50 protein-coding genes and 5 pseudogenes (1 of these 55 only partly in view) are annotated in these 56,958 nt (G+C 68.1%); 25 read left to right on the top strand and 30 right to left on the bottom strand.

Features of this window, described 5'->3' with window-relative positions; genetic code table 11:
* Window positions 1-142, top strand: partial view of a hypothetical protein gene (locus AB0M76_RS37080; RefSeq protein WP_365957145.1) — the 3' portion only. The gene continues 29 nt to the left of window position 1, outside the view; 142 of the gene's 171 nt are visible here — the last part of the coding sequence; its start codon lies off the left edge, out of view; its stop codon occupies window positions 140-142.
* 652 nt (window positions 143-794) lie between these two features.
* On the top strand, window positions 795-1,577 hold the full coding sequence (locus tag AB0M76_RS37075) for a hypothetical protein (RefSeq protein ID WP_365957144.1): 783 nt from the start codon (window positions 795-797) through the stop codon (window positions 1,575-1,577).
* A 334-nt stretch (window positions 1,578-1,911) separates the two neighbouring features.
* On the opposite strand, the gene AB0M76_RS37070 is transcribed toward AB0M76_RS37075, so the two are convergent.
* From AB0M76_RS37070 to AB0M76_RS37055, 4 genes are all read right to left on the bottom strand, one after another.
* On the bottom strand, window positions 1,912-2,040 hold the full coding sequence (locus tag AB0M76_RS37070) for a hypothetical protein (RefSeq protein WP_365957143.1): 129 nt from the start codon (window positions 2,038-2,040) through the stop codon (window positions 1,912-1,914).
* A 70-nt stretch (window positions 2,041-2,110) separates the two neighbouring features.
* Window positions 2,111-3,022 (bottom strand): MerR family transcriptional regulator, encoded by a 912-nt coding sequence (locus AB0M76_RS37065; protein WP_365957142.1) that lies wholly within the window; start codon window positions 3,020-3,022, stop codon window positions 2,111-2,113.
* A gap of 362 nt (window positions 3,023-3,384) precedes the next feature.
* Window positions 3,385-3,693 (bottom strand): integration host factor, actinobacterial type, encoded by a 309-nt coding sequence (mihF, locus tag AB0M76_RS37060; protein WP_365957141.1) that lies wholly within the window; start codon window positions 3,691-3,693, stop codon window positions 3,385-3,387.
* Window positions 3,694-4,273: 580 nt separating this feature from the next.
* Entirely contained in the window at window positions 4,274-4,660 is a 387-nt protein-coding gene (locus AB0M76_RS37055; RefSeq protein ID WP_365957140.1) for an SH3 domain-containing protein, read from the bottom strand.
* Window positions 4,661-4,917: 257 nt separating this feature from the next.
* On the opposite strand from AB0M76_RS37055, the gene AB0M76_RS37050 reads away from it, so the two are divergent.
* The 4 genes and pseudogenes from AB0M76_RS37050 to AB0M76_RS37035 all read left to right on the top strand — a co-directional run bounded on the left by AB0M76_RS37050 (window position 4,918) and on the right by AB0M76_RS37035 (window position 9,815).
* Entirely contained in the window at window positions 4,918-6,009 is a 1,092-nt protein-coding gene (locus tag AB0M76_RS37050; protein WP_365957139.1) for an FG-GAP-like repeat-containing protein, read from the top strand.
* 152 nt (window positions 6,010-6,161) lie between these two features.
* Window positions 6,162-6,644, top strand: a pseudogene (locus AB0M76_RS37045) (transposase); the annotation flags it as partial.
* 340 nt (window positions 6,645-6,984) lie between these two features.
* Window positions 6,985-8,463, top strand: coding sequence for a tetratricopeptide repeat protein (locus tag AB0M76_RS37040; protein WP_365957138.1), 1,479 nt, complete (start codon window positions 6,985-6,987; stop codon window positions 8,461-8,463).
* An 80-nt stretch (window positions 8,464-8,543) separates the two neighbouring features.
* Window positions 8,544-9,815 carry an IS256 family transposase gene (locus tag AB0M76_RS37035; protein WP_365957137.1) on the top strand — a complete coding sequence of 424 codons (1,272 nt, stop codon included), beginning with the start codon at window positions 8,544-8,546 and terminating at the stop codon, window positions 9,813-9,815.
* Between the two features lie 150 nt (window positions 9,816-9,965).
* Here AB0M76_RS37035 and AB0M76_RS37030 read toward each other — a convergent pair whose 3' ends face one another.
* The 4 genes from AB0M76_RS37030 to AB0M76_RS37015 all read right to left on the bottom strand — a co-directional run bounded on the left by AB0M76_RS37030 (window position 9,966) and on the right by AB0M76_RS37015 (window position 18,116).
* Entirely contained in the window at window positions 9,966-10,736 is a 771-nt protein-coding gene (locus tag AB0M76_RS37030; RefSeq protein WP_365957136.1) for a transposase, read from the bottom strand.
* A 7-nt stretch (window positions 10,737-10,743) separates the two neighbouring features.
* On the bottom strand, window positions 10,744-11,088 hold the full coding sequence (locus AB0M76_RS37025; protein WP_365957135.1) for a hypothetical protein: 345 nt from the start codon (window positions 11,086-11,088) through the stop codon (window positions 10,744-10,746).
* Between the two features lie 124 nt (window positions 11,089-11,212).
* Window positions 11,213-11,734: a hypothetical protein gene (locus AB0M76_RS37020; RefSeq protein WP_365957134.1), complete on the bottom strand. Its 522-nt coding sequence runs from the start codon at window positions 11,732-11,734 to the stop codon at window positions 11,213-11,215.
* A gap of 172 nt (window positions 11,735-11,906) precedes the next feature.
* Window positions 11,907-18,116, bottom strand: coding sequence for a DNRLRE domain-containing protein (locus tag AB0M76_RS37015; RefSeq protein WP_365957160.1), 6,210 nt, complete (start codon window positions 18,114-18,116; stop codon window positions 11,907-11,909).
* Window positions 18,117-18,751: 635 nt separating this feature from the next.
* On the opposite strand from AB0M76_RS37015, the gene AB0M76_RS37010 reads away from it, so the two are divergent.
* The gene (locus tag AB0M76_RS37010; RefSeq protein WP_365957133.1) at window positions 18,752-19,600 is read left to right on the top strand and encodes a glycoside hydrolase domain-containing protein; all 849 of its coding nucleotides are present in this window, start codon (window positions 18,752-18,754) and stop codon (window positions 19,598-19,600) included.
* Window positions 19,601-19,761: 161 nt separating this feature from the next.
* Here the strand turns inward: AB0M76_RS37010 and AB0M76_RS37005 are convergent.
* The 3 genes and pseudogenes from AB0M76_RS37005 to AB0M76_RS36995 all read right to left on the bottom strand — a co-directional run bounded on the left by AB0M76_RS37005 (window position 19,762) and on the right by AB0M76_RS36995 (window position 22,569).
* A pseudogene (locus AB0M76_RS37005) lies at window positions 19,762-20,631 on the bottom strand (IS5 family transposase).
* A 222-nt stretch (window positions 20,632-20,853) separates the two neighbouring features.
* Window positions 20,854-21,270 (bottom strand): nuclear transport factor 2 family protein, encoded by a 417-nt coding sequence (locus AB0M76_RS37000; RefSeq protein WP_365957132.1) that lies wholly within the window; start codon window positions 21,268-21,270, stop codon window positions 20,854-20,856.
* Window positions 21,271-22,302: 1,032 nt separating this feature from the next.
* Window positions 22,303-22,569, bottom strand: a complete 267-nt coding sequence (locus tag AB0M76_RS36995; protein WP_365957131.1) for a hypothetical protein — start codon at window positions 22,567-22,569, stop codon at window positions 22,303-22,305.
* A gap of 388 nt (window positions 22,570-22,957) precedes the next feature.
* Between AB0M76_RS36995 and AB0M76_RS36990 the strand changes: the two genes are divergently transcribed.
* Together AB0M76_RS36990 and AB0M76_RS36985 are read left to right on the top strand one after the other, a co-directional pair.
* Window positions 22,958-24,112 (top strand): oxygenase MpaB family protein, encoded by a 1,155-nt coding sequence (locus tag AB0M76_RS36990; RefSeq protein ID WP_365957130.1) that lies wholly within the window; start codon window positions 22,958-22,960, stop codon window positions 24,110-24,112.
* A 170-nt stretch (window positions 24,113-24,282) separates the two neighbouring features.
* Window positions 24,283-24,690 (top strand): STAS domain-containing protein, encoded by a 408-nt coding sequence (locus AB0M76_RS36985; protein WP_365957129.1) that lies wholly within the window; start codon window positions 24,283-24,285, stop codon window positions 24,688-24,690.
* 63 nt (window positions 24,691-24,753) lie between these two features.
* Here the strand turns inward: AB0M76_RS36985 and AB0M76_RS36980 are convergent, their stop codons facing one another.
* Window positions 24,754-24,969: a hypothetical protein gene (locus tag AB0M76_RS36980; RefSeq protein ID WP_365957128.1), complete on the bottom strand. Its 216-nt coding sequence runs from the start codon at window positions 24,967-24,969 to the stop codon at window positions 24,754-24,756.
* Window positions 24,970-25,212: 243 nt separating this feature from the next.
* Here AB0M76_RS36980 and AB0M76_RS36975 point away from each other — a divergent pair, with 243 nt between their 5' ends.
* The gene (locus tag AB0M76_RS36975) at window positions 25,213-25,629 is read left to right on the top strand and encodes a DUF6207 family protein (RefSeq protein WP_365957127.1); all 417 of its coding nucleotides are present in this window, start codon (window positions 25,213-25,215) and stop codon (window positions 25,627-25,629) included.
* A gap of 68 nt (window positions 25,630-25,697) precedes the next feature.
* A complete protein-coding gene (locus AB0M76_RS36970) occupies window positions 25,698-26,282 on the top strand; it encodes an RICIN domain-containing protein (RefSeq protein ID WP_365957126.1) in 585 nt (194 codons plus the stop codon).
* 1,058 nt (window positions 26,283-27,340) lie between these two features.
* Here AB0M76_RS36970 and AB0M76_RS36965 read toward each other — a convergent pair.
* The 5 genes and pseudogenes from AB0M76_RS36965 to AB0M76_RS36945 all read right to left on the bottom strand — a co-directional run bounded on the left by AB0M76_RS36965 (window position 27,341) and on the right by AB0M76_RS36945 (window position 30,435).
* On the bottom strand, window positions 27,341-27,682 hold the full coding sequence (locus AB0M76_RS36965; protein WP_365957125.1) for an STAS domain-containing protein: 342 nt from the start codon (window positions 27,680-27,682) through the stop codon (window positions 27,341-27,343).
* Between the two features lie 218 nt (window positions 27,683-27,900).
* Window positions 27,901-28,449, bottom strand: a pseudogene (locus AB0M76_RS36960) (IS3 family transposase); the annotation flags it as partial.
* 301 nt (window positions 28,450-28,750) lie between these two features.
* Window positions 28,751-29,044 carry a hypothetical protein gene (locus tag AB0M76_RS36955; RefSeq protein ID WP_365957124.1) on the bottom strand — a complete coding sequence of 98 codons (294 nt, stop codon included), beginning with the start codon at window positions 29,042-29,044 and terminating at the stop codon, window positions 28,751-28,753.
* Window positions 29,045-29,563: 519 nt separating this feature from the next.
* Entirely contained in the window at window positions 29,564-29,806 is a 243-nt protein-coding gene (locus AB0M76_RS36950) for a hypothetical protein (protein ID WP_365957123.1), read from the bottom strand.
* Window positions 29,807-29,969: 163 nt separating this feature from the next.
* Window positions 29,970-30,435 (bottom strand): annotated as a pseudogene (locus tag AB0M76_RS36945) (carboxymuconolactone decarboxylase family protein).
* On the opposite strand from AB0M76_RS36945, the gene AB0M76_RS36940 reads away from it, so the two are divergent.
* Window positions 30,371-30,535, top strand: a complete 165-nt coding sequence (locus tag AB0M76_RS36940) for a hypothetical protein (RefSeq protein ID WP_365957162.1) — start codon at window positions 30,371-30,373, stop codon at window positions 30,533-30,535. The pseudogene AB0M76_RS36945 and the gene AB0M76_RS36940 overlap by 65 nt on opposite strands.
* A 657-nt stretch (window positions 30,536-31,192) precedes the next feature.
* Here the strand turns inward: AB0M76_RS36940 and AB0M76_RS36935 are convergent.
* From AB0M76_RS36935 to AB0M76_RS36920, 4 genes are all read right to left on the bottom strand, one after another.
* Window positions 31,193-31,492 carry a GNAT family protein gene (locus AB0M76_RS36935; protein WP_365957122.1) on the bottom strand — a complete coding sequence of 100 codons (300 nt, stop codon included), beginning with the start codon at window positions 31,490-31,492 and terminating at the stop codon, window positions 31,193-31,195.
* A 1,091-nt stretch (window positions 31,493-32,583) separates the two neighbouring features.
* Window positions 32,584-32,802, bottom strand: a complete 219-nt coding sequence (locus AB0M76_RS36930; RefSeq protein WP_365957121.1) for a hypothetical protein — start codon at window positions 32,800-32,802, stop codon at window positions 32,584-32,586.
* A 438-nt stretch (window positions 32,803-33,240) separates the two neighbouring features.
* On the bottom strand, window positions 33,241-33,516 hold the full coding sequence (locus AB0M76_RS36925; protein ID WP_365957120.1) for a transposase family protein: 276 nt from the start codon (window positions 33,514-33,516) through the stop codon (window positions 33,241-33,243).
* Between the two features lie 204 nt (window positions 33,517-33,720).
* On the bottom strand, window positions 33,721-33,999 hold the full coding sequence (locus tag AB0M76_RS36920; protein ID WP_365957119.1) for a hypothetical protein: 279 nt from the start codon (window positions 33,997-33,999) through the stop codon (window positions 33,721-33,723).
* 373 nt (window positions 34,000-34,372) lie between these two features.
* On the opposite strand from AB0M76_RS36920, the gene AB0M76_RS36915 reads away from it, so the two are divergent.
* The 5 genes from AB0M76_RS36915 (at window position 34,373) to AB0M76_RS36895 (ending at window position 39,929) form a co-directional block, all read left to right on the top strand.
* Complete coding sequence (locus tag AB0M76_RS36915; protein ID WP_365957118.1) at window positions 34,373-35,110, top strand: VOC family protein; 738 nt, start codon at window positions 34,373-34,375, stop codon at window positions 35,108-35,110.
* Between the two features lie 766 nt (window positions 35,111-35,876).
* The gene (locus AB0M76_RS36910) at window positions 35,877-37,040 is read left to right on the top strand and encodes a calcium-binding protein (RefSeq protein WP_365957117.1); all 1,164 of its coding nucleotides are present in this window, start codon (window positions 35,877-35,879) and stop codon (window positions 37,038-37,040) included.
* A gap of 446 nt (window positions 37,041-37,486) precedes the next feature.
* Entirely contained in the window at window positions 37,487-38,512 is a 1,026-nt protein-coding gene (locus tag AB0M76_RS36905; RefSeq protein WP_365957116.1) for a transposase, read from the top strand.
* A 362-nt stretch (window positions 38,513-38,874) separates the two neighbouring features.
* Window positions 38,875-39,447: a winged helix-turn-helix domain-containing protein gene (locus AB0M76_RS36900; protein WP_365957159.1), complete on the top strand. Its 573-nt coding sequence runs from the start codon at window positions 38,875-38,877 to the stop codon at window positions 39,445-39,447.
* Complete coding sequence (locus AB0M76_RS36895; RefSeq protein ID WP_365957115.1) at window positions 39,444-39,929, top strand: transposase; 486 nt, start codon at window positions 39,444-39,446, stop codon at window positions 39,927-39,929. Before AB0M76_RS36900 ends, AB0M76_RS36895 begins: the two co-directional genes overlap by 4 nt.
* 437 nt (window positions 39,930-40,366) lie before the next feature.
* Here AB0M76_RS36895 and AB0M76_RS36890 read toward each other — a convergent pair whose 3' ends face one another.
* Together AB0M76_RS36890 and AB0M76_RS36885 are read right to left on the bottom strand one after the other, a co-directional pair.
* Entirely contained in the window at window positions 40,367-41,092 is a 726-nt protein-coding gene (locus AB0M76_RS36890; protein ID WP_365957114.1) for a peptidylprolyl isomerase, read from the bottom strand.
* A gap of 307 nt (window positions 41,093-41,399) precedes the next feature.
* A pseudogene (locus AB0M76_RS36885) lies at window positions 41,400-41,569 on the bottom strand (aconitase family protein); the annotation flags it as partial.
* A gap of 325 nt (window positions 41,570-41,894) precedes the next feature.
* Between AB0M76_RS36885 and AB0M76_RS36880 the strand changes: the two are divergent.
* Window positions 41,895-42,761 (top strand): hypothetical protein, encoded by an 867-nt coding sequence (locus AB0M76_RS36880; RefSeq protein ID WP_365957113.1) that lies wholly within the window; start codon window positions 41,895-41,897, stop codon window positions 42,759-42,761.
* Window positions 42,762-43,063: 302 nt separating this feature from the next.
* Here AB0M76_RS36880 and AB0M76_RS36875 read toward each other — a convergent pair whose 3' ends face one another.
* A complete protein-coding gene (locus tag AB0M76_RS36875; RefSeq protein ID WP_365957112.1) occupies window positions 43,064-43,312 on the bottom strand; it encodes a hypothetical protein in 249 nt (82 codons plus the stop codon).
* Between the two features lie 481 nt (window positions 43,313-43,793).
* Between AB0M76_RS36875 and pknB the strand changes: the two genes are divergently transcribed.
* The 3 genes from pknB to AB0M76_RS36860 all read left to right on the top strand — a co-directional run bounded on the left by pknB (window position 43,794) and on the right by AB0M76_RS36860 (window position 47,570).
* On the top strand, window positions 43,794-45,788 hold the full coding sequence (gene pknB, locus AB0M76_RS36870; protein WP_365957158.1) for a Stk1 family PASTA domain-containing Ser/Thr kinase: 1,995 nt from the start codon (window positions 43,794-43,796) through the stop codon (window positions 45,786-45,788).
* Between the two features lie 265 nt (window positions 45,789-46,053).
* Complete coding sequence (locus AB0M76_RS36865; protein ID WP_365957111.1) at window positions 46,054-46,569, top strand: hypothetical protein; 516 nt, start codon at window positions 46,054-46,056, stop codon at window positions 46,567-46,569.
* A complete protein-coding gene (locus AB0M76_RS36860; RefSeq protein WP_365957110.1) occupies window positions 46,566-47,570 on the top strand; it encodes a restriction endonuclease in 1,005 nt (334 codons plus the stop codon). The genes AB0M76_RS36865 and AB0M76_RS36860 overlap by 4 nt, the downstream gene beginning before the upstream one ends.
* A 241-nt stretch (window positions 47,571-47,811) precedes the next feature.
* Here AB0M76_RS36860 and AB0M76_RS36855 read toward each other — a convergent pair whose 3' ends face one another.
* The 3 genes from AB0M76_RS36855 to AB0M76_RS36845 form a co-directional block, all read right to left on the bottom strand.
* Window positions 47,812-48,939, bottom strand: a complete 1,128-nt coding sequence (locus tag AB0M76_RS36855) for a TIGR03118 family protein (protein WP_365957109.1) — start codon at window positions 48,937-48,939, stop codon at window positions 47,812-47,814.
* Window positions 48,940-49,673: 734 nt separating this feature from the next.
* Window positions 49,674-49,931 (bottom strand): hypothetical protein, encoded by a 258-nt coding sequence (locus AB0M76_RS36850; protein WP_365957108.1) that lies wholly within the window; start codon window positions 49,929-49,931, stop codon window positions 49,674-49,676.
* Between the two features lie 323 nt (window positions 49,932-50,254).
* The gene (locus AB0M76_RS36845; RefSeq protein ID WP_365957107.1) at window positions 50,255-51,208 is read right to left on the bottom strand and encodes a helix-turn-helix domain-containing protein; all 954 of its coding nucleotides are present in this window, start codon (window positions 51,206-51,208) and stop codon (window positions 50,255-50,257) included.
* A gap of 71 nt (window positions 51,209-51,279) precedes the next feature.
* On the opposite strand from AB0M76_RS36845, the gene AB0M76_RS36840 reads away from it, so the two are divergent.
* The gene (locus tag AB0M76_RS36840; RefSeq protein ID WP_365957106.1) at window positions 51,280-51,915 is read left to right on the top strand and encodes a DJ-1/PfpI family protein; all 636 of its coding nucleotides are present in this window, start codon (window positions 51,280-51,282) and stop codon (window positions 51,913-51,915) included.
* A 138-nt stretch (window positions 51,916-52,053) separates the two neighbouring features.
* On the opposite strand, the gene dmpI is transcribed toward AB0M76_RS36840, so the two are convergent.
* Together dmpI and AB0M76_RS36830 are read right to left on the bottom strand one after the other, a co-directional pair.
* Entirely contained in the window at window positions 52,054-52,236 is a 183-nt protein-coding gene (gene dmpI, locus AB0M76_RS36835) for a 4-oxalocrotonate tautomerase DmpI (RefSeq protein WP_053690240.1), read from the bottom strand.
* Window positions 52,237-52,351: 115 nt separating this feature from the next.
* Window positions 52,352-53,242, bottom strand: coding sequence for a LysR family transcriptional regulator (locus AB0M76_RS36830; RefSeq protein WP_365957105.1), 891 nt, complete (start codon window positions 53,240-53,242; stop codon window positions 52,352-52,354).
* A 231-nt stretch (window positions 53,243-53,473) separates the two neighbouring features.
* Between AB0M76_RS36830 and AB0M76_RS36825 the strand changes: the two genes are divergently transcribed.
* Window positions 53,474-54,151 (top strand): DUF4232 domain-containing protein, encoded by a 678-nt coding sequence (locus tag AB0M76_RS36825; protein WP_365957104.1) that lies wholly within the window; start codon window positions 53,474-53,476, stop codon window positions 54,149-54,151.
* On the opposite strand, the gene AB0M76_RS36820 is transcribed toward AB0M76_RS36825, so the two are convergent.
* Window positions 54,077-54,322, bottom strand: a complete 246-nt coding sequence (locus AB0M76_RS36820; RefSeq protein ID WP_365957157.1) for a helix-turn-helix transcriptional regulator — start codon at window positions 54,320-54,322, stop codon at window positions 54,077-54,079. The two genes, AB0M76_RS36825 and AB0M76_RS36820, sit on opposite strands and share 75 nt — an antisense overlap.
* Here AB0M76_RS36820 and AB0M76_RS36815 point away from each other — a divergent pair.
* Together AB0M76_RS36815 and AB0M76_RS36810 are read left to right on the top strand one after the other, a co-directional pair.
* Window positions 54,212-54,472 (top strand): hypothetical protein, encoded by a 261-nt coding sequence (locus AB0M76_RS36815; protein WP_365957161.1) that lies wholly within the window; start codon window positions 54,212-54,214, stop codon window positions 54,470-54,472. The genes AB0M76_RS36820 and AB0M76_RS36815 overlap by 111 nt on opposite strands.
* Before the next feature lie 848 nt (window positions 54,473-55,320).
* Window positions 55,321-56,589: a phospholipase D-like domain-containing protein gene (locus AB0M76_RS36810; protein ID WP_365957103.1), complete on the top strand. Its 1,269-nt coding sequence runs from the start codon at window positions 55,321-55,323 to the stop codon at window positions 56,587-56,589.
* Window positions 56,590-56,958 lie beyond the last annotated feature (369 nt).

Here is a 56,958-nt window from a genome sequence, read left to right as displayed (position 1 = left end):
CATGATCGTCATTAAGGTCAGGGATTACATGACGCTTGACGGCATGTCGCGGAAGGACGCCGTTGCAAAGGCCACGGCGGAGGTTCCTGGCGGCAAGGATGTGTCCCCGATGCTGATTGAGGCACAAACTGGTCGTCTTTGAAGATACGGAGGCGGAGTGGCCACAGCGATGTGAGCCCTGACGACTGGCGCGCGGGCGCTTCCTGGAACCAGAACGGCTGCGTGGCCTGGGGGACGCTGGGCACCGAGGAGTACGCCAAGGCGGAATGGCCGCGACGCTACCGAGCCGCCCACGGCCACCGGGCCGTTTCCCCGAGATCGGCCCTGATCAAGGGCTGTCGCACGGCTTAGCGTTGTTTTTTCGGCGAGAACTGCTGGGACCCCTGGATCCCCGTGAGTTCAGGGAAACCGAAGGTCCTTCAGCGCGAACCCACGGGTCCACTGGTGTGCGTTAGGTCGATGCATCCGTGGGTTCGGGCGAAACACGAGGATGCTGAGCGATCCGGAGGGCTCGGTGACGTCGGCCTGGACGTCCTCGGGTCATGGCGGCCGCCCAAAAGATCCTGCTCTTTCAGTTGGACCTTCCCCCGTTGAAAGCGGAACCTTCCCCCGCCGAAGGGGCCCCGGAATGCCGTCGCAGGGGCCGGAGAGTAGCGTTGCGGACGAGGCATCCATGCTGATTTATCCCCTAGTGGGCAGCAGCGGGCGTCTCCTTCTTCCGTGACGGCAGCCGAGTCGGCGGATTTCCGGGGGCGCGGGAGAGCGACACCTTCCCGACAACCCGAGGAGTCACCATGTCCGGAGTACTGCTCTTCTACAAAAGTGACAGCGGCGTCATCGCCACCGGCCGGCTGGAGAGCAACGGCATCTTCACCCAGCTCGCAGACGGGAAGCTCAACGACGGCTGGACCCACATCGTGGCGATAGGACGAGAACTCCTCTTCTATCGCGGCGACAACGGCGTCATCGCCACCGGCCGACTGAGCAGCGACGGCATCTTCACCCAGCTCGCGGACGGGAAGCTCAACGACGGCTGGACCCACATCGTCGCCCTCGGCCGTGAGCTCCTGTTCTACCGGGCCGTCAACGGCGTCATCGCCACCGGCCGACTGAGCAGCGACGGCATCTTCACCGGCCTCGCCGAGGGACGCCTCAACGCGGGCTGGAGCCATATCAACGACCTCGGCCGCGAACTCCAGTTCTACCGCTCCGACAACGGCAAGATCTCCACCGGCCGCATCGACACCAACGGCATCTTCACCGGCCTCGCCGACGGACAACTCAACGCGGGCTGGAGCCATATCAACGCCCTCGGCCGCGAACTCCAGTTCTACCGCTCCGACAACGGCAAGATCTCCACCGGCCGCATCAACACCAATGGCATCTTCACCGGCCTCGCCGACGGACAACTCAACGCGGGCTGGAGCCATATCAACGACCTCGACCGCGAACTCCAGTTCTACCGCTCCGACAACGGCAAGATCTCCACCGGCCGCATCAACACCAACGGCATCTTCACCGGCCTCGCCGACGGACAACTCGGCGCGGGTTGGAAGATCATCACCGGCGTCGCATGACCGCTGTCGGAGCAGGGAACCGCCATCGCAACATGGCTAGAGGGTGACCCCAATAGCCACGTCGAACGACTCCCACCTTCGGTTACAAAGTCACGCTGGACCGGTTTCGAGGTCGGTCTGGAGAAGCCGCCGTGCTGAGTCCGCGTAGCGGATGGCGGTCTTCTCGTCGATGCCGAAACGAGGGCGAGGTGGAGCGGGTCGGCACCGAGGGTGAGGGCCTCTTCGAGCTGACGGTCGACGCGGAGCCGTTCGAGGGTGGCGGTGAGGTTGCGGGTGGCCCGGGCGGTCCAGAGCTTGCCGGCCGGGCCGAGTTCGACGGCGGTCTTCTGGGTGGTCAGCAGGTGGGGTTGGCCGTGTTCGGCCAGCGGCTGCGGCGGTGGTCGAGCCAGTCCAGGACAGCACGCCTCAGGCCGAGCGCCAGGTACCGGTAGCGGCCACTCCGGCCGCCGGGGAAGTCACACATGGCGCGCCCCAACATGTCGCGCCACCGTCGCAGCAGCACGTCCCGGTAGACGGCGGCCTGATGGTTCGGCTCAGGCCTGATCCGCGGCGCGCAGGGCTCGCGCCAGCCACTTCAGCTCCTCGGTCGCGTCGGGTGACGAATCCTGCCCGCGCACGCGGGCGACGAGCCTGCGGTAGTGCTCCGCTCCTGCCTCGATCCCGGCTTCCAGGCTGCGCAGCACGGCGGCCCGATCGGCGTCGCCGAACAGCTCGGACAGCACTTCGGCCGCTGCCGGCCCCTCGGGAGCGACCCCGCCTTTTCTGACCTCCGCGACGGTCTGCACGACCTGCCTGGCCCACCAGATGGACGCCCCGGGGGGACGGCCCTGCCCCGGTACGGGCGTGTTGAGCTCCATCCATGTGCGCAACCGGGCGCGAAACCCGGGGTCCCGCACCAGCTCAGCCAGTTCGATCCAGGCGTCGACCTGCTCAGGTGTGGGATCGTCGGGCAATTCGATGCTGAAGGCGCGCATGCGGTCGCGCAGGTGCGGGTCGACGGCGAGGCCGCCGAACACCTCCTCCTTGAACTCGTCGATGATCTGTTTGCGTTCGGCGGCGGAAAGCCGTGCCAACCGGTTCATCAGTGCTGTCTCCTCAGCGGTCGAACCACGTTTCGATACGGTGGACAGGACGGCCCGGCTCACCTTGAGGGAGCGGATCTGCGCGTCGAGCGCGGCCACGTGCGCGTCGGCGACCTCGGCGACCGTGGTGCGGCCGCTCAGGACGCGGCACACGTCCTCGAGCCCGAGGCCCAGCTCCCGCAGGGTGCGGACCAGCTCGACGCGGGCCACGGACTCGGCGTCGTACAGCCGGTAGCCGCTCGCGGAGCGGGCCACGGGCGGCACCGCTCCCTCGTCCGACCAGAAGCGCAGGGTACGCACCGGAAGTCCGGTGCGGTGCGCGAGCTGGCCGATGGTGAGCACATCGGGGTGTTCGTCGTCCATGGGCGAGATCCTGAACCCTCCAGCCGCTGGAGACTCAAGCGTCTCAGTGCGACATCCCGTGAGTTCTCCGGAGTTCTGCCGAGTTCCCTCACCACCGCCAGCGCCGACAGCATGCGCCTCCTCGGCTTCGACCAGGCCGCAGACTGGTCAGATCGGACGAGGAAGCTTCAGGAATTCCGAAGTTACGTCACTGACTGGCCGCGCACGCGAACGAGAGAGAAGCCTCAGGCCAGGGGCTCAGGACTCCAGCAAGGACCACGGGAACTCACGGGATGTCGCACAGACCTGCGGATTCCACGCGGAGCGGAGCCGTCTCGGTGGTGTTCCCCCGTGCCACCGGGACGGCTTCCGCCTGCCGCCGGTCAGCCCTGCGGCGCGAAGTGTGCGAGAAGGCGCTCTTTCTGGTTGCTGCCGAGGCCGCGTACGCGGCGGCTCTCGGAGATCTCCAGCTCGGTGAGAGTCTTCTGGGCCCGGACCTTGCCGATGCCGGGGAGCGAGGCGAGGAGCGCGAGGACCGGCATATTGCCGATGGACTCGGAGGGGTCGTCCAGCACGTCGGTCAGCGACAGCTTGCCGTGCTTGAGCGCCGCCTTCACCTCGGCCCGCTCTTGCCGTGCGGCGGCGGCCTTCTCCAACGCGGCCTGGCGCTGTTCGGGTGTGAGCTGAGGCAACGGCGCACGCCACACCAGCGCGCCCACCAGGTCCGCGAGTACGAGTTGCCCGCGGCTGCGGGGAAGGCCGGCGATCCGCGCTGGGCCGGGTTCGCGCGCCGGTACGGGCTCGACCCCCGGCCAGCCGGTGCCATGGGAGGTCGAGGCGCTCGACCCGGCCGAGCTTCAGCGCCTGGTCCTCGCCGCCGTCGCCCCGTACATCGACCAAGCCGTACTCCGTGACCGCATCGCGGAGGAAGAACGGCAACGGAGGCAACTCAGGGCCTTCATCGAGGGGTGGCCCCCAAACCGCCCACCCGGCCGTGAGTGACTCCCGAACGAACTCATCGACATTGATCAAGCGACGGGGCCACGCCGTGACTCCCGAAGCCGTAGACAAACGACTCCCCTTCCCGTGTACAGAGCCAGACACCGAATCAGCCGGAACCGAGCCGTACACAGCCGAGGATCCCGGGCGGCAGAGCCAAGTTCGTGGTGCCAGCACCTCAGAAATCGCGAACGCAGGCGCTTTGACGATTTCGGAGACCGGTCGGCGGCCTGTCGAAGGGCTGGGGAACGGTGTCCTCGGCCCGGGTCCCTGTCAGGACTCGCAGGGAAGGTTGACGATGCGGACGGTGTACGCCGAGGAGACCCAGCGGTTGGTGCCCACCTGGCGGAAGCCGTTGGTGGTGGACGCCGATGCGAAGATCGTGGAGCCGTTGGCGTAGGACCCGACGACCGAGTAGCCGGTGCCGGGACCGCTGCGGATCAGCAGACCGCCGCTGGCGTTGACCTTGTAGTAGCAATAGGTGGCGAGCGCACCGGCCGGCGCGAGCTCCACGGCCGCGCCCGTCGTCCGGGCGGGTGCGGCGGCCTGGGCCGTGAGACCGCCGCCGAGGAGCGCGGCGGCGGACAGGGCCGCCACGGCCGCCGTGCGGGCGGCGGAGCGACGCGGTGACATGGTGCGGCGTGCTGCTGTGACCGTCATGGAATCGATTCCCCTTGCGTCGTCGGTTCTGGGTGCGGAACACGTACGTAGGAGCAGGCCCGGGTCGGCCGAGCGGTGTCACCTCTCAACGGACACCGGAGCCGCGCACGACGTTAGCGCCATCGGGGCGAAGTCAGCCGCCTGACGCATGAGAACTCCCCAACCGGAAGGGGAAGTTGCCCGTTCCGTTCCGGTTGGGGAGTCCGTAAGACGCTGGAGCCCCGGGACGCGACGAACGCCCAGGTTCGGGGCACCGAGTGCTCAGTATTCGCGAACTCAGGCGCTTTAGCCTGAACCGGCCCCTGTTCGACCAGAAGGCCACACCGACCAGCGGTGACCTGGCCACCCTCAAGCTTCAGATCAACACCACGGGCCCCAACACCCTCTACATCCGAACCGTCAGCAAGGCGGGGAACATCTCCCCGCACACCGCATACCTCTTCTACGTCAAACCCAAGCCAGGCCAGGACGGGCCCGGCGATGTCAGCGGCGACCGGCACCCCGACATCCTCGCCATCGACAAGGACGGCAACCTGCGCACCTACGCCGGTGACGAGAAGGGCGACACCGACGCCTACCTCCCCGGCGCCGTCGACAACGGCGGGCCCGCCCCCGCGGGCTACTGGAAGGACTCCACGACCGGCAAGTCGGCCCTCATCGCCCACTCCACCGACTGGTACCCGGGTGACGGTCTCACCGACCTCGTGGCCCGGATGCCCGACGGCAAGCTGTACGTCTACCCCGGGATCGGCACGGGCCAGTTCGACATCAGCCGCCGAATGGAGGTCCTCCTCCCCGCAGGGGCACCGGACCCCGCGACGTTCCGCCAGATGGTCGCCACCGAGGACGTGACCGGAGACGGCCTTCCGGACTTCTTCGCCCTCGACACGGCCGGCGGCTTCTGGGCCTTCTCCGGCTACACGGGATCGAGCTTCCTCTCGTACAAGAAGATGGCCGCCAACTGGGCACCGCGCGACATCGTCGGCGTACGCGACGTGTCGGGCGACAAGATCCCCGACCTCCTCTTCCGTGACGACGCCAACCACGACCGCGGACTCGTCCTACGCAAGGGCAAGGCAGGGACGAACGGCGGCGTGGACCTCACCTCACTCGAGTCCGCAGCCAAGTCAGAAGGCGGCGCGGACAGCACCTACGCCACGACCGGCTGGAGCCGCGCCGAGGTCCCCATGCTCGTCGGATCCCCGGACACCAACGGAGACGGCATCCCCGACGTCTGGTCCGTGGACACGCTCGGGAACCAGTGGCTCTTCTGGGGCGGAGCGGCCACGCTAGGCCCCGCGGCCGGCCGTGACGAGGACGGCTGGAACACCTTCCTGACCATCGGCTAACCCCGACGACACACCAACAGACATACCCACGACGGCGCCTCGGCCAGGATTTCCCGGCCGAGGCGCCGTCACATGCTCAGCCTCTCCCTGAAAGCCGACGCTTTTGGGAGTGTCATGAATTAGGTGGGTTCCTTCCTCGAAGGAGTCATCTGATGGGTACGACGACGGGTCACACGATCGGGATGGCCGGCGGTGTGTCGCTTGCCAGGGCTGATGGGACTGCTGAGGGTTCTGGTGTGAAGGCGATGCCGGTATCCGAGAACGGTCTGTCGGTCGAACTGCTGGAAGAACTGGCCGCGCTCGCGGCGGAGAAGACCGCTGCCGGTGGTCTTCGGCTGATGGGCGAGGGCGGCATTCTTCCCGAGCTCGCTCAGCATTTGATGCAGGCCGCGCTCGAGGCGGAGATGGACCTGCATCTGGCTGATGAATCGGTGCGGGCCGGCGGCAGGGGCTCGCGTTCGGGCGGGAATATGCGCAACGGTTACCGGGCGAAGAAGGTGATGACCGAGGTCGGTCCGGTGGTGGTGAACGTGCCGCGTGACCGGCTCGGGACGTTCCGTCCCGGACTCCTGCCGAAATACGCCCGCCGGACCGGAGCCCTCGACGAAATGGTGCTCTCGCTCACGGGGAAAGGTCTGACGTCGGGGGAGATCGTCGCCCATCTCGCCGAGGTCTACGGAATGACCACGTCGAGGGAAACAGGGCGGCTGCACCCTCCGGCAGGCGTACTACCGGCTCGTCGTCGAGGGGCTGATCCCGCACACCGCGCCGACGTACCGGCGCCTGTCCGCCCGCCTCGCCCAGGCCCGCCGCGAGGAGCACTTCCCCGACCTCATCGACCCGCTGCGCGAGGTTCACGTACCGCCGGCATGGCCGGGCGCCGGCGCGTTCCTCCAGGCCGCTCCCGACTGGTTCGCCCTGGACAGGACCGCCGGCCAGGCGACCGCCCTCTACCTGGCTTGCGAGAAGGACACCTTGCGGGCCCAGCTCACGGGCTGGCTGGAGCGTCCGGGCATTCCCGTGCTCGTCGTCCGCGGCTTCGGCAGCCAGAGCTACGTCCAGGTCGTGCGCGAGCGTACGGCCCGGGACGAGCGGCCGGCCGTGCTGCTCTACATCGACGTCTACACCCCCGCAGAAGCCGTCGCCTTCCTCGAGGAGCGGCTGACCGGCGACGGGGCCGGGCATCTTCTCGACGGGCGTCAGGGGGAACTCGCCGCCGCGCTCGGGCATCTCCCGCTCACCCTCGGGCACGCCGCCGCCTACCTGATGGCCGAAGAACTCACCTGCACCGCCTACCTGGCCCGGCTCGCCGACCAGACCCTGCGGCTCGACGATGTCCTGCCCGACTGGGCCGACACCGAGCGCTACCAGCGGCAGATCACCGCCGGCCTGCTGCTGTCCCTGACCGCCGCCGAGCAGACCGGTCCGCCCGGGCTGGTCGAGCCCCTCCTCCGTCTGATCGCGCTCCTCGACCCCGACGGGCATCCCGAATCACTCTGGACCGCCACCGCCGCAACCGGCTACCTGAACAGCACACGGCAGCACACCACCGCCCAGGACACCACCACGGGGGAAGTCCTGCGGGCGCTGCAGGTCCTGCGCCGCTACGGCCTGATCACTTCCGACCCGAACACCCCGCACCGTCAGCTCCGGATGCACGCCCTCACCGCCCGCGCCGCCCGCGAAACCACCCCTCACGGCCAGCAGGCCGTTCTGGCCGTCACCGCAGCCGACGCCCTGACCGAGACCTGGGGCAGTGACGGCCACGTGCACCACGACCTCGCACAGGCCCTACGGGCCAACACCACCGTGCTGCGGCACCATTGTGAAGAACACCTCTGGCGGGAAGGCCTCCACAGAGTGGTCTTCCGCACCGGCCGGGACCTCCTCCACAGCGGTCTGTACCGTGATGCCCACGCTTACTGGCTCCCGCTTGCGGAGAAGGCGGCACAAGCGCTGGGCCGCGACCACCCGGACACCATCATGCTCCGCGCCAACCTCGCCATCGCCTACAGCAGCCTCGGCCGCTACGAGGACGCCCTCGCACTCGAGGAACAGGTCCGCACCGACTTCGAACAAATCCTCGGGCCCGACCACCCCGACACCCTGTCCGCCCGCGCCAACCTCGCCATCAGCTACTGGGACCTCGGCCGCTACGAGGACGCTCTCGCACTTGAGGAACAGGTCCGCACCGACCGCGAACGAATCCTCGGGCCCGACCACCCCGACACCCTGTCCGCCCGCGCCAACCTCGCCATCACCTACAGCCGCCTCGAACGGAATCAGGAGGCCCTCGAACTCCAAGAAAAGGTCCGCACCGACCGCGAAAGGGTCCTGGGGCCCGACCACCCCGACACCCTGTCCGCCCACACCGACCTCGCCGCCACCTATGGCCGTCTCGGGCGGCATCCCGATGCTGATCGGCTTCGTGGCCAGGAGGGAGAGCGTGTCTGAAAGATCGTGTAAGTCCGTGATGTGGAAGCCTGGCCCGGGGCTCGGCCTCGGGCCTGTGGGCCAGGCGGATCGGACGAGTCATGGCAGACAAAAACGAAGCGGCCGCGTCCGTGGCCGGCGACGAGATGGTCGACGAGGTCGTCGAGCGGCTGCTCGACAAGGCTGACGCCTCAGGGGCAGCCCTGCTCGGCGAGGGCGGGCTGCTGACGGAGATCACCAGGGCCGTTCTGGAGCGGGCCCTGGAAGCCGAGATGAGCGAACACCTCGGCTACGAACGCGGAGATCCTGCAGGTCACGGCTCGGGCAACTCCCGCAACGGGACCTCGCCCAAGAAGGTCCTGACCGATGCCGGAGCGGTCACTATGGCGGTGCCGCGGGACCGCAACGGCGACTTCGAGCCGCGGCTGGTCCCGAAGAACGCCCGCCGCCTCGCGGGGTTCAACGACCAGATCCTCTCGCTCTACGCCCGCGGGATGAGCGTCCGCGACATCCGCTCCCACCTGGCCCAGATCTACGGGGTCGAGGTCAGCCCAGACCTGATCAGCAAGGTCACCGACGCTGTGATCGACGAGCTCGTGGCCTGGCAGAACCGGCCCCTCGACCCGGTCTGGCCGATCATCTACATCGACGCATTGTGGGTGAAAATCCGCTCGGGTTCGGTGACCTCGAAGCCGGTCTATCTGGCCGTCGGGGTCGACATGGACGGCCGCAAGGACGTCCTGGGCCTGTGGGTCGGCTCCGAGGGCGAGGGCGCCACCACCTGGATGGCAGTCCTTTCCGAACTCCGGAACCGGGGCATCGACGATGTCTGCATCGTCGCCTGCGACGGCCTCAAGGGTCTGCCCGACGCCGTCACCGCGACCTGGCCAATAGCCACCGTCCAAACCTGCGTGATCCACCTGACCAGAGCCTCGCTCCGACTGTCGTCGGCGCGGGACCACCCCAAGCTGGTGCCGGCCCTGAAAGCGATCTACACGGCCCCGACCGAGGCGGCATCCGAGCAGGCCCTCGACGTATTCGAGGCCTCTGAACTGGGCGAACGCTACCCGGCTGTGGTTCGAACCTGGCGGGCGGCCTGGCCGGAGTTCACGCCTTACTTGGCATTCCCGCCGGCCATAAGGACGGTGGTCTACTCCACGAACATGGTCGAATCGATCAACTCGCGGCTCCGCAAAGCCACCCGTAACCGCGGCCATTCCCCCTCGGAACAAGCCGCGTTGAAGGTCCTCTACCTCGCGATCCGCGAGCAGATCAACCCCAAAGCGCGCGACGCGAACCATGTCGCCCCACACTGGAAAGAGGCACTGAACCAGTTCTCACTCTTCTTCGAGGACCGGCTCAGCATCCAATGACACCAACCGGCTTACACAAGATCGCTGACACGTCCTGCGCGGGCTCGAGCGACAGTGAGGTGTTAGGACGATCGGCTCCAGGTAAGGGTTGTCCCGTAAATGATCTTCGGATCGCCTCGGTCAGGGCTGGCCGCCGTATGGCCCGCTGATCTATCCGGCGAGGGCGAGGTTGTGCATCCGGGCGATGCCGAGCATGGCGTGGTGGACTCCGTCGCCTTTGAGTCGGCAGTCGCGGAGGATCTTCCAGGTCTTCATGCGGGCGAAGACGTGCTCGACGCGGGCACGGACCTGCTTGTGGGACTTGTTGTGTTCCTCTTTCCAATCCGCGAGTTCGGTCTGGCCGCGCTCGCGACGGTGCGGGATAACGAGCCCGGTGCCCGGATAGCCGCCGTCGGCGATCGTGAGGGTCTTGCCGACTGCGGCTTTGGCGCCGGACTCCTCCCACGCCTTGCAGTCGTTGCGGTTCCCGGCAAGCGGCTGGCCGACCACGACGACCAGGCGGGTGTCGGCGTCGATGACGACCTGGTGGTTGGTGGAGTACCGATAGTTCTTCGACCGCTCGGCGATAGTGTGATCTCGAGTGGGGACCAGGGTGCCGTCCACGATGAGCACGGTGCCCTTGGCGAACCGCTTGCGGGGCTGGAGCGCGAGCAACGGCCCGATGTCGTCGATGATCCGGGCCGCCGCCGACTTCGAGACCCCGAACAGCGGGCCGAGCTGCCGCATCGTCAGGTTCGTGCGCCAGTACACCGCGACCAGCAGTGCCCGGTCCTCCAGAGGAAGGCTCCACGGCCGGCCCCTGCGGACCGCATCCGCACCCTCGCGCCGCAGCACCGTCACCAGCTTCCCGAACTGCCGCGGGCTGAGCCCGGTGAACGGGGCTATCCAGGACGGCTCCGACGCCGTGATCACACCAGTCACTGCGTGATCATTCCACTGCTTCAGGTTCCCCCTGCTCGAACGCGATGCGGCAGCGTTCTACCTGGTCGGCCACCTGCTCCATGAACCAGCGCATGACCTCGTAGGGAACAACACGCTCGTCAGGGCTGTAGACGCGAACGGTCGGTTGCAGATTCGGGTCCTCGTCTGGGACGAGCGCTACCAAGAAGGCAGCGCCAGGCAAGTGGGTCACCGCGGCGTTGGGGTTCTCGGCACCCGTGGCCGGCGCAGTCACAGCCTCGCTCAGCTCCACGGCCCAGGCATCGTCAGGCAACGCGTAGTGGAACAGGACGGCGTAGTGACGCCCTGCATGTTCTCGTAGCTCCCATGGCATGTCAGCAGGCTGCCACACCGGACCTGTCGGAGGCTCGCGGGTATCCCGGCCCTCACCTGGGCGCAACCCAGCCAGCGTTTGCGGGACAGCCCTTAGTCCGCGTGCGGGGAAATGTAGGGGATGGCTATCCGAGCAGGATACGGATGCTCGGGTGGTCCTTCGCCTTGCACCACCAGAGCGCTTCGCCTTCGTGTGTGATGGCGTGCAAACCCGTCCCGTGTTCGGGGCAGAGCGGCCATAGCCGTCCGTAGCGATCCGCGAGGTAGGTCTGGATGGCGTCGGCGACTTCAGCGAGTACCCCGACAGGATCGAACGATTGGATGGCCGACCCAGCCACCGTCACGATCCCCCCGGGAAAATCGGTCGACGGATGGATGAATTCCGGTCGGGTATCGATGCGGAGGTCCGTCTCCCGCTCTATGGATCCAGTCAACGGCAGAAGCACGTCTAGGACGGACCGCGCCTTCCGTTCGAATGCGATCCGCGCGAATCGATGTGCAGGCAGGTCCCCGTGCTCGTGGTAGACGTCCCGGATCCAGTCGACCCGCCCGCTCTGGACGACTTCCCAGCCCAGTTCGCCTTCGACGCGTTTCAGCCACTGCTCGAAGGCCTGTTCGTGGCGGCGCTCGAGCTCGCTGTCAGCCAATGTGATTCTCCACCTCTCGATGATAAACGAGTCGGCTGACCCGGCCGGATGCTCCGGCCGGGCCAGCCGACGTGGTACGACGCCGCGCGATCCGAGGAGAAAGCGAGGCGAGGGTTCCCTGTGGAGTCGCCAGGGCGGCTCAGCAGGGATCAGCGCGTCTCAGTGCGGGTGGTTAGCGGTAGCTGCCTCCGCCACCGAAATTCTGGAACCGGTCCCACCAATATCTGGTGTAGCCGAACCTGGCGATGCCCTGGGCATGGAACTGTACGGAGTCACCCGGATCGTTCCAGCACGTGAAGCCCCAACAGCTGTGCTTGCCTCGGGCTCCGTTGCCATACCAGTACCCGTGGAAGTTGTACCAGCCCACTTCGGTGTGGTTGTAGCTGCTGGAAGTAACCCTGTGCCCGCCGACTGACAGCTCCCAGCGCCAGCCGGCTTCGATAGAGGCGCCGCTCCAAGCCCTGCGGAACCACATGTCCCACTGCAGCGAGCACTTGTGCGACGAGCTCTCGCAGATGCGGCGCATACGGACGCAGTTGAAGGAGTTGCAGTCCGTCTGGACGCGCTCCATCAGGTAGGTGCCGCCCAGGTCGTACTTGTTACGCGGGTCGGCGCAGGCGTACTCGTACCGGTTGCAGCTGCCGCCCGCGATCGGGTCGATCGACAGGAAGCGGCCGACGGCCGGGCTGTAGAGCCGGACGCCCATGAGGGTGAGTCCGCCGGCGGCCTCGGTGGAGCGCTGGTTGGCGCCCAGCCAGCCATAGCGGGTGGCCGCCTGGTCGGCCCGGGCGTTGCCGTACTCGTCGTGGTCGAGGGCAACGGGGGCCTGGCCCGCGTCCAGGGGCAGCTGCAGGGCCACGTCGCCGTGGACGTTGGTCAGCTGCAGGACGATGCTTCCGGTCTTGCCCGTGGTGGCCGCGAGCCCTCCCGCGATGCCGTCGACGTTGCGGGTCAGGGCGCCGGTGGACACGTTCTCCACAATCCACCGGGGATTGTCGCCGTCTGCGGAGTAGTGGTTGAGCTTGGACGCAGTCTGGGTCCACGTCGAGCCGTTGCTCGTCTCCACCGTCCAGGAACGGAACCGCAGAGTGGGATCGAGCGCCCAGGTCTGACGCGTGCCGTTCACCGTCTGCTGGTACGCGAGGTCGTTGGCGTAGTAGCCGAGCGTGCTACCGGGCAGAGCCGTGGTGCGGCCGAACGCGTCGTAGGCATACCCGGTGTCGACCAGCCGGTCGGCACTGTCGTGGGTGCTGTTGGCGGTGGTGCCTCCAGTGGTGGGGCAGCCCGCTCCGGGGGCCCCGGTGGCAGTGGTCAGGGACTTGCGGTTGGCGCGTGCGTCAAAGGTGTAGCCGCGGCGCGTGCACAGGGTGTCGGAGGTGTCGTCGACGCCGGTCAGACGGCCGATGCCGTCGTAGCGATAGTCCTGGGTGGACCAGCCCGCGTGGGATGCGGCCTGGCCGTGGACCGTCTCGGTCACCGTGTCGGAGTAGACGGCGGTTCCGTCGCTGTCACGGGTGTAGGTGCGGGCCACGGCTGCCCCGGTCGGGTCCTGCCTGACCGTGGCCGTGTACCCGCCGGGCAACTTCTCGGTGGCTACGGAGCCGTTCGGTCCGTAGACGGCCTGGAAGGTGCCGGCGACGGAGTCGGAGACCGCAGTCGGCAGGCCGCGGGGCTCGGCGGTGTGGTCGTAGGTGTACGTGACGGTCGAGGGTGCGCTGTCGGCAACCTTGACCGGCCGGTTGAGCAGGTCGTACTCGGTGGTGGTGACGCCGCCGTCGGCGTCGGTGTAGGAGATGAGTCGGCCGAGCTTGTCAAACGCCTTGGTGACCGACCCACCGGTCGCCGAGGTGGTCTTCACGGCCCGGCCGGTGACCGGGTCGTATTCGGTGGTGATGTCCGGGACCGCCTGGCCGACCCCGCCGGTGGTCGCGACCTTGGTCGCGCGGCCGGCGCCGTCGAAGGTCGTGGTCGAGGTCCGGGTGGAGCCGTTCGCCGTGTCGATGGTCTTGGCCGGATTGCCGTACCAGTCGTACTCGGTGGTCGTGGTCGGCAGTTGGGTGGGCTGGGAGCCGCCGCCCGTCACCGTGCCGGCCGGTCCGGTGGAGCACACCTGGTCGGCCCACTCGGGGCGGCCCTGGCAGGTGCCGGAACCGGTCGCGGACCAGTAGGCGGTCACTCGGGTCGCGGCGTCCGTGCCAGTGGCACCGGGCAAGAGCTGCTTAGTGACGCGGCCCTGGGCGTCGTACTCCGTGGTCTCGGTGATCGCGAGCCCGCCCGGGTCCTTGATCGTCTGGATGGGCAGGCCCTTGGCCCAGTCGTACACGGTCTCTACCGCGCGCGTCTCGCCCTGCACGGTCGGGTACTCACGCACCTGCGCACCGGTGGTTACCTTCGTGACCTGGTCGCTGACCTTCGCGGTGCCGTTCGTGGGCCGGCCCGCGTCGTACTCGGTGACGGTCCAGGAGCGCGCGGTCACCGAGGAACCGACGGGGACGAGCACCGTGGTGCCTGACTTCAGGTCGGCGGTCAGGTCGATCCGGCGCAGCGGACCGAACTCCTCCAACTGGCGGGTGCCGGCGTCGTTGTAGACCGTGCGGTTGGCCAGCAAGTCGGCCCGCTCAGCCGTGGTGAGCCCTTCGATGCCGAGGTCGGCGCGGGTGGCCTGTGCTGCGGAGTCGCTGCCGAGGGCGATGGCCCGATTGCCGGCGCTGAGTTCACGGACCGGGTTGCCGAAGCGGTCGTACTCGGTGGTCGAGATATAGCCGCCGGGGGCGGCGAGGTTGGACTCCCGGCCGGAGACTCCCATGTAGTGCACGGTGGCCCGCTTGTACGCGGCTGCCGTCAAGGAACCGCCGTCGTTGGACGCCGGGACGGCGTCCGCGGGGAAGACCGCGGTGGCGTCGGTCGGGGCGTCGAGCTGCCCCCAGGCCTTCACGTCGGCGGTGCCCATACCGTAGGGCGCGGCGGGGCCGGTCAGCGGTACGTCGTAGACCACGGCGGTTGCCGCGGTGCCTTCCTCGACGTCGGCGGTGGCCTGCTTCAGGCCGGACCGGGCCGCCTTGAGGAGCATTCCGTCTCCGGCGGTGGAGGTGTTGCCGGCCTTGCCGTAGGTGAAGGTCCACGGCAGTTCACCGGGCGGGGTCAGCCGGGTGACATGGCCTGCGGAGTCGTACTCGTAGGCGGTCTTCAGCGTCGGAGTGATCTGCGGGTTCCATGCTTCGCGGAGCCGCCCGGAGCTGTCGTACGCGTAAGCGGCGACCTCCTGGGCGGTGGACGCGTTGGCGCCGGGCGCGGTGGCCCACAGGCGGACGCTCTTCACCTGGCCGAGGACGTCACCGAGGGTGAAGGTGGTGGCGGTGGTGGAGGCGGGGTAGACGAACTCCAGCATCCGGCAGCCTTTGGTCGCCGGGGTGGCGGCGCAGGTGGCGGCCTGGGCCGCCGAGGTGGGCGCGATGATCCACTGCGGGAAGGCGACGGCCTTGCCCTGGTAGGTGGTCTTGCCTGAGACGATCTTGGTCTCGGTGTTCGTCAGTCCGTCCCGCAGGGTCGAGGACACCTGCCAGGTCGGCACCGCGGGATCGGGCTTGGTGAAGGCCGTCACCGTGCCCTGGCTGTCGGACAGGGTGAAGGTCCCGGTGACGCTGCCCGTGAGGACGAGACCCTCCGCGCCCGGCTCGGGGATCCAGCCGTTCTTCGCCGCGTTGGCGGTGAAGTGCAGTTCGTCGCCCTTGGAGTCGATCACGGCGACCGAGGTGTCGGAGATCCGCCGGATGTGCGAGTAGTCGGCGGTGCCGACCTCGGCGACCGTGCCGGCCACCCATTCCTTGCCGAAGATGGGCGCCTGTCCCTCCTGCGTGGCGCCCTTGTCCGGGGTGCGGGAGGAGGCGGTGCGGGAGACGGAGAGGCCGAAGGCCGAGGCGTCATCGGCGGAGAGACCGAAGTTGCCGGTGAGCAGGTTCACCGAGCCGGGTCCGGCCTCGGAGGACGTCGCGCCGGAGGCGTTGCGGTCCACGACCGCGGTCAGCGGCTCCGTCGCTCCGGTGGCCGCGTTGGGTCCGGTGAAGTCGGCCTTGATCTGGACGCTGCCGTCCGGATCCACCGTGTCGGTGGCGTTCCACACCAGCGGCGCGGTCTTGCCGCCCGTGAGCGGGACGGGCCAGGCCGTGAGCGGCGTGCCGCCGGTGGTGACGTGGCCCGGAGGGATCTGCGTCCACGCGTCGGCCTCGGAACGCCGCCAGGAGAAGGACGCCTTGTCGTACTTGGCGCCGTCCGCCTCGGCGAGCAGCGGCAACCGGCGGGCGGTACGGTCGCCGGCGCCGGGCTGGACGAAACCGCCCGGGCCCGCGTGGAAGGTGTACGCGACCGGCTCGGACTTGTTGTCCGCCTTGTCGACGGCCCGTACCTCAAGGGTGTGGGTGCCGTCCTTGGGCGGGGTGACGGAGATGGCCTTGGCGCCGGAGGCGCCATCGGTGGGGACCTTGGTCCAGGTCTCGCCGTCCAGGGACCATTCCAGCCAGTTGTGGTCGGCCGCGGGCGGGGTGATGCTGAAGGTTCCGGCTTGGCCGGCGCCCTTGACCCAGCCGTTCGACGGGTAGTCGGTGGAGGTGACGGCGGACGGGGCGGACGGGGCGGAGGTGTCGACCGTGAAGGTCTTCCACGCCGACCAGCCGGTGTTGTAGTGGCTGCCGTCGTACGGGCTGGTGCGGAACTTGTACGTCTTGCCGTTCGTCAGCACACCCGCAGGGACGGTCACCGAGGCGACCTGTCCCGAAGGTACGTACGGGGAGACCAGCACGTTGCCGACCTGGGTGTCGGTGGCGGAGTCGAAGATCTGGAAGGTGCCGTTGACCTTGTCACCGTTCGCGTCCACGAAGGTGTCCCTGAGGACGGGCGTGACCGAATTGACCACGTAGGCGCCGCCGTAGGAGAAGAACGGCGCGCCGGCCTCCTGCTTCGTACCGGTACGGGGCCGGTAGTTGTAGGTGACGGTCAGCTTGGGGACGTTGGAGGCGGCGTTGGCGGAGTTGACCCGCTTCCACTGCTTTGTGTTGTTCTCGTCCGTGGCCCGCAGGCCCATGCTCGAGGAGGTCCACTTGTTGTTGGCCCACTGCTGGACCAGGCTGGTGACGTCCGCGTTGACCCAGCCGTCGGGCTGCGAGGCGCAGCCCGGGTTGCCCTTGGCCTCGGTGGAGGTGGCCATCTTGGTGACCATCGCCGGCTGGTTCGTCCAGCGGGAAGCGGTGGTGGGCCCGTTGGACGTCCACACCTCCCAGGGCTGCGCAGAGCAGTCCGTATTGCCCGAGTGGAAGTTCCACAGCGACAGCTGGGCGCTGGAGATCAGCGCGTCGGCGACCGGGGCCGTGTTCCAGGTGATGAACGACCGGGCGGTACGGAAGGTGCCGTCGGCGTTCTTGGTGCCCGGGTTGCCGAGGTCGAGCTCTGTGTCGTTGGACCAGTCGACGGTCTCGCCCTGCTGGACGTAGGTGTCGAACAGGTTGCCCAGCGCCGAGGTCGACGGGTCGACGGTCACCGGGTACTTCGTCGCCGGGTCCGAGAGGAAGGCGGCCTCGGGGGTGATGACGAGGTCGACGCCGTCCTTGGTCTTGACGACCTTCAGGCCGACCTTCGCCCGCCGGGTGTGCTCACCCGAGGCCGCGTCGACGGACGCGTCCCACATGACGGGGGCGGGCATCGTCGCCGTCTTCTTCGACTTCTTGTCGGTGAACAGGACGCTGCCGTCCTGCTGCTGCTCGACCTTCAGCCCCTTGGTCTTCAACGGCAGCGTGTACGAGAAGCCCGCCTCGGGCTTCGCCTTGACCTCGACGAACTGCTCGAACCCGGTACGTGTCGCCTCAACGACAACGTCCGCGCCCGGCACCGCATCGGTGTAGGTGGCCCGGGTGCCGTCCAGCACCGGTGCCGGCAGCCCGCCACGCCACTGCAGCGTAATGGCGTCGTCGCCCTGCCCCAGCGTGACGAGGTCGGTGGCGGTGGCGGATTGGGCTGCCGCCAGCGACTGGGCCTTCGTACCCTTCTTGCCCGACAGCCGCAGCCCCTGCGGGTGCGCTTTGGACACGACCGAGCCGTCAGCGGCGCTGGTCAGATTCACATCCACATCGCGCCACTGCCCTTGGGGATCCCTGAAACGGATCGGGCCGGCGGACACCTCGGTGGTAAGCGACCCGTCCTTGTTGGCCCACGTCGTGGACGTCTCGGTCCGCTCGGACAAAGCCTCGACCCGCTTGCCCGACAGGCGGGCGGCCACTCGCGCGGAGGCTATGTCGGCGGCGGTGGTCGCCGTAGCGGCTCCAGCCTGGCCCTGCGGTTCGGGCTGAGGCGCGGCGAACGCCGGCTGCGTACCTTGAAGGGCCGAAACCGACATCACCATGGCCAGCCCCGCCGCAATCACTCCGAGTCTGCCTGGAGTGCCTGTCACCGAACGGGAACGTCTCCATGACGTCCCCGATCTGCTGCGCAAATACACAATCCCCCCATGGGATGTATTTCGTGAGCGCTTGAAGATCATCTAGCGCAGGCAGAACATAGCGTGGGCCATAACCTGTCTAAACAGACGAGCCATCAGCTATCCGACATCGGACTGGCTAAGCGTTACGTAAAGGTGAGCTGTGAAGCGGAACCTCCTGCATGCCGAGACGATGCGCGGGAGCGATGCCCGTTCTGTTCGAAGTGCGTGGCCACCCCACCGTTCGCGGGGCGCCCTATGGCCCCCGACGTGCTGCTCCACCGTGAGCCGTCGTCCGGCCAGGCGCCGCGGCTTCCGGCGTCACAGCTTCCAACGTCGCGGTAAACGGAATACACCTCACTACGACAACGACAGCCATGCCCTGCCGCAGACAGGCAAGCGCGCCGGCCCGAGGCGACAGAACCGCCCCGCGCATCCGTCCGCTTCCTGTGGCGCTAGGATCACCTCGCCGCAGGGCCCCCTGTCTTCCGAACAAGGTGGGTCGGCATGGCACGGCCTGCGGCACCAACGATTCGAAGCACCTGGGGGCATCCATGTCCGAGCACCGCCGATCACGGCGCGCCCGCATCCTGATTTGGATGGCCGCAGGGCTGACACTTGCCGCGACGACGGCAGTCAGCGCCAACGCCTTGACCTTCCGCGGTGCTGTGGTCGGGCGCGGCCTCCTGACTCCTTCCCTCTACACAGGGCGTGTGTTCGACACCTGCACCGCACCCTCCCTCACTGCGATGAAGGCATGGCGCTCCGACCAGTTCTACGGTGGCGCGGCCGTCTACATCGGAGGGAAGAACCGAGGCTGCGCCCAGCCGCAACTGACCGCTTCCTGGGTGAAGTCAGTGGACGCAGCCGGCTGGAAGCTCGTGCCGCTCTACGTCGGCGCCCAGCCACCATGCCAGACCGGCAGCAATCCGGAACGGTTCACCACAGCCGATGCCGCCGCCGTCGGCACCGCGAACGGCAATGACGCCGTCGCCAAGGCCTCGCCCCTGGGCATGAAGCCAGGCAGCGCCCTCTACCTGGACATGGAACCCTTCAACCTCTCCGACGCCCCCTGCCTCGACGCCGTCCTCACCTATGTCCGCGCCTGGGACAAAGCTGTCCGCACACAGCGCTACTGGCCGGGCATGTACGGCTTCACCAGCAGCAGCGCCGCCGCAGTGGCGAACGCCTCGGACCGCCGAGACCTCCCCGCCATCCTCTGGTACGCCCTGTGGGACAAGAACGAGACAACCACCGACGACTGGCGCTGGGACCCGAACCTGTACACCGGCCACCGCCGCGCCCACCAGTACGCAGCCAACAGCACCGAAACCCGCGGCGGCGTCACCCTCACCGTCGACCGCAACACCTGGGACGCCCCGGTCGCAATCATCGCTAAATAACAACCTCAAGAAGCGCTCTGAGCCGGCGGGGCAAGCACGACGACCTCTGGCGATTTAGGCTCCGGAAATCCCTCGAATACCGGCCGGGCTCCGTCGCTACCCGGCTCAAGCCTCCCAGCCACACCCACCCCGGCCTTAGAGGTCGTTTTATCCCGCCGGTTTTATCCCAGGATCGGCTGTTCAGTCCGTGGTGTCGGGTCGCGCCAGGAGATGGTGGCTTCGCCGGTGAGGCGGCGGGCCATGAGGTCGGTCATGGCGAGGTGGATCATGGCTTCGGATCGGGTGGGGAGGGTTTCGTAGTCGCGGGCCAGGCGGCGGTGGAGCATGAGCCAGCCGTAGGTCCGCTCGACCGCCCATCGCTTCGGTATCGGGGTGAATCCCCTGGTCCCGGGGGTCCGTGTGGTGATTTCCATGTCGATGCCGAGGGTGGCGGCGTGCTCGACGAGGTGCTGGCGGTAGCCGCCGTCGACCCAGACCTTGCGGATGCCGGGGTGTTCTACGGCGACCTGGTCGAGGAGCTGGGTGCCGGCGACGGAGTCCTGCACGCGCCGCGGTGACCAGCACCGCGAGCAGGAGCCCGATCGTGTCGATCACGATGCTCCGCTTCCGCCCGACGATCTTCTTCCCGGCGTCGATGCCCTGGCTGGATGCGGGGACGCTGGTGGAGGTCTTGACGCTCTGTGCGTCGATCACGCAGGCAGAAGGTTCGGCATCCCGCCCTTCCCTCTGCCGCAAGAGCTGCCTGATCAGGCCGTTGAGCTGGGCGAACACGCCTTCCTCCGCCCACTTCGCGAAGTATCCGTAGACCGTGTTCCAGTGCGGGAAGTCGTGCGGGGGGGGTAGCGCCACTGGACCCCGGTGCGGTCCACATACAAGATCGCGTCCATGATGTCGCGCAGGTCGTGCTCGGGTGGCCGGCCGAAGTCCAGGGCCCTGCCGCGTCGCTCGAAGTGCCAGGCGGCAAGGACCGGCTCGATCAACTCCCAGCGGGCATCGGACAGATCACTCGGATACGGGCGTCGCACAGGCATGCTTTCGGCGTACCGCTGCGGACCGAGTGCGCCCAGGCGCACGGCGATGACGACGGAAGCACGCAGCCGCGAAGGTCGGGCGTCCTGGGTGGCAGTGGTCAGTTCGAATTCCCCACCGACGGCCAGATAGTGGGGAGTCATCTGGCCGCCGATGGCTACTGGACGTGACCGTGGGCGCGTCGTGTTTCCCAGTGACGCGGGTTTGCGGAGGGGGCACGTTGGTCAGGCGGATGCGCCTCGGGCGGCTTGCACCATCTGGATGAGGGGGGTGATGTCCCTTTCGAAGGTGAACTCGCGCACGAGAGTGGCCCAACGGCCGCCCTCCCAGCGCCAGACGAAGTTGTAGCGCGCCGGGACCCCCTCCTGGAGCCGGTGCATGACGATCGATCCCTGGCCGCCGTGCACGGTGGTGGCCAGGAACCGGACGTCATCGACCGTCTCGCTCACCCTCTGCCCCTGGTCCCGCATGGCGCGGAAGCGCGCCATGAACTCGTCCTTCGTCAAGGTCACCACCTGGCCGGCCTCGTCGCACCGGATGTTCTCGAAGTCCGGGTCGTACAGAGCATCCAGGGCTTCCACGTCCATCGCCAGACCGGCGTTCAGGTACTCCCACATACGCTTCACGAGCGACTGATCCACGACGACTCTCCCTTGCTTCTGGTGCCCTACACAGGTCTCGCGGACGGGCAAGCGCACTCATGGACGCTGCCGACCACGTCTTCACCTCAAGGTCGCAGCACCTGCCGACAGATCACCGACAGATAGCCGTCAATCGCCGACAGGCGTCCGACAACACCGAGCCCGACCACCGTATTGCCCGTCTCATCCCGCAGGATCTGTCTCATTCCAAGAGTCGCTGACTCCATCCCTTTCGCCCCAGGTAGGCGCCTCTTGAAAGTGAGACGTAAGAGGCGCCAGCAAGCAGATGGGGCACCAGAGGTGGCGCAAACTATCTGAAAACGACCTCTTAGTCCATGCCCCTCCGATAGCATCCTGCATCGCTGCCGGACGAGGCGAACTTGGGCAGGTCGTTGCGGAGGAAGCGGATCGTCTGGTCCGGCGGCTGTGGATTTTGCAGTTCATTGACAGCCGCCTCAGAAATGATCAGGCAAAACCTCCTGGTCAATGGAGAGCGATCCCCTGAACGAAGCAATGTGAGGGAGCCTTCGTACCGGCCCGCCTGATACATCCAGCCGTTGGCCCGGAACTCGAAGGACGGCTGCTGAGGCTTATCCTGGCTTACGATGAACGGCGTAGGATCGCCGCTCCAGTGATTATTGACGGTGTCCGAATTTGGATCACAATACCACTCGACGCTCTCCCTCCAATAAAAGACTTCGGCTCAGTGGTCCGATACATCCGAACCGCACGCTCACGCAACTCCAGCGGGTATTTCCTCGGTGCAGGCATCGTCTGGGCTCCTCTCATGAGGCCCATCTGTCCCTCTGTCACTCAACCCCGCATCTCAGGGGAACCTCAGACCGCGACCGGGTCGCTCGGCACGAGGATCCGACCGCCGGCCCGCGATCATGGCTCTACCGGGGCTTTCGCCAGCTCAGGGGCGGAACGGCTCGGGTGCGATGCCTCAGCGATAACCTGCACCGCCCGTGATCGTTTACGACACATGAGCCTCCCTGGCGGCCAGCGGTGCCCGCTGGGATGAGCTGGAGATCAGGCCCTGCGCGTTCTGTCCCAGGTGAGTGCCTGCTGGAGCTCATCGCGGGTCATGCTGGAGCGGCCGGGGATGCCGGCCGCGGTGGCCTTCTCATACAGTTCGGCCTTGGTCAGCCCGTCCAGCTCTGTCTTCTTCGGCGCGGTGTGTGTCCGCTTCTTCGCCGGCGCGGCCTTCTTGGGCTGCTTGACGCCCGGGGCGGCCGCCTTCTCGCCGCTGACTTTAGGGCTCTTGGGTTTCTCGACGCTGGCGCGGAGAGCTTCCATGAGGTCGACGGCGCCGGTGGCCTTCGCCGAGGGCGGACGATTTGTCCTGGCGTAGCCTCGATGCGGATACCGGAGGCCTCCTGGGCCAGGAAGCCAGCCGCCGGACCGGCCCTCTCCCCCATGATCGTTTCCTCTCCGTAGACGAGCACCCACCGGCCAGCCCCTCCTGCCAGGCCGATCGTTTCCGTACGTCAGGCCTGCTTGCGGGTGCGGTCCGTTCGGGTGAGAGGAAAACGATCCCGCAGGCTAGACGGGTTCCGGCGCCCCTACACGGAGCGCAACGATCGTGACTGCCCCGCTTCGCCGCCGGGCCGCAGCCCCCGTTCCGGCCGACGCCACGCGCCGTGGCTGCGCATTCTTTCCCCACCACGAGAAATGGAGTCCCTCCATGGGACTGACGACAGCCACGATCGCCGCCGAACTGGAAGCCGCGAACAAAGTCGGTGACCCGAAGGCCGACCAACTGGTCTCCGACCTGATCGACAACAAGGAGATCGACGGAGTCAACGCCCTCTTCCGGACCATCGGCACTCTCAAGCCCGGCCAGGACCTGTCCGAGCTGCCCCCGCGGCTCGCGACGTTCCTCAAAGAGGCCGCGGCCGCACCGCCGGACTGGTCCGAGGCCGACGTCAAGGCAGCCGAAGGCTTCTTCGCCCACCACCACGGCGAAGTGTCCATGCTGCAGGGCACGGTCGGCCTGATCGGCACCTACCTGTCCCCGACCGGCGCGTTCACCCTGCGCTCCACCGGCCGCCTCGGCGGTGTCGACGGGCCCGGCCGGAGGCTTTCGCAGTCCTCCCGCCTCTTCCTCGACATGGGCAACAAGAACGCCCTGCGCGACGGCACCCTCGCGGCGAACGTCACCAAGGTCCGCCTGGTCCACGCCTCGGTCCGCCAGCTCCACAAGAAGAGCGGCGAATGGGACTACGCCAAGTGGGGCGAGCCGGTCTCGCAGAAGTACACCACCGGCGCCTCATGCGTCTTCTCCACCCAGATCATCCAGGCCATGGACCGTCTGGGCATCGACGTGGCCAAGGACGACGCCAAGGGCTTCATGTGCGCCTGGCACTACGTCAACCACTACCTGGGCACACCCGAGAAGTGGCTCCTGCCCAAGGACCCCGACCAGGTCGAGGCCCTGTGGAACCAGGTGCGCGATGATGAGTGGAAGAAGACCGACGACGGCGTCTTCATGACCAAGCAGGCCGTCGACTTCTACAAGAAGTTCTACCCGCCTGGCGTCCACGACGCGTTCATCGCGATGGTCCGCCACGCGTTGTCCGACAAGTACGCGGACATGGCCGGCCTACCCAAGAGCATCCTGGACGCGGCCGCGAAGCCGATCTCGGCCGGCCACGACCTGATCAGCGGCATCGGCGGCGGCCTCCTCGGCGGCGGTGCCAAGAAGGCCGTCGGCGTCAATCCGTACAAGGAGATCCTCGGCATCGCCTCCAAGGCCTTCAACGAGGTCCAGAAGTTCGCCCTCACCCACGACCAGGACAACCAGCCCCAGATGCACCAGGAACTCCACGACAACCGCTGACCGAACCAGGTCCACCACGCCCGTCAGGCGAGACCGCGCCTCCCAAGCCCACGGAATGATCCGCTCGCAGTGCCCCACGGCCTTCAGCGCGCCGCACACCAGCCCCACGACGCGTCGCGCCAGGATGGGGCCCCGTGGGTCCGGAGCCTTCGGGCGACGGGAGCAGAACATTGATCAACGTTGACGTCCAGCACTGCGGCAGCTCGATTCTGGTCAGCGCCACCGGGGAGCTCGACGAGGGTGCTGGAGAGGTGCTCCAGCGTGCGCTGGACCACGTGACCATGGACGAAGGCGATCTCCTGGTGGACCTGCATGCCGTCGCGGCCATGGACGTCGACGGCCTGCTCCACCTCCTGAACATGCACCGGCGCGCCGAGCGTATGCGCCTACGGGTGCTGGTCACCGGCTGGCAGCCCCAGCCCCAGCAGTGCATGGCCACCGTGGTCGGCATCCCGGGCCCCCGAGCGGCCACCGGGGAGCGCTACGCCCTGGCAGGCTTCCGCCGACTCCTCGAGGAGAAGGCGCAGCGCGCACGGGAGCGCTCTGACTTCGCCGATGGCTGGCTGCCCCGCATCTAGCTACGCCCCAGGGGTAGCTCCGGCTCGGCGCGGAGCAGCATTTCCGCCGGTGCGGAGAGTACTTCAGGAGGAGGGGTCCCACGCCTCGGGCCCGGCACCTCGCCATTCCACGAAGTCGGGGTCGGTGAGGTCCACGTCCTCGGCGTTCTCCAACCCGGCGTCGGCGAGGAAGACACGGATGTCGGACGGTCGGTGCGCGACCCCGATGGCGACGCCGTCGTAACGCACCCGGCGCCATCCCTGCTCGTCGGGCGGGTAGACGATCAGCTTGGCGGACATGCGCCCAGCCTCTTCCCCGCCCTCCTCACCGGCACCTGCCAGCGTGCGAACGGGTGACGCACGGCCGTGAAGCAGATCGCTACCCTTCCCGGACAGCATCACTGGTGTCTTCGGCGGCGGGGTACGTTCAAAAGTGCGGGGGGTGCGGCCCTGGCCACCGGGGCCGCGACGGGGGCCGCACCCCGAAAGCGCGAGAGGTCCGGCCGGGCGGTGTCCGCGGCCGGGGCCGGATTCCACTCCCTCGTGCGGGTGGAGCCGGGGCCGCCAGCGAACCGCCGCGCTTCCACCGCCGTCGCAGCGGTCATGAAGCCGATCGACGAGCAGCACATCGCGGAACCCGGCCTGGTGGTGCTGGACATCACCGGCGGGGAGGAGGACACCGTCCGCGCCGTCATGGCGCGCAAACGCCGCCCGCCGGTTCTGTTCCACCGCCTGTCAGAACCGCACCAAGGCTGCGGCCTTCAGCGCCCGCCAAGACGCTGGCGGCCGACACCCCCGAGCGCTTTCGGCGAGAAAGTCCCGCGCTGCTCGGCCTTCTCGCCGGAGGCGCCGGCGGTCAACCGGCTCAAGGGTTTCCCGGGCCATTCCGAGATGCCGGGCTCTGTCGCCGGACGGATAATTGGAGTGTTCCTCGCCCTGCCCGCACTCTGGCGCCGCTGAGAAGAGGAGGGAGACTCATGGCGTTCCGACGCAGTCGCCGGCGCAGGACCCGCCGTCTTATGACGCCCGTGGCAACGATTTCCCTGGTTGCGGCAGGCATCGTCGCGCCCACGACGGCCACAGCGCAAGAGCAGTACTACTACGTCGTCAACAAGCGCACCAACATGGTGGCGGAGGTGTTCGCGCACAGCCTCGACGAAGGGGCATGGGTGGCCCTCTGGCCGAACTACGGTGGCGACAGCGAGCAATTCAAGAAGGTGGACAAGGGCGGCGACGACTGGTTCTGGCTGGTCGCGAAGCACTCCGGGAAATGCCTGTCCCGCACACGCGCCAAGACCTCCACGGCAGTTGTCCAGTCGGATTGCTACGTTCCGTCGAAGCCGTGGTTCGGCTCCGACACGCGGCAGCTCTGGAGAGTGCGCCAGGTGCACAAAACCGCCGCCGAGTGCCCGAACCGCAACCAGTGCTTTGCGGCCTTCCGCACCGTCCTCGACAACTGGTACATCTCCAACTGCCTAGACGCGGCCAATGCGAAGGCCCCCACCCCACCCGCGCAGGGAACCGCCCTGCAGACGTGGCCGTGCATCAGCAAGTTCAGTGACTGGAATGCGGTCAACCAGGAGTGGGAGCTCGTCAAAACACAGGAATGGTGACGAGGCACTACGCCGCCGTCACGCGCCTCTGGTGGACCCGGAGGTGCAGGGGGGACTGTAAATCGTTCGGCTCCGGCTCACTTTCGGTGGTGACGGAGTGTGAGGGCGTGCACGCTGGCTACCGATGGTGCGGTCAACCTTCTGACCTGGGTGTTTGATGGGCAGTCGGCGCGTGCAAACAGGCCGGAGAAGGTCGTGTTCACGCCAGTGGCGAACTCGCAAGCTTGCCGACGATACAGAGAACTCGTCCCATGGCGCGGAGCTGCGATTTCACCATCGACACTCCGCCATCACTCTCGGCTACCACCGAATGTGAGCCAGAGTCGCTCGTTTGACAGACCCCGCATCGCGCGACCACGAGAGCCATGCAGATCTTGACGTGTTCTCAGAAAGTTTGGAGGGGACGGCGTTTGGAGGAGGAAGGCCGGGTTAGACGCGTGATAACGGAAGCCGCCGCCACGGATGGGGCGCTCCCGGAGCAGGCCCCGCTGCATGCCGCCCTTCCCCCCGGCGTCATGCAGAAGGGCCGCCAGCACGACGGGCTGCCGCCAGGATCCGTACGGCACCCGGACACCCCCGTCCCGGCCCCCTCCCCGGCCGGAACAGGGGCCGCCCGGCACACCCCCGGCACCGGCGCTCATACCGCCGCCCCCGGGCACGGACCCGACGGCAGCAGCCCGGCACACCCACCCGGTCATCCGGGACACTCAACCGGCACCAGCCGGGACACCAGCCTCACGATGCCGCCAGCCCACCAGACGTTCGGATTCGCCACCAAGCCGCTCGGTCAGCAACTCCCGCGTCAGAAAGCCGGCGACACGCTCCAAAAGGATTCTCTGCCCAGGTCACCTTTGCCCATCGAGGAAACATGGGGCACGATCGTGTCCTCGACCGGATCAGGGAAGACGGCTGTCCGCGCCGGACCGCGCTTGGACCCCGACGAGGTCACCTGGCGACGCCCTGCTGATCGAGTGGCCCGTAAGCCCGGACCTCTGGCGCCCGGACACGACGGCGCGAAGGAGCAGCAGTACGGGGCCGCCGCCACCCGGTCCGGGCCGTCAGAACGGCGGGACCGGCTCGATGGTGAACAGATCCTCGGCACCCGTGATCTTCAACAGGCGCGTGAACTGCTCCCGGGGCGCGGCGAGGTAGAGGTTCTGGCCGCTTTCGGCGGCGACGGTGCGCGCGGCCAGGAGGGCGTTGAGGCCCGAGGAATCGCAGAAGGACAGGTGCTGCAGGTCGACCACGACGTCGTGAGGGAACCTTTCACCGGACAGGGCCGCAAAGAGTACCTGGCGGAAGTGCTCGGCTCGGCTGATGTCCATCTCACCGTGCGGGCGCACCACCGTCGCACTGCCGTGGACCTCGACGTCGATGTCCTCGCTGCCGTCGCCATGCACTTACCTTCTCCTCTCGCCGTTCCCGGGCCACCGTAGGGCCGACGGCAGGCGGCAACCAGCACCACATCGGCCGACAAAGTGTCCGGCGACCGGCCGAGTCAGAGCCCGACGCCCTGCCTGCGAGCATGTTCAGCATCCAGCCAAGCCGTCACCGAGGCACTCCAGCCGCCGGGGGCACAGCGTCCATGAGGTTGATCCCGGGGAGTGGACACCGGGTTTCATGCGACGAGTGACAGCGTACGTGTCGTGATCAGTTGTTGTTCGAACTCGGCTGGTGTGCGGTAGGCGAGCGGGGAGTGGCGGCGGCGCCGGTTGTAGTAGGAAAGCCAGCGGAACAGCTCGAGTCGGGTATGTGCCTTTGAGGTCCAGCGGCGTCCGTGGAGCGACTCGCGCTTGAGGCCCTGGAAGAACGACTCGGCGAGGGCGTTGTCGTAACTCGAGCCGACCCGGCTCATGCTGCGGCGGATGCCGTGCCGGCGGCAGACGTCGGCGAATGCGGCCGCGCTGTACTGGGCGCCCCTGTCGGTGTGGAACACGACGCCGTGGACCCGGCCGCCATGGGCGGCCACAGCTATCTCGATCGCGTCGGTGACCAGCGAGGTGCGCATGTCGTCCGGGATCGACCAGCCCACGACCTTCCTCGAGCAGATGTCGATCACCGTGGCGAGGTAGAGCCAGGTCGGGCCGACGGCTACGTAGGTGATGTCGCCGCACCACCTGGTGTTCAGCGTGTCGGCGGTGAAGTCGCGCATGACCATTCACGGAATGTGTGCCAGAACCCGAGAACGGAAGGCAGCGAGCCACAGGGGGCCGCGAGACGGCGTTGAAGCCGTACCCTGGCGGCCCCCCAATGTGGCCGGGCTCGCGGGCGGCGGGGGACGGTGGTGTCCTGGCGCTCGTGCAACCAGGTGAAGCCAATTCTGCTCGCGCGGTCCGCCGTCCTCGCAGGCCAGCTGCTCCGCGCCGGACACCCGGGCCTGCCGCTCATGGAACGGGCAGCCCGGGTAGACCGGCCCGACGTCAGCCGGGCGCGTCGTGTGACTCGGCGGTGCGGGCCGTGAGCCCGCCTCAGTTGCCGATGCCGGAGCTGCCGAGGCCCGAGTTTGCGATGCCGTGGCTGCCGATGCCTGTGTTGGCAATGCCCGCGTTGCCCAGACCCCAGTTGGCGATGCCCGCGTTACCGACGCCGTCGTTGAGAGCGCCCGCGTTACCGACACCGTCGTTGAGAGCGCCCGCGTTGCCGACACCGGAGTTCCCGAAGCCTGAGCTGCCCACGGAATGGCCCGGCCCCGTGTCGTCAGCGCTGGCCGCGCCGGCGCCGCAGACAGCCAGCACTGCCGCGGCGCCCAGCGCGGTCGTCACGCGGAGAAGAGTCGTGTGCATCGTCGCATACCTCCCATTTCGGACATCCTTGCTTGTTATCCCTAGCACGCGGCCATGTCGAATACGGGGAGGAGTGCCCCGAAAGCTGCCGTGTCGTCCAGAGGTCTCGTCCGACGGCGTGCGGGTCACGGGTCCACGGTCCAGAGGACCCGCTCAACGCCTGGGCGGCCGTGGCCGGTGCGCTGGCACGATCGTGATCAATTCCACCAAGATTTCCTCTACCTCAACCGCTCACACCCGCTATCCCGGAGCACCGCCGCGCTGGTGTTCCCCTATGGCCGGACCCGGCCTCCGGCGAGGCCCAGACCATCAGCACGAGGCCCCGGCGATGGGCGGTGCCTCCCGTTGTCGTGAACAACGACTCGGTGCCGACGGCCAGGGTGACTCCCGAACTGCTGTCGAAACGCTGCTCTTCGACGTGTACAAGCCAGGCCTAGAGAACAGCAGGCTCCTTTCGCGCAGCCTCCGCGCAACAACCGGCCGGCATCTGCCGACCGCTCACCCGGCGGCCGCCGTGGACCCGGCCCCGAACCCCGGCACGTCCTCCACCGTGACGTCCAGACGCAGCCGCTTGAAGCGCAGCGGGTGGCGGAAGACTCCGCCCCGGTCGACGGCCCGGTCGGCGCTGATCTCCGCCACCAGGTCTGGGCGGACCAGGACCGCGTCCAGGACGTCGCGGCTGCCCCACGGCGCGGTGAAGCGCACGCCCTCCCAGGGGTGCCGGTGCCCGGGGCCGGCCAAGGTCAGGTGCTCGCCGACCTGCCGGGATGCGTCCGGGCGCAGCGGGACCGTGCGGCCGACCGCTCGCAGCCGGCCGCCGGCGTCCAGGCGGCCGAGGACGAGGAGCTGCGGGCGGGTCAGCGACCGGGCTGGGGCAGCACGCGTGCCTGGGAAAGGGATCAGGTCAGCCCCACTGCTCGTCCGCGAGGGAGGTGACCGGCTGGGGCTTTCCTATGACAGCCAGGGCGATGAAGAAGTTGATCTGGCCGATCGCGATGGTGAGGGTGGCCAGCGCCTTGTCGTCGTAGTGCTTCGCCACCTCCGCGTACAGCTCGTCGCAGACACGCTCCTGGCCGTGCGGGGCGGGCTGGAGGGTGGCCTCCACCAAGGCGAGGGCCGCACGTTCGGCGTCGGTGAAGTACGGAGCGTCCTGCCAGGAAGACACGGCCGTGATGCGCTCCTCGGACTCCCCGGCCTTGCGCAGGAAGGCGGTGTTCAGGATCGTCAGGTAGGTGTTGCCGACGATCTGGCCGGCGCGCAGGTGGACCAGACTCATCGTCGCGCGGGGGACCCGAGCGGTTACCCGTGGCCCGGAACAGTGCGGCGCTGATGTCGCTCAGCTCCGGGACGAACTCGCTCGGGTTGGACATCCGCGAGATGGAGGTGGTGTTCGTCATGGCTGCTGCTCTCCCTCAGGTCGGCCTGATCGGCGTCTTCACAGCACTGACGGACAGGCGCACGCAAACGTGACAGGAATCCAAGAATTCTTTCCACAGCCGTGGCGACGCCCGGGTGCCGGCCACGGGCTGCCGGGCCCCATGCGGTGGCCGGCGAGGAAGAGACAGGATGCCCGGACGGCGGCATAGGGGCGCGGCCCATCAGGATGCACCGCGTGGAGGAGGCGTCCTCCATCCCGGTGCGGGCAGGTTCTCCGGGCCGCTGCTGGACCGGCTCCCACACGCGGCCGCCGCTTCAGGTACAGGGAGCAAGCCTGGTGAGCAACTGATCAGCGAAGACGAGGGCCGCGCGCTGATCGTGCTCCTCGGGCTCCTCGGGCTCCTCGGGCTCCTCGAGGAAAACGACCAGAGCGACGACATCCGCCGGGCCGCAGGCGAGATGCGGTTCCGGATTGACTGTGGACACAAAAACGGGAGTCGTTTGTTGACGACTTCGGGTTCTGGCACACATTCCGTGAACGATCTTGACTCGGGCTCCACCAGCCTCTCTTGACATCCAATCCGCGCAGCTCACGTGGTGCTTACCTCCTACTGGCGGAGAGCCGGCAAGATCGTGCACGAAATGTGTGCCAGAGCCGCGTCGTGAAGTCAGTTGTTCACGGGTTTGGAAGGCGCCCGGTCGGCGCCGAGGTCGATGTTCACGGGAAACGACAGCACCCCGCAGGCGGGGCTACGCAATGGAGCGCCATTCCCCTTCGAGGCTGCTGAAGATCATGGAGTCTCGCCAGCCGTCGTGGAGCAGCGCGGTGTCGCGCAGGCGTCCCTCATACGTCATACCGATCTTGGACAGCACTCGGGAGGAGGCGAGATTCCGCGGGTCACAGGTGGCATGGATTCGATGGAGCCCCAGCTCGCCGAACCCGTGCACGAGCAGCTGCCGGCCTATATCCGTGCCGATACCCTGCCCCCACACCCGGGGATGCACGATGTATGAGGCCTCGCCCTGGCGCTGCTTGTGGCTGCGGGACATGCAGCTCACCCATGCCCACCACATCCCGCCCGACGCGGGCGACGTAGGGGAACCGGCGCTGAGGGGTGCCCGGCCAGGCCTTGACCGCGGAGTCCACGAAGTCCTGCGTCTGGACCTCCGTGTTCGGGCCCCAGGACTGATAGCGGCACACCTCCGGGAGGCACGCCCACGCGTGAACGGCCGTCCAGTCCTCCACAACGATCTTGTCCAAGGTTACCGAGTTCTGACTCATCGGATGATCATGAACGGGCGCCGCGCGAAGATCAAGATCAGGGAGCCCGCCACGCTTCACTGACGGCCATACGGGGAGGGAAGGCCCGGCACTGTCAGTTCTCGTGAACACTGCGACGCACTCCCTGGCCGAGTGCGCCTCCCCAACCGACGTCAAATTGCTGCTCCTTCGAGGCCGGCGTCAGGCTGGCCTTCACGGAAGGGCGGTCCGAACCAAGTAGGACCCTCAGGGTCTCCGGTCGTGCACCACCCAGTCGTCTCCCAGGTCGCCCCTCAACATCGCCAGGGCTGCGTCCGAGTCCCGCCGGAACGCATCTTCCTGGTCACGCGTCCAGAGTGACGGTCTCCCGGGGTGATCCCAGTCGAGCGAGGACTGGTACAAGTCCACAAGCCGACCAAGCGTATGCCTGGTCTCCAAGGTGATCGGCAACTTCTCCAGCTCACAGGGCGAGCCGTACGGACTGTCGAGATCAGGGCGTGCCCGGCGCGCCCGGCCACAGAGGTGTATCGATGCCGTACTCAAAGAAGAAGCGCAGGTGAAGGGCCATGCTCTGAGAATCGCACAACGTTCGACATCGCCATCACCCGCGCGCATCGCGGGGCCACCTCGGATGCTCACTCGGGCCAACTACTGTAGAGGGACCTCGCTCACGGCGATCGCAATGGGCCGCTCTGCCGCGGCACCGCAACCTGCGGGAATGCGCGCGGTCCCGCTCCGGCTCAGAGTAGAGACCTCGTTCTCTGCGGGCGAGTCCTTATCTGGGACGTCGGCAATCGCTGCCACGGGACCGTAGAAGTGATGCCGTTGGTGATCTTGCCGCGGCCTGTTGGCACGGAGGTGTTGCACCCCGCGGTTGGCCTTACCCTTCCTCGATCTCCCCGGCCCCGACGCGGCTCGGCCGCTTCAGCCACTCGTAGACGCCGATGCCGAGCACTCCGCCGGCCGACGGGACGGCGAGCGCGTAGAACCACCAGACGCTGAGGGTGACCCCGAAGTACACGCACGCACCGCCCAGCACGGCGAGCATGGCCATGGAGAGCAGGCTGGAGTAGAACGTGGCGGAGTGATTCTTGGACACATGGCCCCCCGGGTGCGGACGAAGGCCGTCAGCATAGATGTCCCTCCCGCCTGACGGCTCCCGAGAAACTGGAACGCTCGCACGGCAAGTTGCGCCGGCTAGAGGGTCACCTAGAAGGTTCTGACCTCGCTTCCGGATACTGTTGGAGCCGCGTGGTGACGTCGGTGCCGCGTGGTGATGTCGGTGCGGCGCGCTGTGTCGGAGGGCCGCAACCGCGCTCACATGCTGCCCTTCGCTGAATCCGTCCTGTGGCTCCGTTGGTGTTTCTCCTCTGTCCGCCTCCTGGAAGTAACCCCAGCCAGCGCCACCTGACAATCCGCCACGAGGCTTCGCCGTCGGACTGCCATACCAAGGGAGAGGCCCCGACTGGCGGCGCGCTTCTGGATCGCGTGGCCCGTGCAGGCATCCGATCCAGGATATGGCAGAGTTCGTGCATCCTCACGCGGTCAAGCTCTCAAGTGTGGGCTTGATCGGCTTGACGGACATTCGAGATCTGGGGTTCGTCCCCGGGAGGATGTCCATCATGGAGAGCATGGGGAAGAAGAAGCCTCGCCCTCGCCGTTCGTTCACGTCGGAGTTCAAGGCCGGCACCGCAGGCGGCGACACCCGACGCACGCGGAGACGAACGATCATCCGCTGGCCGCCGACGGGTAGCCCGGCTATGTGACGCCAGTACCGACTGTGAACGCGTGCAGCGGGATGCACTGGGGACATGCTCCTGGCGGCCCACAGCCAGCCGCATCGATCATCAAGCTGTCATCGGCGACGACGGCCTGCCGCACCACGAGGTTCAGGCCCGGGAAGAGGACGTCTCCGAGCGTCGCCAGCTTCAAGACGACGTGATCCCCTGGCGGAACGGTCCTGCAATCTCCGGCCTTCAGCGCATGCTGCCAGGTACGACGTGCTGCAACTGAGCGATCAGGGAGCCTGGTAGAAGGGGATGGGGATGTCGTGAGCCTTCAGAGCCGCCGTGTAGCGAGCAAGCAGCTCGTCGAGGCTGGAGAGGAGAATGGCCGCCGCCTCGCGGGCTTCACCGACGTCGCCCTGGTCGCAGGCTTCTACGATTTCGGCGACGTCGGCGCGGATGATCGAAAGGGAATCGCCCTGGACCAGCACGCCCGGAAAATTACGCGGGGGCAGACGGACGACCGCGTCGTTCCCCGGGTCCGTGAACAGCTCAGCCTCAATACGTTCCATCCCGTCATCCAACCTCACACGGTGCCTCCCTTTCCAGGCGTAGCCATCACGGAAGTGCGGTCAGAACCCGGAAAACGGCCAAGGCTGCTCGTCGCCCCACTTAGTCCGGAGTTCAACGGAGTGGGGTAGCTTCAGCCAGCGTCGCGCGTGTTGTCGGCTGGGGTCGCCCGCTCGTGGAGCGTGCGGGCCGAGTCGACCGGCGCAGGCTTGAGCAGCATTCGATCGGTCAGTGGCGTCGGCGTCGGGGCTTGTCTTCGTTCACAAGGACTCGCCCCGGTCGGAAGTCTCGGCAAGCGCGACCACAGTCAGCACCTGGTCGAGCACATGTCTGATCGCGGCGGCCTGGGCTGGCGGAGCCTCTAGGATCTACGGCATGGCAACACGACTCGTGCAGATCAATATGAAGGCCCAGGACGACTCCGTGCTCGGTCGGTTCTGGGCGGAGGCACTCGGTTGGGGTGTCGACAGCGAGGGACCCGGTGTGACCAACCTCGAACCCGTGGGTTTCGCCTACCCCGACCCCGTGGCCGTCTGCATCGACATCGTCGCCCGCCCGGAAGCCAAAACCACGAAGAACCGGGTGCACCTTGATCTGGCCACCACCTCGACCGCCCATCAGGCGGATTTGGTCGCGCGCTTGAAGGATCTCGGCGCGACGCTCGCCGACGTGGGGCAGGGCGACGTCCCCTGGACGGTCATGGCCGACCCGGAGGGCAACGAGTTCTGCGTCCTGGAGCCCCGCCCGATCTACCAGGACACCGGGCCGATCGCCGCGGTGGTGGTCGACTGCACCGACCCACGAGGGATGGCCCGGTTCTGGGGCCAGGCGATGGACTGGACGCTGCACGAGGTCACGGACGACAACGCGACCATGCGCTCCGCCAAAGGTGTCGGTCCCTACCTTGAGTTCCTCCGCACCCCCGACACCAAGAGCGTGTGGAACCGCGTCCACCTCGACGTCTGCCCCTACCCCGGTGACGACCTGGAAGCAGAAGAAGCCCGACTGCGCGCCCTGGGCGCCACCAACCCTGGTATCGACCAGTCCGCAATCTCCTGGACGGTTCTGGCCGACCCGGAAGGCAACGAGTTCTGCCTCCTCACTCCTCGCTGACCTTGAGCAGCGGCTCCGGCCGGTTTCGGGTCAGCGGCGAAGACCGCGTGGCGTCAGCCCATGCCGCCGGAGACGGGGATGGTGCCCCCGGTGAGCCAGCGCGCGTCCTTGAGGGCAAGAAGGCCACAAGCGGGCCATAGTCGTCGGCGGTGCCCGTACGGCCCCGGCGCCTACGGCGGCGCTACGCGCTGGCCTTAAGGCCACCCTGGACAGCCCCCGGGGTAACCGGCTGCCCATGGCGGCCTCTCCCTTGTGGCGCCCGGCGGCAGGTCAGGTGTCCCATGACTGGAGAGATCCATCGAGCAGGTATGGGGTCACTCCCGATCGGGGGGTGGCCGTTTTCAAAGAGCGCCATCACATGATGCGGATCACGAATTTTCCCCAGAGCTGCTCTTCGTTCCCCAGTCGGTTGCTGTCGGCACGGGGGTCGGGGCCGCCCGCTCGCGGAGTATGCGGGCTGCGGAGCAGTCAAGGGCGCCGTCGGCGGTGCAATGCGCTGGGCCTCGCCCACCGGCGACAGCTCGACCCGGGCCTTGTAGTCCCAGCTCGGATGCCAGGGAACAAATGGCCTGTCAGTAGCTTTTGGCGCCTTGCGGGTTGCGAGTGGCCTCACCCGGATGCTGGGCCCGGCGGTCCTCGTGAAGAGCGGCCCATACGGTTCGATGTGTCCCATGAAGAGCTGTCCTCTGCCCCGTCTTGGGAGACACACGCTGTTGGATCCGCCCCTGCCCAGCATCACCGGGAGCCAGCAGCCAGGAGGTTTTGTATGACTGCCCATCGCGTTCTTCGGCCTCAACGTCTAGGCAAGTCCTGCCGTCCGGCATTTCGGAAGGCCTTTACGGCCGGCCTCACTGCGGCGGCAGTGCTCACGCTCGGGCTCCCCGCGGTCGCTGCGGGCCCGGTGAAGGCCGACTGCTTTGGCCGCTCGGCGACCATCACGGGTTCGGGGACGATCAATGGCACACCGGGAGATGACGTCATCGTCGGCTCGCCGGGCGCCGACAGGATCGACGGCATGGGCGGCAACGACCGCATCTGCGGGCTGGCTGGAGAGGACCGTCTGCTTGGTGGACTCGGCGACGACCGGGTCGACGGCGGGCCGGGTAACGACATCATCCGTGGCGACCTGCGGGCCGACAACGGCGACGTCGTGGGCGGCGGCGACGATCGTTTGTTCGGGGGTGATGACGATGACAACCTCGTGGGCGACTCCAGCACTGACGGGGGCAATGCCACGGGGGGAGGGAAGGACCAGGTCTTCGGAGGCAACGGCAACGACGGCCTGTACGGCGACAGCGTCAGCTTTGCGGGAGGCGACGCCAGCGGCGGTGGCAATGACCGACTGGAAGGTGGCGCAGGGGACGACCACCTCACCGGTGATTCACTGGCCATCGAAGGATCCGCTACGGGCGCCGGTGATGACGTCCTACTCGGTGGCCCCGGGGTGGAATTCGTCGTCGGCGACAGCGAGGCCGCCCGAGACGCAAAGGGCAGCGGTGGGGACGACCGGATCGGCCTCGGTCCGGACGGCGGTTTCGGCGCAATCGGGGACCACAACATCATTGTCCCTGCAGGGGGGAGCGCCACCGGAGCCGGTGCCGACCGGATCGTCGGCGGCAGCGCGGACGAAGTCCTCATCGGTGACAGCGCCGTCGTCGACGCCACCGTCACGACTGCCGGCCGCGATCTGATCGAAGGCCATGGGGGCAACGACACGCTCTTCGGCGACAACACCAACTTCGACGCCACGCAGACCGCCGGCGCCGCGGGCGGGAAGGACCGGCTCAAGGGCGGCAACGGGGACGACACGCTCCGGGCGGGCCCCGGTGACGACCACCTCGACGGCGGGCCGCAGACCGACGACTGCGACGGCGAAGCAAGCGACGGCGACACCGCCGTGCGGTGCGAGATGGTCAACGGCATCCCGTAGACCGGCATATCGGCCACCCCCCGGCCGACGAGAACACAGGGCCCCAGTCTCAAGGCTGAGATCGGGGCCTTGTGCCATCTCCAGGAACGACGGCCGTCGCACGGCTATTCGTTCGCCTGCGCCCTTCACACCAACACCGCCTCTCGCGTCCGAGCTGGGACTACGAGGCCGCCCCCTGGACATGGCTGGCTATCGGGCAGCCCCTCCGCTGTGGTGCCCGGCCGTAGCCCCGATGGTGGGGAACTTGGGCGAGCAGGTCTGTCCCACCCCCGAGCGTCGGGTGGGGAGAGTCATCGAGCCCCATCAGCGCCGGTGTCCGGGAGATGCCCGACGGGGACATTCGCCGCGTTGGGGTGTGGCTGGCCAATCAGTGCCTAACGGTGGTTTGTTGACATGGGGTCAGGTCAGCAGTATCGGTGAGGTGAGAGTGTTTCGGGGGTGCTGCTATGACCGCACGTGTGCCGTGTCCGCCTGCTCCTGGTCCGCTGGAAGCGTACGCGGCCGTCTTCGATGATCTATTTCGTTCGCTGGCCCAGCGGCGGGGGTTTCGGGAGTACCTGACGGGTCTGCTGCTGCCGCGGGACCGGAACAAGACGCTTACCGCGTTGGCCGGAGCGGAGCCTGTGGCAGGTGCCCAGCATCCGGCGGTGCAGAGGCTGCAGTTCTTCCTGTCGGAGTCCAACTGGAAGTTCGAGCAGGTCAACGCCCGCCGGCTCGAGCTCCTGGTCGCTGACGAGGCGACAGCGCCGCATGGCCAGGGAGTGCTGGTGATCGACGACTCCGGGGACCGCAAGGACGGCACGGCGACCGCCCACATCGGGCGAGAGTGGCTGGGCCGACTCGGGAAGACGGACAACGGCATCGTCACGGTGACCACACTCTGGGCCGACGAACGCCTCTACTACCCCCTGCACGCCACCCCCTACACCCCGGCCCACCACTTCCCGAGGAAGCGCAACGACCCCGAGTTCCGCACCAAGCCCCAGCTCGCCACCGACCTTGCAGACCAGGCGCGACAAGCCGGGTTTCCGTTCCGGGCAGTGGTGGCGGACTGCGGCTACGGCGACCACGACGAGTTCCGGCACACCTTGCGCGAGGCCGGCCTGCCGTTCGTCATGGCCCTCAAACCCCGCCGCCGGACATGGGCCTACGGACCCGATGCCCACACACCCGTCGACGCCGCACGCGCCCTGGCCTGGACAGATCCCGACCATCCCGGTGACTGGACACACGTCGTGCGCACCTTCCGCGACGGACACACCGAGACCTGGTGGGCCGCCGACGCCCGCCGACCTGGCCGAACTCGTCCGCCTCTACGGCCTGCGGCACTGGATCGAGCAGAGCTACAAACAGATCAAGGACGAACTCGGCTGGGCCAATTTCCAGGTCCGCTCCGACACCGCGATCCGCCGCCACCAGACCCTCGTGAACTGTGCGTTCTCCTTCTGCTGGGACGCATGGTTCGCAGATGAGCCCCCATCGCAGGACCAGACCCAGCCGCCCGCGGCTGCCGACGGGCCAGAGAGGGGGCACACCCGTGTCCCACCAGCCCCAGCCACCCAGCTGGCGCCGGGCCATTCGCGCGATCCGAGCCTGGCTCGACTGGCACACCCTGCAACGCTGCTGGCAGGCCTGGTCGAAAACGCCCCCACCACCCGAACTCCAAGCCCTCATCACCTCATTGGCCAGCGGCCGAGCCCTTGACCTCTACTTACGGGTTTAACAAACGACCGCTACTGACTTGAGCTCGTTGGGGTGAATCGTTGCGAAGTTCCTGATGGGTGTGGGTGGGTGACTGTATTCGTGGTGTGTGAGATATGCGGATGGGGGCGGGCTGACTCCGACAGGACGTCAGCGGCGCGAGACGGTACGGATGCAGGCGGCTGAACTGTTCGAGCAGAAGGTCAAGCCGTCGGAAGTCGCACGGCGGCTGCGGGTGAGCGTGAAGTCGGCTTATCAGTGGCACCAGTTGTGGCGGGACGGCGGTGTTCAGGCTCTGGCTTCCCGCGGTCCGAGCGGGTCACGGTGCCGCCTGTCCTCGCGGTGTCTGGAGAAGCTGGCCGTGTATCTGGAGGAGGGGCCGGCCGCGCACGGCTGGGTCGAGGACCAGGTGTGGACCGCATCGAGGGTGGTCACGCTGATCGGCCGGAAGTTCCACATCTCCTACAGCGTCTCGGGTGCCACCCGGTTGATGCACCGGCTCGGGTTCTCCCCGCAGGTGCCCGCGCGGCGGGTGGCCGAACGCGACGAGCAGGCCGTGAGCACGTGGCGGGAGGCGACCTGGGCGGAGGTAAAAGGGCCCGGGCGGCCTGCGGGGGCTACGTCTGCTTCGAGGACGAAGCGGGTTTCACCCGACGGCCGCCCCGGGGACGGACCTGAGGCCGGCGCGGCATCACGCCGGTCGTGACGGTCAGCGGGCGCCGCTCGGGACGGCTGTCGGTGGCCGGCCTGATCGCGATGCGGCCCGGCTCCCGGACTCGGTTGTGTCACCGCCTGCGGACCCATCCCGTGGGTGGAGGAAAACGTCGCAGCATGGGCGAGCGGGACTTCATCGCTCTGCTCGACGGTGTCCATCAGCTGGTCAGGGCGCCGATCGTGCTGGTCTGGGACCGGCTCAACACCCACGTCTCCCGGAGGATGCGGGACCTCGTCGCCGAACGGGCGTGGCTGACGGTGTTCCTGCTGCCCGCTTACTCGCCCGACCTGAACCCGGTCGAGGGTGTCTGGGCCCACGTCAAACGCAGCCTGTCCAGCCTCGCCGTCATGGCCTTGGACCGGCTCGAAACCCTGGTCCGCAACCGGCTCAAACGCCTCCAGTACCAGCCCGACACCCTCAACGGCTTCATAACAGGAACCGGCTTGAACCTCGACGATCTATCGGCACCCTAACCAGCCGAAGTCAGTAACGACGATCAGCTGCGGTGTCGCACCCAGCCAGGCGGCCCTCACCCGCCTCCGCCAGCCACCTCCACACCGTCCGGACGCTCACACCGGCGGCCTCGGCCATCACCCGCACATGCAGCGACGACACCGACCCCGGTCCCTGCTCCAAGAAGGACCCGACACGATCCCAACCACACCGACGGGCCTTGCACCGGAACAGTCACGCCCATGACAGCCAGACATAGTCCCGATTGGCACCTACTGGCAGCCGCTTGGTCGCACCATGACAGCCATGATCACCACCACAGCGCAGCGTGAGCTGGGACAGCCGCCCCGTCCCGGCTGAAGCCGATCCAGTGCCACTGACCCGCTCATTCACATCCGCCTGGGGCGGCCACAGGCGCAAGGCACGATCATCGAGGACGTGGCCACGCCGCGGTGCGTCAATGCCGGCAGGACGGCCGGACGCGGAGCAGCTCGGTCCGCAGCACGGGTGTGCCGTCGACCGGTGCCGGGTCCTCCGCGGTCGGCTCGATGCCTCCGGCGGCGGCTTTGTCGAGTGTCGTCAGGCCGTCGGCGCCGACTGTGCCGAAAACCGTGTAGTTCGGTCGCAGCGCGGAGTCGCCGTAAACGACGAAGAACTGTGAACCGTTCGTGTCTGGACCGGCGTTGGCCATCGCCAGCAGGCCGCGCCCATAGAGGCGGCGCGCGCCGGTCGGGTCGGTCGGTGCCGGCGGCAGGTCCACGGGCAGCTCGTCCTTGTACTTGTACCCGGGCCCGCCCTCACCGGTACCGGTCGGGTCGCCACACTGCAGGACCTTCAGCGTCGGATACGCCGTCAGACGGTGGCACACCGTACGGTCGTAGAATCCATGTCGTGCCAGGTGCAGGAAATTCTGGACCGTGCACGGCGCCTTGGCCCGGTCCAAGTGCAGCGGGAGCGGGCCCTGGCTGGTCGGAACAGCCATATCAACCGTGCCACGACTGGGGGTGCGCCGCGGGTCAGGCGGCAGCGGAACAGAGCGCGCCGGCGGCTCGTCCGGGGTCTGCGTGTACTGGCAAGGGCCGTGCGTCGTGCGCGGCGGAGCGCCGTCGGAAGCGGTGGCGACACTCCCCCCAGCCACGACTAACGCCACGGCCGCGAATGCGCTGATCAGTGCCCGTTTCATCTCGCACGCCCTCCCGATGATCGCCAAGTCCTGGAGCGGTCGCAGTCTAGGGCGTGGGTTTGGTCCGCGGGAATAGTTAACGGCAGGAGGCTGGCGCGGCCAACCCCGAAATCCTCGCCCTCCAGCTGACGTCCCTGCTCGACGGAGCCACTGGCTCTGTAGGCGTCGGCCGCACCACAGGCTCCAGACGGCCCTCACGCGCCTCCGCCAGCCGCTTCCATACCGTCCGAACCGTCACACCAGCAGCCTCCGCCATCACCTGCACATGCAGCGACGACACCGACCCCGCACCCTGATCCACCGCCAACAAGCGACGCACCACCACCTCCTGCGGAGGCCAGCACGCAGACCCTCAAAAGCCTGCGGGCTGGTCACCTCGTGCAGCAGGTGCGGATCGACGTACAGAAGATCTGGCTCCCCCTCCACGCCCCGGACGAGGTGATCGTCCCAGACCTTCTCCGCGAGCGTCCTACCCATCGCTGTCCTCTCTGTCAGGCCGAGATCTGCCGACCTCTGCCGGTCGGAATACCCATGGGCGCCAAGCCGAGGACTTGATCAACGTAGAAAGGGGCGTCCTTGGAACGTCCCCGCTCCGTTCTTGCGGGATCCGGGACGCCGGGACCGGGACGCCGGGAGGCGGGCGGACCGGGAAACGGGGAGACTGAGGGAGAGCGTGACGCCTGACCGCTGCGGCCCGGACGGTCCGCGGCGGACGGTCCCGCGCAGGGGCCGGACCATCGACCTACGTCCGCGCGCGCCCCGGGGGGGGTGGGTGCCACGGCCCTGTCCAGGAGTCCCCATCGTGACTTTGACCCCACAGCGATCCGAACGCCCTCGGCGCACGGCCCGACGGGCCGCGCTCCTGCTCGCCGCCGCGGCGCTGCCGGCGGCCCTGGTGGTGCCCGCGGCGCCCGCCGCAGCGACGCCCGTGACCAAGACCTTCACCGCCGGCGCCAACCAGCGGTTCGTCGTCCCGGCCGGCGTCACCCGACTGACCGTCACCGCCACCGGCGAGCCGGGACGGTCCGCCATCGAGGGCGGAGCGGGCGGAACCGGCGCCACCGTCACCGTCACCCTCACCGTGGTGCCCGGCACCACCTACTACGTCAACGTCGACACGGGCGGCGGAGCCGTCACCGGTCAGCGCCCCGGCGGCAGCGGCGGCGGTGCCAGTGACGTCCGCACCTGCAGCTCGGCGCGCGCGAGCTGTGCCCTGACCGGCGTTCCCGGCACCGACCCCCGCCTCATCGTCGCCGCCGGCGGCGGGGGCGGCGGACGCGGCTCCAGCTTCACCGGCCCCGTCCGCGAGGCCACCGGCGGAGACGCGGGCGACACCGGAAAGCCCGGCGGCGAGCGACCGGACAGCGGCGGCGGGGGTGGCGGCGGAACCCAGACCCTCGGCGGCAAGGGCGGAGCCGCCTGCCCCGAGGGCTCCAGGGCCGGCACCGACGGCACGCCCGGTACCGGCGGCACGGGCGGTGGCGGATTCGGCGGGGGCGGTGGTGGCGGCGGCTGGCACGGCGGAGGCGGAGGCGGCGGCTGCTTCCTGGTCACCGCCGCCGCCGCCGGGCCCGGCGGCGGCGGAGGCGGGTCGAACCTCGTCCCGGCAGGCGGCACTTCCGGCCCCGCCACCGGATCGGCGCAGGTGTCCATCACCTACGGTTCCTGAACCGTCGTCCGTGGGGTGCAAAGTACCGGTTTCGTAGCAGCGCCCGACACCAGGTGGTGTAACAGCCCGTGACAGCAGCAACCGCCCACAGACCACATCCACGTCAATGGAAACTCACGCCACCACCACACGCGACCAGCGCAAAACCATCAAACTGACGAACCGTCACCGACAACCCCCACTGACACCAAACCGGCGCATCGCCAAAGAGAGCACTCACGGGCCTGGTTGCAGCGCCGAGCCCCGGGCGGCAGGGGCGTAGGGGCGTTACCCCAAGGCCGGGTAGTTGGCGTTTTCGCTGGTCATACAAGGGGAGTTGGGGTCCATGCTGTGGCGACATAGAGGCCGGGGCCGAGTTTGTGGATGAGGCCGGTCTCGGCCCATCTGGAGAGCTGTCGATACATGGTCTCCATGGTGATGTCGCCGAAATGGGAAGCGATGTCACGGGTACGCCAGAGGCGGTTGGGGTCCTTCTCGAGCAGGGCCAGAATCCGGTGACGGCGGCGGTCGGTGAGGGCGGTGTGCCGGTCGTCGCGGGAGAGGGTCTGCACGGTCAACGACTCTGGCTCACGTTCGGTGGTAGCTGAGAGTGATGGCGGAGTGTCGATGGTGAAATCGCAGCTCCGCGCCATGGGACGAGTGCTCTGTATCGTCGGCAAGCCTGCGAGTTCGCCACTGGCGTGAACAGGACCTTCTCCGGCCTGTTTGCACACTGCAGCGCCGACTGCCCATCAAACACCCAGGTCAGAAGGTTGACCGCACCGTCGGTTGCCAGCGTGCGCCCTCTCTCACACTCCGTCACCACCGAAAGTGAGCCAGAGCCGTTCGATTGACAGACCTAGCCCGGAACGCATTCGACTCGGCGCCCGCTCCCCAGGTACGGTCGTATTGTCATGTACAGCCCCTGAACGGAAGCGACAGCTGCTGAGGAGCATTACCGCAGCGAGGCGGCACGGCCCGCGCCCGCGTGGTGAGCCCGGACGGGGCAGCGTCGGGGGGGCGTGGGTGAGAGACGTCGAGGAGACCGAGAACGTGCACGAAACCGGGCCTAACCATTCCGTCGGACAGGGCCGTTACGTCCTGCGGGCTCCCTTGGGCGAGGGTGGGATGGCGTCCGTCCATCGTGCGCACGATACGGTGCTGGGGCGCACCGTCGCGGTCAAGACGCTGCACGCCGATCTGGCCCGCGATCCCTCCTTCCGTGAGCGCTTCCGCCGCGAGGCCCGCGCGGTGGCTGCGCTGAGCCACCCGAACATCGTCGGCGTGCACGACAGCGGCGAGGACAGCGGTCCGGACGGGCCGGTCCAGTACATGGTGATGGAGTACGTCCAGGGCCGCTCGCTGCGCGAGCTGATCCGAGATCACGCGTCCCACTCCCCCGCCGGTGGTATCCCGTTGGACCGGGCCCTGACGGTGACCGCGGCCGTCCTGGACGCGCTGGCTTGCAGCCACCGGCAGGGGCTCGTCCACCGTGACATCAAGCCCGCCAACGTGATGACCGCCGCCGACGGCACGATCAAGGTGATGGACTTCGGGATAGCCCGGGCGCTCCAGTCGGATGGCACCGCCATGACCCGGACCGGCACCGTCCTCGGCACACCGCAGTACCTCTCCCCCGAGCAGGCGCTCGGCCGGCCCGCCGACGCGCGGTCCGACCTGTACTCAGTAGGCTGCATGCTGTTCGAACTGGTCACCGGGCGTACGCCGTTCGACGGCGAGTCGACGATGAGCATCCTCTACCAGCATGTGCAGCAGCCGGCGCCCGCGCCGTCCTCATTCAATCCGTCTCTTCCCGCCGCCGTGGACGCCGTCGTCGCCCGCGCGCTGAGCAAGGACCCCGCCGACCGGTACGAGGGCGCCTGGGCCATGGCCGAGGACGTCCGCCGGATCGCCTCCGCCCCCGGCAGCCCGGCCACGCTCGCCGCCACTGCCACTGCCACTGCCACTGCCACTGCCACTGCCACGACGGTCGATGCGACCGCGCCCACCGACACCACGGGCAGCACGCACAACGCACCCACCATCACCGCCGACCTGGGCGGTTCCGACCGTACCGGCGGCCCCACCGTCACGACGAACGGCGGCGCGGACGGCGCCACGACAACCACCCGCTGGACCGTTCACCCGCGTTCCGCCCACGACATCCGGACCCTCCGCAGGCTCCGGATCTTCGCCTGGGGCGCCTTCCCCGCGGTGGCAATGGTGGTCGCGGCGAGCACGCTCGGCGGCTGGTTCTCGTTCGGCGGCGGCGGGCACACGTCGGATCCGCGCGCCACCGGCCCGTACTTCTCGTGCGACCCGGTCGCATCCTGGAGCGGCCACTTCAATCCCCCGTCGTTCACCGGCATGTCAGCGGCCGAGGCCACGACCTGCGCCGAGATCGCCGGGCTGAAGCTCGACCAGAAGTCGACCACGGGGACGAAATACGACAAGGACACGGTCACCCGCCAGGAACCGGTGACCGCGAAGTCGGTCGAGCGGGGCAGCACCGTCACGGTCTGGGTGTCGACCGGCGGCGACCCGCGCGCCAAAGGCGACCTGGAGAACTGCGAGGTCGAAAAGCACCACGACAAGATCTCGATCCCCTGGCTGAAGCAGCGGACCGCCGCCGACGCGCGCGTCTGCGCGGAGATCGCCCACCTCCAGCTGCGCGAGGCCGGCACCGTTCAGGACCCGCTCACCCCGGCCGGCCAGGTCTCCAAACAGGACCCGGTGTCCCAGGACGTGCTGACCGGCAGCACAGTCACCGTGTGGATTTCCTCCGGCGGCGACCCGAGGGCGGTGGGCGAGCTGGCCGGCTGCGACCTGTACACCACCAGCGAGCAGCCGCAGGTCCCCTCGCTGGAACTCCTCACGATCCAGAACGCCCGGGCCTGCGCGGAGATCGCCGGCCTGAAGCTGGAGGAGCACACCGGCCCCGACTCGCTCTGGCCCGCCGGGCAGGTCGTCCGGCAGGAGCCGTCGAGCCTCGCTCGGATCAGCCCCGGCGGCACGGTGAAGGTCTGGATCTCGTCCGGCCGTCCCTGACCCCGCCCCCCATTACCGTTTTGGCTGACCCGCAATGGGGCGCCCGGCCTCCGGAGTTGCATGATTTTCTCCCCCTGTCGAAGTGATGGCTTGGGGGGTGGTGTCACCGGCTCCGGAGGCATCGACAGACCGCCGATTACTGACTTCAGCTCGTTGGGGTGAATCTTTGCGAAGTCCCTGATGGGTGTGAGTGGGTGGTACGGGCCTGATTGATGCACCAGCCAGCGGGGCAGCTTTTGCCTCCAGGCGGTTTCGAGGGGGCCGCATGGCTCGGAGGAAGTCGCTTGCCGCACAGCTGATGCAGGCGTACCGCGATGCGCAGAAGGCCAAGGCGGCAGCGGCCAAGCAGGCAGAGGCTGAACGGGTCCGGCAGGCACGTGCGGCGGAACGGGAAGCGGCGCAGCGTGCCAAGGAGGAGGCGCGGCGGGAGCGGGAACAAGCGCAAGCCTGGGTGCGGGCCAAGAAGCAGAACGAGCGGGCCCGCGCCGAGGAGGCGCGCAAGGCCGACCAGATCGTCCGTGATCTGGAGAAGCGTGAGGCGGCCCGGATGAAGACTGCCGAGCAGAAGAAGAAAGCCGCGGCTCGTGAGAAGTCCGAGGCGGATCGGCGCGCCAGGCAGCAGGTGAGTGAGGATCTACGCCGTGAGGCTGCGGCAAGGACAGCCGAGGTCGAAAAGCAGGTCCAGCGAGTGGAATCCGTGCTAGCCACCAGGACGACGGGACTCCACGCTCACCGCCTCCCGGTGGAGGAGCCCTGGTCAAAGGCGGCCCGGACGCTATGACCGCCCGTGTCGAAGCCGCGCTCGTCCAGATCGTCTACCCGCAAGGGCTTCGCGGCGTGTGGCGTACGGCGTTCGCGCCGGAATCACGAGAGCTGGTGCTCGAGGTCGAGCTACCCAGCCAGGCGGTAGTGCCAGCGGTCACGCAGTACCGATACAAGGCATCGACCCCGCCGACGGTTGCGCCACATCCTCGGAAGGAAGCCGATACCAAGGCCATGTACAGGGATCTCGTAGCCAGGCTCGCTTTACGGGCCATCGACGAGGCCCTCGCCGTGACCCCACCAGCCGCGGTGGACGTGATCGCGTTCAACGGACACGTCAACGCCAAGAACCGCGCCACCGGAAAGGCCATCCGGCCCTACCTGATCAGTCTGCGTGCCAGCAGGGAGAGCTTCGAAGAGCTCGTCCTCGACGAACCAGAACTCGACCCCGTCCAGAGCCTGCGCTACCTCAACGCCATTGTCTCCCAGCTCCCCTACGACCTTGAACCCATCCGGCCGGTGGTCACCTTCGACCTCGCCACATACAAACTGGCACCCGAACGGGACGTAATCGCCGGCCTCGACAGCCGACCCGACCTCGTAGCACTCGACCCAATCGAATTCGAACACCTCATCCGCCGCCTGTTCGAGGCGATCGGACTCAAGTCCTGGGTCACCCAGGCCTCACGCGACGACGGAATCGACGCAGTCGCCGTCAACGAAGAACCCCTCATCGGCGGGCTCTGCATCATCCAGGCCAAACGCACCAAAAACGCCGTCCCCGCCGAAACCGTCCGCGCCCTCGCCGGCGTGATGCACGACAAAGCAGCAGCAAAGGGCATCGTCGTCACCACCGCCTGGTTCGGCAAAGCCAGCCATGACTTCGCCCACCGCACCGGCCGCATGGAACTCATCGACGGCCGACACCTCAAAGCACTCCTCCTCGAACACCTCGGCATCGACGCCCTCATCGGTCTCCCCAAACTCCCACCCGGCTGGGAAACACGAGGCCTCACCTAACCCCGCACCAGCAAGACGCGGCCAACACCAAGCTGATTGGGCGAATCCACGACGCCGGGGCGCGCGCGGCATGCTGTCCCGACCCCGGCAGGCTCCCTCCGGGCCGTCCCTGAAGGCGCGGACGCCGCCCGAGACCGTGGGCGAGGAGCTGTGAGGCCTGGGCGGGGCCAGGCCTCACAGCCGCGGCGGGCACCGCCGCCACCCCAGGCACGTGCTTGCCTCGGGGTGGCGGCAAGGCTGGTCAGTGTTCGGCGCGCAGGACTCCGAGCAGACCGTCGGCCTCGTCGTTGATTCCCGCAGCGAACCAGACGGCTTCCCTGCCGCCGGCCTCATCGGTGCCGCGCTGCAGCCCCCACAGCCCGGGGATCGTGATCTGGTTGCCGTCGGGGTCCTCCAGGGTCCCCTTGAAGGCGCCTGTGTGCAGGTCGAATGCGTTGATGCGGCCGTCTCCGAAGTTGCCGACGAGCAGGTCACCGGAGAACTTCCCGAAGCCCTTGGGCGCCACTTCGAGGCCCCACGGCGAGTTGAGCGCACCCCGGCTCGCGAAGCGCTTCAGCAGCTTCCCCTCCGTGCTGAACACGTCGATGAAGCCGTTGCCCGGACCGGGGACGTCGTCCTCCTTGTCCGCGTTCTGCAAGGCGTAGGTGACGAAGACCTTCGAGTCGATCTCCTTGACGTCGAACGGCGCGAAGCCTGCGGGGAGGCGGGGGTCCTGGAACGCGCCATTGGGCGGGAAAAGGACGAAGTCCTCGTCGAAGATGTCGATGCGCGCGTCACGGAAGTTCGCGACGAGCAACCTCGGCTCTTCGCGCTTGTGGCCCGTCCCCTTCTTCTCGTCCCTGCGGTTGTCCGCGTCCTTGCCGCGGACCAGCGCCAGCCCCTTGAAGATGGCGGTCTCGCCGTCACTGTCTTCATGGGCAACCCGTACCGCGTCCGTCCGGGACACGTCCGGGTTGTAGGCGAACAGGTCACCGTGCTCCCCCGCGAAGAGGAAGCGGGCGGGACCGGTCTCTCCGAAGCCACTGAACTCGAAGTCGTCGCTGTCATTGCGCACGACCCCGGTCGGGGCGCCCTCCGTCGGGAACGACACGACCCCGGGAAGGATCCGGACAGGCTTCCCCTTCTGGCCGCCCGAGTACGTCGTGGCCTTGTCGGCGCCGGCGTCCGAGACCAACAGCTCACCCGTACGTGCGGTCGTCAGGCCCCAGGGGTTGACCAGGTTCGGATCGGTCGCCTGCGCCCTGCCGGGGATGTTGGATACGAGGTCGGTTTCCCGGAAGCCCTGATGTTGCTGCTGTGGATCCCCCGGATGGGGCGGCGCCGCAGCCACGAGCGCACCGACAGCGCCCAGGGTCAACGCGGCTGCCATCAGTTGCATCTTGAGCGGACGGTGTCGGTGGGCCGATGCCTGACGTGTCATGGAGATGCTCCTCTTCCAGTGCGGACGAACTGGTAGAAATCATCACAGGGGAGCCCGCGTGGACACGCCACCCGACACGCGTCCCTGTCGTGCTGTCCTCAGCCGAACGGACCGCGCCCAACCACGCGAGTCCTGGACCTGGACCTGCGCGAGACGTTCCAGCATGCCCGGGATCTCGCTGTCAGCGGTCTCCGGATGCAGGCAGACCTGGTCAAGAGCAAGGGTGATCAGGGACGATACGCCGCCTTGCCCCGGGCGATGTCCTCGCACAGCTCCAGCACCAAGCGGTACTCGTCCTCCAGCAGCGCCCAACCACGTCCCCGGCGACCAGGCCGACCGCGGCCAGGCCCTGGCCCGTCCAGAACCCGGCCGGGACTGCGGCTCGCGGCGAAGATCGAGGGTTTGGCCGCAACGGACGCCGGGCCCGAGGTCGAGCGTTCGAACATCCGCCGGACCAGAAGCCAGAGCAGCCGCAGTCCCGGCGAGACGATCTTCGGATCGTTCCCTTCTCCGGCATGGGCGCCAACCTCGCCATGCTCGACGGCGCCGACCTCGCCCGAGCCATCATCAAAACGCCTACATGATTAGCGTGCCGCCGCCGTCCGGCACCCGCGCGGTGTGGCTCGACAGAGGCATTGTGAATCCACCCCGAACTGGCGCGACACCTGACTGTCCGCCAGCAGTCAGACCCCGCAGGGCCAGACGGTGACATGGTCCTGTGCCGCACGAACCTCGACCCACGATCCATCGGTACCTTCCGGCAGTGGCGGGTCGGCAAGATCGAACAGGATTTGCGTGCCGCCCACGTCCAGGACAGCCCCTCCGTCTTCGAAGAGGCTCAGCTGCCCACGAAAAACGATGCGGTCGCCGTCTTCCCGCAGCTCAGATACACCCGAGGCACTTGGCCAGGCGTTCACCGTCCAGGCGATGTCCTCATCCACGGTCCACTCGACTCGGTGTTCTCGCCCCACTGCCTCAGGGGTCCCCTGCCATAGCACCACAACGGTGCCCACCGCCGAGTGCACTCGGACAGGCATGGGCCTCGACGGGGCGGGCTGTACTGCCTCTACTTTGACCAACACCCCGCCATCATCCTCGACTGACTTACCAAACACCTTCGCCGGGACAAAACGCTCTTTGGGCCCGGTTGCCGTTACCGCCCGTGCGGTAACGGCAGGGCCGGAAGCCGCTGCGCAACAGTCGCAGTCGCCGCTGCGCGGCACGCCTCCGGGCAGCATGCAACGTGAAGTCGCGGTCTGTACGGTCAGCGCCGGAACTGGCGCCGGTAGGTCGAGGGGCTGACGCCCATCGTTTCCCGGAAGTGGTGTCGCAAGCCCGCGACGGTCAGGCCCACACGGCCGGCCACTGCTTCGATCGGAAGGTCCGCGGACTCCAGCAGTACGGCGCCGGCCCGGATCCGCTGGTGCGTGATCCAGCGTCCCGGCGGCAGACCGGCCGCGTCGGCGAAGCGTCGTTCGAACTGCCGCGCCGACAGGTGCGCGACGCCGGCCAGCTCGTCGACGGTGAGACGCCGGTACAAGTTGTCCAGCGCGTACTGCATGGCGTTGCCGATCGGGTCGTCGGACGGCGCTTCGCCCACAGGACGCTCCGCGAACTGGGCCTGGCCGCCCTCACGGTGTGCGGCCACGACCATGCGGCGGGCCACACGAGCGGCAACGTCGGCGCCGTGGTCCTTGCGGATGAGGTGCAGGCAGGCGTCGATGCCGGCGGCGGTGCCCGCAGCGGTGATAACCGATCCGTGGTCGACGTAGAGCACCGACGCATTGACCAGCACCTCCGGATGGCGCTCCTGGAGCAGCCGGGCGTGCCTCCAGTGCGTGGTCGCCTCCTTGCCGTCCAGCAGGCCTGCGGCGGCCAAGGCGAACGCGCCGCTGCAGATGGAGACCACTCGCGCTCCTCGCGCGTACGCGTCCCGCAGCGCGTTCAGGACCGTCGGGGAAACTTCGCGGCGCACGTTCGCGACCCCCGGGACGATGACGGTGTCGGCGTACCGGAGCCGGTCCAGGCCGTGGTGCACCACGATGTCGAAGCCACCCACGATCCGGTGCGGCCCGGGTGTCTCGGCGCACAACTCGAACCGGTACCACCAGTCCACGTCCAGCTCCGGCCGGGAGACCGCGAACACCTCTGCGACGGTGGCGAGTTCGAACGGAGCCATCCCGTCGAAGGCGAGACAGGCGATCCGGTGACGACGCATGGCGGGATTCTAGCGGTGCATGCCGTTTCCGACACTGTCGGGCCGCGCGCACCAGACCCGAGCCTTGTGGCATGAAACCTGACACCGCTGCGCCGCTGACGTTCGGAATGCTCGTGTTCGACGAGGTCGAGGTCCTTGACATGGGAGGCCCCTTCGAGGTCTTCAGCACCGCCGGCCGACTGGCCCGCACCGCCGACGACGAGCCGCTGCTGCGCGTCCTGACGGTCGCGGCGACCGACAAGCCGATCCGTGCCCGAGGCGGGCTGAAGGTCGTGGCAGATCACACTCTGCACGAGGACCCGCCCTTCGACGTGCTGGTGATCCCCGGCGGCGTCACCACGGCGGTCGAGACGGATACGGACGTCATCGACTGGCTGGCCCGGCGCCGACAGACCTCCGCCCTGACGTTCAGCATCTGCACCGGTGCCTTCCTGCTGGCCACCACCGGGGCTCTGGACGGCCGCCCGGCCACGACCCACTGGGAGGACCAGGAAGAGCTGGCCCAGCGTTGGCCGGACATCCAGGTGCGCACCGATGTCCGGTGGGTCGACGACGGAGACATCGTGACCTCTGCGGGGATCAGCGCGGGCATCGACGCCAGCTTGCACATCGTGGGCCGGCTCTTCGGCTGGCAGCTTGCCCGCCGCACGGCCCTCCAGATGGAATACGACTGGACAGGCGAACACACCGCCGAGGCCGGAATCTGAAGCGTCCGCCGACGGTCGGTCCCGGGCAGGGCACCTCCGGCACGCTGCGTGGCGCACCATGCCGGAGGCGTCCTGCAGGAAACCGCTCCGGGCCACTGGACATCGACCGGACCTTCGGGGTCACCGACGCGGGAGGTCCTACTTGTCGGCGATGAGCGTGCCGGCCGCGCCCCAGCTGTCCGCCGGGACTTCGTGGATCCACACCTGGACGGTCTCGGCCGGGATCTTGTACGCGTCGACGAAGGCGTCCGTGACCCGCTTGACGAGCTCGCGCTTCAGCTCGACATCGCGGGGACCCTGCTGAATGGTGACGATGGGCATGACCGAACTCCCTTGCCAGCGGCGGCTTCCCGGCCTTTCCGGGTCGCTCACCGGCGTGACCCCAGTCCATAGGATGCGTGCGGCCCGACCAAGAAGCAGACCGCGACCGCAACGATCAGCTCTCGTGATCGTTGCTGGTCGGGAGTGCCGGAAGCGCCTTCAGGAGTACCTCGAGAGCAGCGGGCGGGGTCGCGCGGCGGACGGCCAGGCCGATGGGCAGGGCCAGGCCGGGGGCACGGAACGGGCGGAAGGCGACCCGGGGGCTGGCCAGCACGCGTGCCTGGGCCGCGTACACCACGGTCCACATCGGTATGGAGCCGGCACCGATGGTGGCGAGGGTGTCCTGCAGCGAGCCGCTGACCGGTCCGGGCAGCGGCTCGAAGCCGGCTGAGTGGCAGGCTCCGACGACCAGGTCGACGAGGGCCGGGTTGTTTCGGCGGGCGGTGATACAGAGTCGCAGGCCGGCCAGTTCGGCGATGGCCAGTTCCGCCTCTCGGGCGAGTGGATGGGTCGCCGGGAGGGCCGCTACCAGGGGGTCCTTCCACAGAGGCAGGATCCGCACACCCGGGGCGGGCTCCAGGGAACGCACGAACGCGGCGTCGAGGCGGCCGTCCGCGACCTGCTCGAGGCGGTCGTGAGTCGGGGCCGAAATCAGCTGGACCGCGGTGTCGGGGGCGAGGACGGCCAGGTCGCCCAGCACCCGGTCCAGGTATTCACCGAGACCGGTACTGGTGCCGAGGCGCAGGCTGGCCCGTTCGCGGACGGCGGCCCTGGCCCGTTCGGCGGCGGCGAGCACGGCCCGCGCCTCGGGCAGCAGTCGCTCCCCCGCGCCGGTGAGCCGAACGTGGCGTGGCGAGCGGTCGAAGAGATCGGCCCCCAGCTCCCTTTCCAGCCGCTGCACTTGCTGGCTGACCGCCGACTGGACGATGTGCAGCCGCTCGGCGGCCCGGCCGAAGTGCAGTTCCTCGGCGACGGTGACGAAGTAGCTCAGCTGCCGCAGTTCCATCTGCCGACTGTAACCGTCGAGGTCGGACGACCGTCCAGCCGAGTGCGGTGATCCGTACGGCCGCGGCCTGCGGTAGGGCGCGGCACCGGGCGGCGGCGGGGCCGGTACGTCATGGTTGTGTCACCGGAGCGGCACAGCGCTGTGCCCGCGGGAACTCCTGCGGGGCGCTCCGCCGTGTCCGTCGGCGTGCGGGCCGGCGCGGGGCCGGTGGCGATCCTCGGGAGGTTCCCCATGCAGTACACAGCAGGTGTCCAACGGAGCGCGGCCGCACTGGTGGTCGTGGCCGCGGCCGCCGCCCTGATGACGGGCTGCACGCCGTCCGGCGAGGCCGGCGCGGCCGGCGGGCCTTCGCAGTCCGTGCAGTCACCGGCTCCCGGGGCCGCCGCGGGCGGCAGCAGCTCCAGCGGTACGGGGCAGGCGAAACCTGCCGTCTCGGTCTCCCCCACCGTGTCCGGTGGTAAGGCAAAGCCCTGCACGATCGACGACGTGAAGGTCACGGAGGCCCGCCAGGCTGCCGTCCGGCCGCCGGGCACGGGAACCGGCGCCGCCGTCGTCGCCGTCGCCAACGTCTCGAAGAGCGCCTGCACGCTGCAGGGATTCCCCACCGTCGCGGGCGCGGGCAACGGGTCCCCCGACAAGAACGTACCGCTCGCCACGACCCACAGCGGCTCGGCGGCCACAGTGTCGCTGGCCCCGGGTGCCCGTGCCTGGACCAAGCTCACTTTCGTCAACGTGCAGGGCGAGGCCGATGGTTACTGTGAGTCCGGCGCGACGCCCGCCTCGTTCCCCACGCTCGTCGTCGGGGTCCCGGGCGCGGGCGCGCACCAGACCGCCCTAGACGATGGAATCCTCGCCCTGTGCGACAACAAGGCCACGGTCACGGCCTATTCGGCGACGAAACCCTCGTGATGCGCTTGGGTGCCCCGGTGTTTCGGTGACCTGTTCCACACTGTGCCCCCGTCTCTGGCAGTGTGTCAGAGCGGCGATGAGTTCGTCGCGGCCGTCGGCGCCGGTTTTGCGGAACAGGGCTTTGAGGTGGTCGTTGACCGTGTACGGAGACAGGTCGAGGTGCCGTGCGATCTGTTTGACGGCCGCGCCGGTGCGCAGTTCGCGGAGGGTGTCGCGCTCGCGGGGAGTGATGCCGTACCAGGCGCAGAACGACGGCGTTACGAGGTCTCCCGTCGCGCCTTGGAGGACCAGGGCGACATCTCCGGCGGCGTCAGCATCTAGGGGCTGGCCTTGGAATGTCATCCACCGCCCGCACACGACTGGAGGGGCGCACACCAGCGGGTCCCAGGCGTCCGTGTCCCGTGCACGGGACCGCGCAGCGAGGGAAAGGGCGACGAGGAACGCGTCGGGCACCCAGGCCGGGAACGCGTGCCCGCTTCGCGAGGACAGCTGGTCCAGCCAGTCCCGGGCTTGGGGGCTGACCGCCTTGATCGTGTGATCCGGGCCGACCTTGACCACTCCGGCGGGAAGAGCGGGGGCTGCGGCGAAGAGCGGGCCGGCGGTCGCGTAACGGCGTACGGCGGCGACCAGTGCCGGTCCGAGGCGGGCTGCCGCCGGATGTCGTCCTGGCCGAGCGGGCAGGCGCCGGGGCAGCGCAGCAGTCCGAGCGCGCCCCACACGCTGTGCTTGTCCCGGAGCGGGCTCCGAGCTGCGACTCGGCGGTAACGCCAGCAGCGGCGTCGGCAACTGCGAGGGCGGATGCGACATCACCACCGGCAATGCCAAGGGCGGCAACGCCAGCGCCGACGCCGTCAACACCGGCGACGCCACCGCTGTAGGCGGCAACGGCACCGGCACCGGCACCGGCGGCCAGGTCAACAAGCAGACCATCAAGGACCAGCTCAAGGACGAACTCAAGGCAAAGCTCGGCAAGTGAGACCCCACAACCCCATAGCCCCAACACAGCGGACGCCGGAGAGGCCCACCACCTCTCCGGGGTCCGCATGCCCTGCAACGCCTCTTCCAGTACATGGGCGTTCCTGCGCGCACAGAGCCGGTACCGCGCCGCACTCCTCGTACGCGTAGGGCCGAAGTACTCAGTCGCTTCCCGCCTGCATACAGTGGCCGCCATGACGAAGATCAGATCAGTGACGGCGCTCGTCGTCGGTGCAGCGGCGTTGCTTGTCACCCTCCCCGCGACCGCTGTCGCCGGCACCGCGCCGCTCGTGACCACCGGCGCCACCTTCAACGACCCGACCGACCCGGCGCGCCAGGACGCGGTCTTCACGCACATCTCCCGCCTGATCGACGGCGCCGTACCGGGTTCGAGCATCAAGGTCTCGATGTACGTCCTCGGATCGGATTGGCTCGCGGGGCGGCTGAGCGCGGCGCACCTGCGCGGGGTGAACGTCGAGGTGATCCTGGACAGCGAGAGCCTCAAGCATTATGCGGGCTCCGGGACGTACGTGAAGCTCGTCGACGGACTGGCCCAGAAGACCGACAAGTCCGGGGCCTCGTGGGCACGGGTCTGCGCCGAGCACCAGGCGTGCCTGGCGAAGGACCCGAACCCAGCGGACGGGTACTACAGCGTCAACCACAACAAGTTCCTGCTCTTCTCCAGCACCACCGGCAGCTCCACGGGCACCGTTCCGGTCAACAACGTCGTCGTGCAGACCTCGGCCAACCAGACGGCCTGGGACCGCCAGAACGCATGGAACGACGCCCTGACCGTGATCGAGAACCCCGAGCTGTACTCCGCTTACGCCGGGTACTTCAGCGATCTGACCACGGCCCAGGCGGACCCGGCCAAGCAGGTCTCCGACTATCCGACGGAATACCAGGCGGGCAAGGCGAAGGCGTACTTCTTCCCCCGGTCCGGCTCGGACGTCGTCCTCAACATCCTCAACACGGTGGACGATCCCGTCAGCGGCCAGCCGGTGTGCCACGGCAACTCGGCGGGCTACGGCACGGCTGACGGCCGCACGGTGATCCGGATCGCCATGCATCAGATCACCCGTGCCGAGGTGGCCAAGAAGCTGTGGGAGCTCGACGACGCGGGCTGCTACGTCGACATCGTGTACCGCAAGCTCGACAACAGCGGCACCGCGATCGCCGACCAGCTCGCCAAGCCGACCAAGTTCGGCGGGATCACACTGCACAAGCTGGACGACGATGCGGAGGGCCGTACGGCGACGCACTCCAAGTACCTGCTGATCGAGGGAACCTACAAGGGCCTCCCCGACCAGAAGATCGTCTTCACCGGCAGCCACCCGTACACGGTGAGCGGGCTCGTCAGCAACGACGAGGCGCTGCTCAAGTACCAGGACCCGGCGATGCACGACGCCTACCGGGAGAACTTCCGTGCTCAGCGCACCGCCGCTGACCGCCAGAACGCTTAGAGAGCGAAGTTCCGTCATTCGACTGTCTGCGGGGGTGGGCTTCACCCAGCGCCCGTAGGTGGTCGGACAGGGTCTGCTCGTACAGCGGAATGGCGCAGCTCAGGTCTGGTCGTCCGGGGTGGACCTCTGCACGCTTTCGTAGCGTTTGCCAGTCACTGCGGACGGCAGGAGAGTGGTGATATCAGCGTGGCCCCACCGCTGGAATCCGGGCTGGTCGGCGCCGAACGCTTCACCCGCTCTGTCAACACCAGCGGGCACCTGCTGTTACCTCGAGCCTTTCCACGGCCGGGAACTCGAGCAGGGGTCTGAGAACATCCAAGCGTCAACTGATGAATTGTCAACCGTTGGTCCTCTCGCCCAGGAGGTGCC

It is taken from the genome of Streptomyces sp. NPDC051364 (genome assembly GCF_040682115.1).
Classification (GTDB): domain Bacteria; phylum Actinomycetota; class Actinomycetes; order Streptomycetales; family Streptomycetaceae; genus Streptomyces.
This window is presented reverse-complemented; position numbering and strand designations above follow the sequence as displayed.

Excerpts from the sequence above, each read along its gene's own strand:
- AB0M76_RS37075 (WP_365957144.1), top strand. The coding sequence starts at position 795 with ATGTCCGGAGTACTGCTCTTCTACAAAAGTGACAGCGGCGTCATCGCC.
- AB0M76_RS37070 (WP_365957143.1), bottom strand. The coding sequence starts at position 2,040 with ATGTGTGACTTCCCCGGCGGCCGGAGTGGCCGCTACCGGTACCTGGCG.
- AB0M76_RS37065 (WP_365957142.1), bottom strand. The coding sequence starts at position 3,022 with ATGGACGACGAACACCCCGATGTGCTCACCATCGGCCAGCTCGCGCAC.
- AB0M76_RS37055 (WP_365957140.1), bottom strand. The coding sequence starts at position 4,660 with ATGACGGTCACAGCAGCACGCCGCACCATGTCACCGCGTCGCTCCGCC.
- AB0M76_RS37035 (WP_365957137.1), top strand. The coding sequence starts at position 8,544 with ATGGCAGACAAAAACGAAGCGGCCGCGTCCGTGGCCGGCGACGAGATG.
- AB0M76_RS37025 (WP_365957135.1), bottom strand. The coding sequence starts at position 11,088 with ATGCCATGGGAGCTACGAGAACATGCAGGGCGTCACTACGCCGTCCTG.
- AB0M76_RS37015 (WP_365957160.1), bottom strand. The coding sequence starts at position 18,116 with ATGTCGGTTTCGGCCCTTCAAGGTACGCAGCCGGCGTTCGCCGCGCCT.
- AB0M76_RS37010 (WP_365957133.1), top strand. The coding sequence starts at position 18,752 with ATGTCCGAGCACCGCCGATCACGGCGCGCCCGCATCCTGATTTGGATG.
- AB0M76_RS36995 (WP_365957131.1), bottom strand. The coding sequence starts at position 22,569 with ATGGAAGCTCTCCGCGCCAGCGTCGAGAAACCCAAGAGCCCTAAAGTC.
- AB0M76_RS36990 (WP_365957130.1), top strand. The coding sequence starts at position 22,958 with ATGGGACTGACGACAGCCACGATCGCCGCCGAACTGGAAGCCGCGAAC.
- AB0M76_RS36980 (WP_365957128.1), bottom strand. The coding sequence starts at position 24,969 with ATGTCCGCCAAGCTGATCGTCTACCCGCCCGACGAGCAGGGATGGCGC.
- AB0M76_RS36935 (WP_365957122.1), bottom strand. The coding sequence starts at position 31,492 with ATGTCCCGCAGCCACAAGCAGCGCCAGGGCGAGGCCTCATACATCGTG.
- AB0M76_RS36925 (WP_365957120.1), bottom strand. The coding sequence starts at position 33,516 with ATGTCCCCAGTGCATCCCGCTGCACGCGTTCACAGTCGGTACTGGCGT.
- AB0M76_RS36920 (WP_365957119.1), bottom strand. The coding sequence starts at position 33,999 with ATGGAACGTATTGAGGCTGAGCTGTTCACGGACCCGGGGAACGACGCG.
- AB0M76_RS36915 (WP_365957118.1), top strand. The coding sequence starts at position 34,373 with ATGGCAACACGACTCGTGCAGATCAATATGAAGGCCCAGGACGACTCC.
- AB0M76_RS36910 (WP_365957117.1), top strand. The coding sequence starts at position 35,877 with ATGACTGCCCATCGCGTTCTTCGGCCTCAACGTCTAGGCAAGTCCTGC.
- AB0M76_RS36905 (WP_365957116.1), top strand. The coding sequence starts at position 37,487 with ATGACCGCACGTGTGCCGTGTCCGCCTGCTCCTGGTCCGCTGGAAGCG.
- AB0M76_RS36890 (WP_365957114.1), bottom strand. The coding sequence starts at position 41,092 with ATGAAACGGGCACTGATCAGCGCATTCGCGGCCGTGGCGTTAGTCGTG.
- AB0M76_RS36865 (WP_365957111.1), top strand. The coding sequence starts at position 46,054 with ATGGCTCGGAGGAAGTCGCTTGCCGCACAGCTGATGCAGGCGTACCGC.
- AB0M76_RS36860 (WP_365957110.1), top strand. The coding sequence starts at position 46,566 with ATGACCGCCCGTGTCGAAGCCGCGCTCGTCCAGATCGTCTACCCGCAA.
- AB0M76_RS36855 (WP_365957109.1), bottom strand. The coding sequence starts at position 48,939 with ATGGCAGCCGCGTTGACCCTGGGCGCTGTCGGTGCGCTCGTGGCTGCG.
- AB0M76_RS36845 (WP_365957107.1), bottom strand. The coding sequence starts at position 51,208 with ATGCGTCGTCACCGGATCGCCTGTCTCGCCTTCGACGGGATGGCTCCG.
- AB0M76_RS36840 (WP_365957106.1), top strand. The coding sequence starts at position 51,280 with ATGAAACCTGACACCGCTGCGCCGCTGACGTTCGGAATGCTCGTGTTC.
- dmpI (WP_053690240.1), bottom strand. The coding sequence starts at position 52,236 with ATGCCCATCGTCACCATTCAGCAGGGTCCCCGCGATGTCGAGCTGAAG.
- AB0M76_RS36830 (WP_365957105.1), bottom strand. The coding sequence starts at position 53,242 with ATGGAACTGCGGCAGCTGAGCTACTTCGTCACCGTCGCCGAGGAACTG.
- AB0M76_RS36825 (WP_365957104.1), top strand. The coding sequence starts at position 53,474 with ATGCAGTACACAGCAGGTGTCCAACGGAGCGCGGCCGCACTGGTGGTC.
- AB0M76_RS36810 (WP_365957103.1), top strand. The coding sequence starts at position 55,321 with ATGACGAAGATCAGATCAGTGACGGCGCTCGTCGTCGGTGCAGCGGCG.